The following is a 47,498-nucleotide window of genomic DNA, read 5'->3' on the forward strand; positions in this document are numbered from 1 at the left end:
GCCGTATCGAATCCGGGTTATTGAACCAGTTAAAAGAACAACAGAACAAGAGCGAGAGCTGGCGTTAATGAAAGCGGGGTACAATCCTTTTTTGTTAGATAGCGATAAAGTGTTTATCGATTTACTGACCGATAGTGGCACCGGGGCAGTAACGCAGGCCATGCAATCCGCAATGTTGAGAGGTGATGAAGCGTACAGCGGCAGTCGAAGCTATCGGACGCTTAGCCAAACGGTAAAAGATATATTTGGCTATCAGTTTACTATCCCTACACACCAAGGACGTGGCGCTGAACAGTTGTATGTACCTGCCTTGATCAATAAGCGTGAACGAGATAAGGGGCTAGAACGAGAAAAGATGGCCGCATTTTCAAATTACTTTTTTGATACCACTCAAGGGCACACTCAAAAAAATAACTGTCGTGTGATGAATGTGCCTTCTCGTGATGCCTTTAATACTGAAGTTAAGAGAGATTTTAAAGGCAATTTTGACTTGAAAGCGCTCGCGTCTGGCATTGAAGAGATCGGGGCTAAAAATGTGCCCTATATTGTGAGTACGATTACTTGCAATTCTGCAGGTGGTCAGCCAGTTTCTCTTGCCAATTTGAAGGCTGTTTATGAGTTAGCGCAGTTTTATGATATTCCCGTAGTTATGGACTGTGCACGGTTTGCAGAGAACGCCTATTTTGTAAAGCAACGCGAAGAGGGATATGCTGAATGGAGCATTCAAGAGATAACTAGCGAAGCTTTTAAATATGCCGATATCTTTGCTATGTCAGCGAAAAAAGATGCGATGGTTCCTATTGGGGGATTGCTTGCTTTCAAAGATGAAAGCTTGTTAGATGTTCAATTAGAATGCAAAACATTATGCGTGCTATTGGAAGGCTTTCCAACCTATGGCGGGCTTGAAGGCGGTGCTATGGAGCGCCTAGCTGTCGGACTCTATGATGGGATGGAAGAAGATTGGTTAGCTTCCCGTCTTCAGCAAGTTGAATATTTAGTAAATGGTCTTGAAGCGTTAGGGGTTCGTTGCCAGCAAGCTGGCGGTCATGCTGCATTTATTGACGCAGGTGTGCTCTTACCTCATATTCCGCCGGAACAATTCCCTGGGCATGCTTTATCTTGTGAGCTTTATAAAGTGGCGGGTATTCGTGGGGCTGAAATAGGGTCCTTATTGCAAGGGTGTGACCTTGAAACTGGTGAACAACTGCCTTGTCCAGCGGAACTGTTGCGTTTAGCCATTCCCAGAGCAACCTATACGCAAGCTCACCTTGATTACATTATTGCTGCTTTTAAAGAAGTGAAAAAACGCGCCTCATCTATTTCAGGTTTGAAGTTTACTTATGAACCTAAAGTATTGAGACATTTTAACGCTACGTTAGAACCTGCACTCTAAGTTGTACCCCCCTTTGCTGTGAATAAGGGGGGATTTAGTTATTAATAACTAAATTGACGAGGTGTTAGGGGTTTATTGAAGGTTTTTTGCTTGCCTGAACTTGGGAAGAGGCGAGGATTAATTTCAGTTCATCCTTTTTTGTTAAACAGATTTGGCTTGATTGATTATTAAGGTTCACGTTAACAACTTCAAGTTCGTATCGAAAATAGAAATAACTGATTAGTAGGACCGCGAGGGTTGTTGAAGATAAGCCGATGAAAGTCCATTGGTATAATTTTAGATGATTGGTTGCTTTTTTGAGAGGACACGAAAACTTAGAGTGACGTGGTAACTTTATATCTCTCGGCGGGTCTAGTGAGGTTTCAAATTCAGGAATATGAATCTTGTAACCTTTTCTTGGGATGTTGACGATTTTGATGCTATCAAGGTCTAGAACTTTTCTTAGGTTAGTTATCGCGACTGGTAAAGAGTTAGGCCCGATGATATCTGGGCTCCCCCAAGCGGCAATAATTAACTCTTCTTTGGTTGAAATGAGTTGTTCTTTCTTAATCAGAGTTTCAAGGATACAGCTTTCAGGTAGGGTAATTGAAAATGACTTTTGATTGCTAAGCATCAATTGAGCCCCTGATTCATCCCTGTGTAATATACAATTACCTATAGGTAATTGTAGGTTTTCGAGATGCGCTTTTAACATAGTGTTTCTCCATATTTCTAGAGAGCGATGGTTAAGACAGTTAGTTTTTCTAGTGCTTTATATAATGGCTCATTTTTTGAATACTATTTGCAAAATTTTGAATAAATTTGAAGTTAAACGAAATATTAGTTAAGGCGTTTTGTTTCATATGAAGCTAAAGGTCAGCTCTTTTCCTCCTTTGTCGTTTAGGTAAAACTGCATCCAACGCCAGTCCTTCTCCTTACAGGCCTTAAAAGTGCAGTGGATATTTTTTCCTTTAACAATATCGTTATCGCAGAAATCTATAAATGATTGAAAAGAGCGGCAGATCAGTGTTTCCATATTAGTAGTCCTTTTGAAAATTTATTCATATACACATCTCTAATTTATCTGTGTAGATGAATGAATTTTAATAAAAAATGATTATTAATAATTTTAGATTACCCATTTGGCAATGGCTAAAATTTAGGCCATTCCTCATAGGATTTTTTTGATAATTTATAAATAAATTATCAAAAAAATCATCTATTTATAGTGATATTTTAGTTTTTTAAAACTGGGGTTTTGGAGGGTTAAACAACAATAAATTTTTGACTAATACTCTCATTCTTCCTGTTTTATATAGTTGCTTCTTCTCTGTCTACGAGATCCCTTGAGCCTGTTATTTTGCTTTTATTCCTCAATTCGTTACGAAAGAATCGGAACTCTTAATCGAGCTGCAGCTATTCATTTTTTGGTGTACTTACTAATCTAATGTTTAGTAGTACAGATTTCATTGCGTTTTGGGGGCGTCTAGCTTGAACTTGGGTCACTAAAAAATAAAATAGGTTAGCTTATGGTCTTTGATGGTCGGCGGAATATTGATTGTTCTAGGGGGTGTAGTGGTCAAAAGTACAGGACACTGGCTGAAGGGCCATTAACTGGTGACAACCCATCATTTTCTTGAGGGCGTTGCCGATTGTAAGGACTCATCAGGTAATAGCCGTTGTCTTTCTTGTCCTGAGCTTGTTCCAGGTAGCTTGTTTCTGGTACCCACTCGGCTTTCAAGCTTCTAAATAACCTTCTATGGGAGTGTTTTCCCAACAATTACCACGAAGGCTCATGCTTTGAGTTGTCCTGGCATCCTTGATATTAATAGAACATCATGTTCTTCGCCGCCCCCGTTTCTTCTAAGCCAGCCCTAAAGTTTTAGATGCTAATTCAGCATTGGACTTATCTGCTAAAGGCCAGCCCACAACGCGTCGACTAAATAGGTCAAGCACTACTGCTAAGTAGGCCCACTTCGAACCAGACCTAAGATAAGTAATATCGCCGCACCAAACACTATTTGGAGTACGGATTTTTCTCGTTCTAATCGGTTAATATGGGCTTCTAACTCTTGGATTTTCTTTTACTCAGACGTGAGGGCTTTGGTCGTTGGAGTAACCCCACCTTGCTCAATTTTGAGTTATTCGACCCAGTGTCGTAAAGCTGTTTCACGTATTCCATAGAGCTAGCTGCTTCAGGGATGGAGTCCCCTTGGTCAAGAACCAAGCTTGCAGCATATATTTTTGAATTCAGTAGAAAATGTACGTCTTTGTCGTTTTGCCATTGAACCCCTCATTTATGAGGTCCGGGATCAGGATGCCACTACAGGAGAGAGCCTTTTGGACGTGAGAAGAATTAAGCCTTATCATTATTTATTAATAATAAATTAATGGTCTTTATATTTGGCTAAGATAATAATTCGATTGTTAGGTTCACCTAGAATCAAACACTCTGCACTTAGCCAATTTTTGGGTTATAAGGATGAAGTTACCCTAGGTCAAATAGAATAAGGAAGGAAGTTTCCCAAGCCAACTTGTTCTTGATGGTTTAGTCGCTTGTAGTCATCCTATTTTTTCGATTTGGCGATAGAGGGAGGTGACAAACAAGTGGTTAATTAAAATGATGGAGGTACTTCATCGGCGGGGGGGGGGGTAGAGTTTGACGAGGCCAAACTCATTGTAGGGCTTAGTTTTTACTGATTTGGAGACCATTTTCTTTGCATCATCAGTGAGTATTCTATCTTTAGTCTTCCATTATCCTTTCCGCAAGTGCGTTCTGATAAGAGTCATAATTGTATTTGTAACTCTCTAATTTCATGTTGGATATGTGTCAACCTTATTTAGGACGGGTTAGGTGAAAGATAAAGGCTCTAATTTGAGAGAAATACAAATATAATAATAATTCAGAAAAGGCAGAACACATGATGTCCAACATTAGTTTACAAGGCTTAGACAAACTAGATCGTAAAATTCTATCGAATCTACTCTCCAATGGGCGAGAATCGATTGCTAACCTTTCTCGCAACATCGGCTTGTCGCGAACAGCAGTCGCTGAACGTATCAACAGACTTGAAAAAACCGGTATTATCAAAGGGTATACGGCACAAATAAGAGTAGAAAATGACGGGAGAAAAGCGGCAAGTTATTTGCTGATTTCTTGTGAAAAAGGTAAGAAAAATGATGTAAGTAATGCGTTAAAAGAACTACCTGAAGTCAGACTTACAAGCATTGTTGGTGGTACCTACGACATTATTTCTTTGATTGAAGCACCTGACCTGCAATCAATACACCATTTATGTAATGAGATAGAGTCGTTCAATGGCATTCGCTCTCTCAATACAACAGTAGTGCTACACCAACCAATCAGTCGTTAAAAAGAAAGCCGCTCTTATGAGTAATGCCGATCAGTTAAAGCCAAAGTGATCGGTTGAACGATCCTCCAGAGCTGTCAAAATCCAAGTGTATTTAATGCACTTGGATTTTTTTATGGATGTTTCTCAAGCTCTAAACATAATTAATGATTGGAAACCTAGCAACATTGAAACTTTGTCTGACTTGCTTCCAATTGAACTCATCGACGAGTCTTATTCTCTTACTGATACCGTCACGATGAGAAAGAGAAAGTTAACTCTAGAATCCATGGTGTGGCTGCTTGTTGGAATGGCCATCTATAACAATAAGTCCATGAAAGATTTAGTTAACCAACTTGATATTGTACGACCGTACAGGTAAAGCTTTTGTCGCACCAAGTGCGTTGACTCAACGTCGAAAGACGTTGGGTGAAGACGCAATAAAAGCGGTCTTTGAGCGAATGACTACGTCATGGTTGAAAAGCGCACAGTTACCCTAGTGGAATGGGTTAACGCTTCTTGGTGTCGATGGCGTTGTTTGGCGAACGCCCGATAACCCGCAAAATGAAAATGCATTTTCTCGACAAAAAGGGACGCAATATCCGCAAGTGAGAATGGTCTGCCAAATGGAACTAAGCAGTCACATTATTACGGCCAGTGCATTTGATAATTACAATACAAACGAAATGATATTAGCTGAAAAACTAATAGAAACAACACCAAACCATAGCGTAACAATTTTCGATAAGGGGTTCTATTCTTTAGGTTTATTACATAAATGGCAAGACTCTGGCTCAGAGCGCCATTGGCTTATCCCCCTCAAGAAAAATACACAATATGACATTGTTCAATCTTTAGGGCGAAATGACAAACTTGTTCAATTACACAGTAATCCAAGAGCTAGAAAGCTATGGCCTGATTTACCAAAGTCGATAACCGCTCGACTTGTCACTCGTAAAATTAAAGGAAAAGACTACCAAGTATTAACCTCCATGACGGACTCCCTGCGTTACCCATCAAAAGATATTGCAGGCCTTTATGAGCATCGTTGGGAAATAGAGCTGGGCTACCGAGAGCAAAAACAATACATGCTTGGAAACCGTCTTACGCTGCGAAGTCGTTTACCAGAGCTGGTCAAGCAGGAGTTATGGGGCATCTTGCTTACTTACAATTTAATCCGATATCAGATGGTCGAGCTCTGCTTCAATTTAAAGGGAAATTACCTTCCTTATCAACTGAGTTTTAACGGCACATTAGCTCATGTATCGGCGTTACTTGTAGGCTTACCTTACTCAAGACCAGGAGCAATACCTCGTCAGTTAAAGGGGTTTCACAACATGGCTGAAAGCTTAATACTTGAAGGGCGAAGGGAAAGAACATTCCCTAGAACAGTTAAGCCTAGACCACAGCCGGTATGCTAAGAACAAAAATGCCGTTCACTCACAAGTGAACGGCATTACCTAATTTGAGAGCCTTTATCTTTTTATAAAGTTGATTGGTGGTGTTTACCTAACACTGATTGGATAGCTTTATCGAGTTCAGCTTGGACATCCTTTGATAAGCGACCAAATTCATACGAAAAGTTTCGACCTTTAACACGCTTACGAGCAAACATACCTTTACTGTCGAACTCTGCTAGAGGAGTAATGACAGCTTTGTCTAATTCTTGCTTGGCTTCAACAATCTTTAACTCAACTTTAATGTAAGCAATCAGAGCGTCTTTAGCGTCTTCTTGGCTCTGCTCAGCCTGAGCGTTGACAGCATTATCGGCTATTTTTTTAATGAAGCTGCTCAAGGCTTTCTTGTCATCGGCGAACGCTTTCATCACCTTAGCCAAGAGGGAGTAATCAGCATGAGACAAGTCGTTAACGACAGGGAATAGGGCAATCAGCTTACTGTCAATACTGGCTGCTTTCAGCGCTCGACCTACCGCTTGACGGCTAATATTTAAGATTTTTGCCGCATCTTCTTGAGTTAGCTCACCGTTCTTCATCAGAGTTTGACATTGCAAACCAATTTCACGCTGGTTGTGCTCTTTGGCGGTTTGCAGCTGCTTAGCCAGCGCTTTGGCATCGGTGGTAGAAAGCTCGTTTTGAGTGACTAGAATTCGGAATGTTTTTACACGACCTTCTTGAAATAAAAACCAAGCACGACGGCGAGAGCCATCAAGAATATCAATGCGACCATTAATTTCTCGGCCAACGGCTGGATAGAACTGCTGAAACTCTAACGAGTTCAAATCTTCCAATGATTCTTTGGTTAACAGAGACTGGTCACGACCATTAACATCAAAGGTCACAAATGAGTTCTGCTTAACTTGTTCGTGTGACAGTGTAACTTCATTGAAAGTGGCAGTTGAACCAGAAGCTAATTGCCAAACCATTTTCTGGCCAACAGACTCTAATCCAAACTTAGTTCTAAGGTAGTCTTCAGCGTTTTGCCCGCTTTTCTCTAGCTCGGTGCTGAGTTGACTTGTTAGAGTGTCTAAATTTGCTTTGGCCGCTGATTGCTGCGCTTGAGCTGAACCAGGAGCATTGCCTAAAGGGCTCCCGCCACGTTTCTTCGCCATTATTTGTTCTCCTGTTCACGCCAAACGTTCAGAATATCGCGCAAGATCTGACTTGTAACTTCATAGCTGTTTTGTTGCGCGCTTTGGAAAGTTGCTTTGCTTTTCGGGTATTCACTTTTCGACATATCAAACACCGTCGAGAGTAGGGAAGATGACTGACGAACGGCCTCACTATGCTTAAACTCTTTTGAGTACAAGTAAGGAGAGAAGTTGTCGTACAGGTTGTTCATTAATTCGGTAGTGGTTGAGCTATCACGATGGTTAGTCAGTAAGATCTTCATGAAGTCGTAGCCTTCATGGTTGGCGTTCTCTAACAGGGCCCACACCTGAGGAATGTAGCTGAAGTAAGAGCAGGTAGCATCAATGTCGTTTTCGGTAATCGACAATGGGAAGACCACATTCGTTGCGGCAAAATACGCATTGAAGGTTGCATAACCTAGTGAAGGAGGGGTGTCGATAATAATGATATCAAACTCATCTTTTACACTATCGATGATGTCTTTAAGTAGTGAATAAGGTGAATTTAAGGTTTGACTGAATACTTGCTCATGAAACCAGCCTTCCATCGCTCGGTCACTTTGCGCGGCAGGCAAAATGCGCAGGTTTGGAATGGTAGTTTCAAGAAAGGCTTCAGAGATGACTTGATCAACGGTTTCGCCTTCATCGAGGTCGAACGTTTTCATCATCAAGTCACCAACAGACAAGTTACCTTCTTGCTCGGCTTCGGGCGCGTAGTACATCGATAGCGTGGCTTGGCCATCCATATCGATTAGACCAACACGATACTCTTGATGAAACTCGGTCGCTAAACCTGATGCGATAGTCGCGGCAGAAACGGTTTTACCAACACCGCCTTTTTGGTTCTGGATAACCATCACTTGCGCCTTTTGCTGCTCACTGCGTATGAACTTAGCGTCTTTACGTAGATTATCTGGTAGTAAGTTACGTACCTTGTACATTTCCGCGATATCGATCGACCATTGTGAGTCTTCATGACGACGGGGATCTATCGCAGCGGCGGTAACATACCGATCAAGCGTTTTTGCATCAATGCCAAGGTAGGCCGAGGCTTCTGCTCGGGTAAAGTTACGCAGCTCTTTGCGATGATTGGCCAGTAAACGTTGATTACGACGCTGAATGTAAGCGTCTGCACCGATTTTAAGCGCTTGAAATGTGTTTGTAGTGTTTTGATTATCCATTTCTGCCTCCGGGTAGGGATAAGAAATAGTATATACCTCAATTTTTGATGTTGGTATAAAAAATTGAGGTGTTTTCGATTTTAAATAAATGATTGTGACAGGTTGATAAAGGAGAGCGCTTAAATTACCTATTAATTACGAGTATTCATTTTTCAAATCCCTCTTAATAACTCCTGACTAACAATGAAAGTTGAGCTGAGTCGTACAACTTCGATGAAAAAAAAAGGAAGTTATTGATATGATTGAGAATGTAGCATTTACGAAAAAGACTAAGCGTTTTTGGCTAACGCTTGTGGGATCGGTTGTGTTTGTTACGCCAACGTTGATTCATGCGGCTGAAGACCAGGATTTAAAGGGAGCTGTGGATTATTATGTTTTTGGTTTAACGTCCAGTGAGAGCTTGCCGAACAAAGACAGCAGTGCGGCAGCTGGTATTGCACGGATTACATTGAATTGGCGAGCTTACCAAAAAGAGAGTGATACCGGAGCTTTGCAGCTGAGGGTTGATCATAAGCACGGTTATACAGAGAGTACGCCCTCTGAATTTGTCATGGAGAATGTCGGAGGGTTTGGTGTAATCCAACCAGCTTTTAGTGATATAGGTTTAAGGTTAACGAATCTTTATTGGACACAAACCTTTAATAAACAATCTACTGATATGATGGTTGGTTTTTTAGATGCAACTGATTATGTTGATACTTATCAGTTGGGTAACCCTTACTATGGTTTTTCTAACTTACAGTTTAGTACCGGTTCCGGTTCTATCCCAATCCCAGATGAATCAACATTCGGCGGCGTTCTACGCCATATGATGTCGGAAAACTATTATTTTTATGCAAGTTTCTCTGATGCAAAAGCTGATTCGACTAAGCCTTTCGATGGTGTTGAACAGTTCATCAATGATAATCAATATTTTAAGTCCCTAGAAATAGGTTGGGTGGAGTCGAAAGACGATTTTTATTTGAAGAATTCACACCTAACAGTTTGGCACAGTGATGGAAAAGAGAAAGCTAGCGAAAACTATGGCGCAAATTGGTCGTCCATATATAAAACCGGCTCATGGATACCATTTTTCAGAGCCGGTGTCGCGCAAGGACCTGAGGCTCTATACAAATCTTCGGTCGTGTTTGGTACTGGGTATGAGGCAGGACCTGGCATGCTAGGCATCGCCTTGGGTTGGGCTAAGCCCAACTCTGCTAATGTAGCTGATGACTCTTACAACTCTGAAATCTATTACCGAATGAACTGGGGTGCGCTCTCGTTAACTCCTAATGTTCAATATCTTTATTCTTTACCGAAGAACTCAGAAGCTGATGACAGTTGGATTATTGGTTTAAGAGGTAATCTTCACTTTAGTTTCTAGTCTCTCAAAGCTCTCCCGAGCTTGAAATTCGGAAGAGCTTTTCTTCAATATTGCCCTTATAAATAAATTAATTATTAATAATTAATTTATAAAAAATGCAAAAGTTATTTATTTTTATTTGAGTAGTTAATGACATTGTGGAAATCATGATTGCCAGTAAAAAAAGAAGAGAAGGCGATTTCTCTCGAGATAAAATTCAGCAAAAATACAATGTGCTTGAAGGCGCTCGACAAAGAATTTGCTATCTTTTCGACAACTTTAACCATTTCTATGTTTCCTTCTCTGGAGGGAAAGACTCTGGCGTCCTTTTAAATCTGACTATTCAAGAAGCGAAAAAGCGTGGTCGATTACCTGTCGATGTACTCATCGTGGACTTTGAAGCTCAGTATCATGAAACTCATGCCTTCATTGAGCGCATGGTACTGGACGGAGAAATTAACCCCTATTGGGTTTGTTTACCGCTCAGCTTAAGGAATTCAATCTCACAGTTTCAGCCTAAATGGCTTTGTTGGGATCCTGCTAAAGAAGCGCAATGGGTCAGGGACCGACCACCGCATAAAGGCGTGATTTCAAACCCGGATGTATTCCCTTTTTTCCAAAACGGGATGGAGTTTGAAGACTTTGTTTTTAAGTTTGCTCATTGGTACCAAAAGGAAAGGGGTGAGCCAATCGCTGTGTTAATCGGTATACGTGCTGATGAATCTTTACATCGCTTCAATACCATTAAAAATAGGTCCAAAAAAAAATTTTCAGATAAATATTGGACGACTAAAATGCAGCCAAATGTGTATATGGCTTATCCCTTATACGATTGGAAAACTAAAGATATTTGGGTTGCGAATTACCGCTTTAGTTGGGATTACAACCGTATTTACGACTTAATGCATAAGGCCGGCGTCCCTCTTTCACAGCAGCGGCTTTGCCAACCTTTTGGCGATGAGCAAAGAAAAGGGCTGTGGCTATATCAAATATTAGAACCTGATACCTGGCAAAAATTAGTTGCCAGAGTAGAAGGATGTAACTTTGGTGCTCGATACTCAAAAAGTCAGGGGCGTATCCTTGGTTATTATCGCTTTGAATTACCACCGGGGCTTAGCTACCGGCAATACAGTAAATACCTTCTGAAAACCATGCCGCCACATGTAGAAAAACATTACCGAGACCGAATTTTTAAGTTCTTACAGTGGTGGCGTAAAAACGGTCCTCAAAAAGGAGTGACCTGCATCCCTGATTACGCAGAGAGTAAATTGGAATCTAGGAAGCAAGTTCCTAGTTGGAGAAGAATTTGTAAAGTACTGATTAAAAATGACTATTGGTGCCGAGGACTCTCTTTTGGGTACAACAAGTCCTTAGCAAAACAATACCATGCCCTCTATGGAGAAGAAGAGTGATACGAATGGAAAGTGAACCTACTCTAGCTTATCAGCATCGCACCAAGAAGCCGTTGAAATCTATCAATAACACGGACAAACAAGTCATTGATAAGGTCGCAATTTACAATAAAGCAGCCAAAGTACTCATCGAGCTTATTCCTGATTTACCGCCAGCTTGTCATGTTGAAATGATCCCACTTGATGAAATAGAAGCTAATCAATACAACCCAAATAAAATGGCGCCTCCAGAAAGCAAACTCCTAAAAACGTCGATGGAGAAAAATGGTTTAACTATGCCTATTTTGGTTAATCGTTTGAATACTTCGGTCAAAAAATACGTTGTCATCGATGGGTTTCATCGTTATCAATTATTATTGAACCACCCAGAGCTGCAAACCCTAACGGGGTACATCCCCGCGGTGGTCCTTAATTTGCCTGAAGAAAATTGCATATCGACTTCTGTTCGCCATAACCTGGCGCGTGGCTCACACCAAGTTGAACTGATTGCAGATCTGATTATTCAACTCAAAGAGATGGGATGGGCAAATCATAAAATTTGTTACGAATTGGGAATGGATAAAGATGAAGTTCTACGATTACAGCAAGTCACAGGCCTCGCTGCTGCCTTTAAAGATCAAGAATTTTCACAGTCCTGGGAGTAATTGATTTTTTAGCAATCACGCCGTAAACCCTCGCCAGCTCTGAGGGCGGGGAGATAAGGCGAAAGTGCGATAGCACTTTAAGATAGACAGCCCGAAGCAGTTGATATACGACTGTTCATGAATACAGTTAAGGATTTTGAGTGTTAAGAGCAACTAAGGCACGCATTTACCCAACGTAAGAGCAATCTGAGTTTTTAATAGCTCAGTTTGGCGTTGTGCGTTTTGCGAACCACAAAGCTCTACATTTAAAGTCGCATATGTACCGCAAGCTTCCGAAAATGAAACCTGTAGAGGCGAACATTCACCGTGAAATTGTAGGTAAAGTTAAAAGTATTACTGTCAGGTTGAGTAAAACAGGTAAGTTCTACGCATCTATCCTTGTTGATGATGGAGTGGAAGCGCCTAGTTTGCTTCATACAGTGAGTAAGGTGACAGGTATTGATCTTGGTCTGTCTCACTTTACTATTGAATCGAACGGCAGAAAGACAGCTAACCCCAGATTTATAAAGCGTGCTGAGAAGAACCTCAGACGTAAGCAGAAGTAGTTATCTCGTAAAGCTAGATTGCTATTAGCTAAATGCGATGAAAAAGTCGCTAACGCTCGCGCTGATTTTCAACACAAACTCTCTCGAACTCTCGTAGACAAAAACCACGCTGACCCCCCAAAAGATAGACGTTATTCTGTTAAGTGTAAGTGGTCAACATTTCGGACACTGATTTAAGCCTATTTTCGGCATTTACTGGCGACAGCCCATGAGTTGCGTGCTGAGGCCGAGGCCGATTGTAGTAACTCATCAAGTAATAGCTCATATCTTTCCTTGCCTGAAATTGTGGCATCAGGCTTATCTGATAAAGACCATTCCACAACGCGTCGGCTTAAGTAGGTCTACTTCGAACCAGACCCAATCTAAGTAAGATCATCGCGTCTAGCCTCTCCAATTTTGCATGTTTATATCGATGCGAACCTGGCTGATTACTCATTAACCAGCTTCACGCATTCTCTGACGAACCTTAAATCCCCCCCGATTTTGACACCTTCTGCACTCAACATCGAAACAATATTTTTTAGTTAGGTTAACTAGGTAGAAATATTAGGCTAATTTAGAATTTAATTAATATGTCATTCCTAAAATTAAGTTCTAGATTCTAGGTTCTAGCGCTTTTTTGTGCCTCCTAGCTTGTAAGGGGAGCAGTCTAAAAGAGCAATTGAACTAACGAAAGAAAGGTATTTATTTATGTCTAGTATGAAACAGGTAAGGAGCACAACCCCGCCTTCAATGATTGGAGGAGCCTGTATTGTCGCTTGTATTTGCGTCGGCGCTGGTATGCTTGGACTTCCCGCTGCAGGGGCTGGGGTCTGGACCATCGGTGCTTTAATGGCTTTGCTCTTCACTATGCTCATTATGACAACCAGTGGTTGTATGTTACTCGAAGTTTTAAAAGATTATCCATACAGGTCGTCTTTTTCTTCCATCACAAAAGATTTGTTAGGAAAAGAGGTTAATTTTTTTAATAACTTAATGATCTACTTTGTGGGAGGGATTTTACTGTACGCTTACATCACTTCATCTGGACTGATCATTAAGGAGTACTTTGGCCTTTCCCCTAAACTAGCTTCTATCCTTTTTGTGCTTATCTTTTCTGGACTAGTTTGGCATTCAACAAAAACAGTTGACCGCATTTCCATGGTGTTGATGCTATTTATGATTATCAGCTTTATTTTTGGGACTGCTGGCCTTTGGTTTAATGTTAATCTTGTTACTTTGTTGGATACTGCTCACTTAAAGTTTGAGTATGCGCAATACGTATGGGGGTTTTTCCCTATTGCTTTAACTTCATTTGGATACCAGCACAGCGTCTCCACTCTGCGAGACTACTACCTTGATGAAAGGCTCGCACAAAGGGCGATTGTAGGCGGAACGCTCATGGCGTTCTTTATCTACACCATTTGGCTATTAAGTATCTATGGTAATTTACCAAGAATTAGCTTCGGCCCTATAATTGCAGAAGGTGGAAATATAGACATCTTACTCATCAGCTTAAAAGCAGTGTTGGCTGAAGAAACCCTATCAAATGTCATTAGTGCTTTTTCAGCGGCGGCCATTTTGTCGAGTTTTATTGGGGTAGGGTTGGGTGTGTTTGATTTTTTGGCCGATCTTTTTCAATTTGATGCTACCTCCAAAGGAAGAACCAAGACCTGGGCGGTTACATTTATTCCGCCTCTTATTTTTTCTCTTCTTTTTCCTTTTGGTTTTCTTAGCGCAATTGGTTATGCAGCGTCTGCCGCTGCGATTTGGGCATGTATCGTACCGGCATTGTTAGTAAGGAAATCGAGACTACAAAGACCAGCGTTTAACAACCTTGAAGAGAGTGAAGAAGATCAGAAAAAATCGAAGGCTTACCAAGTGCCTGGAGGAGAGTTGGTGTTGGTTGGTGTGTTTATCTACGGTGTGAGCATCATCGTTATCAACGTACTAGTCCTGTTCGAAGCGCTGCCCGTTTTTGACGGCGTCTAGCCTTATTAATTTTAAAATTACCCATCCAAAAGATTCAAATCACGGTCAAGGACGAGCAACCCGAGCGCTGAGGGGCGTGGTTATTTGCCGATCGAGCCCTATTAGGACGGTTTTAAAATAAACTCTAGCGGCAAAATCTTGGGTTCCGAGTAAATTTAAATAAAGTAAGCATGAACAAGAAGGATTAGTGATGAAAGTGAGTGTCTATATCGATCAAGTGTTGTTCAAACAAGCACTCAGAGCCGCCAAAAGCTCTGGACTGACCCCGTCCCAAACCATTGCCCATTGGGCGGCAATGGGTCAATTCATGGAAACCAAATCCCTCGGATCGCTGAGGCTCATACAGAGTGGCCCTAGAAAGAAGTAAATTTCCAGCGTTTTCATCGCTCTGGCGAAACCTTGGAGCCCCAGTAAACATCGTTAATAAAGACATTGAAAAGCCGAGCCAGCCCTCGGCCTTTCGATAGCGTTGCCGACGGAACTTGAATGTTCCGTACACAGATGGCCAGAGAAGAATGGCTCTTATGGATGTTTGAAATTCTTGAGAACCAAGTGATAGACAGAAACTCTGAAGCGCCGGCGGATTGCGTGGTGATTTCTGGCGCAATTTTACTCGACGTCCAAAAGAAATGAAGCGTTGGGAAGTATGAATAGAACTCCCCATGCTCCTTGGTGAGCGCAGTTAATTCGGGGACGGTTAGCTTTGCTAAATCCTTGCAATAACGGTCATATTGTCTACCAACACTGTCATTTTTCTCGCACCATCTTGTTGTCGAAAATTTGCATAATGTCCGTCCATCGGGGCATTCTACTCTAGCGCTTGAATGCTTTTTGCGTAAGACCGCACCACATTATATTTCATCTCATTAACGGTATAATTGAGTTTTTTAAAATCCAAACTTGGGGAAGAACTAAAATACTTACCGTTTGTGTCGCCAAGTTAAGCCTTCTATCACTTTAAGCAATCGCTTTTCGTATTGTTCCGCTCCGTCTCATTAAGTGAGCAACACATTTTCAGCGGTGGTGTTCGTGATAGTTAATAACGGGCTGATGAGCCTCTGGGCCTCAACAGAAAACGTCACTTTGCCTTGTTTTATAACGATAATTTTTCCCGTCTCAGCCGTATAGCCGTGGGGTCGTTCATTAAGGTAAACTGATCACGGTCGAGTACTTCAAGAGCGTCTTGAGACGTTTTTAGTTCAACGGTTAGTTCAGCTGAACTAAAGATGCACACCTTTAGCTTGGTAAAAAACACGGCAAGGATTAACCACGAATTCACGAGAATTGAGGTGTTTAAGATCAGGAGGAAGACGCCCAGACTCGGGAAATTAGCTGAGGCGTTCGACTCTTTCGAAGATGTTTTGAACGAGTTGTTTGGCAGCGAGCAGGTTTTCAAGGGCAATGTATTCCGCGAATTATTGAGAGTCGATAACGCGGGCTCACTCCAAATCCCTTCAGCCATTTTGACATTTTTCCTTGCTTCATCAGGACCCAGTGCTTTGCCTTTGAGATTGCGAGTTCACCGCCAGCAAGCCCTTCGAGAATAGCCAAACGGTTTTGCATAAACTGGTGTCCACATCAACCAGATACGTAGAGGGGGTCCCATGTTCGGTGAACAGCACTGGCTAGGTCTGTGAGGGTTTTGGTCGCTTGACGCTTAAGGGAAGTAACAAGCTCGACTTTCATGAGAAGGACTCCAACAGAAGACTCAAGTGATACTATTGAATCACTTGAGTCTAGTAAGTTTAGTGGAGAGAAATGCAAAGCGTTGGGAGTTACACTAAACAGTTTGTTATGCCTTTAATTGATAGGTCGCCTTTGAGGTGTATTCTGCCACACCTAAAATGCTAAAAACCCCGCCTATTGTTGTAAAATTGCACGCCCCTTCTTTTGCACAAGCAGAGAGGTTTTTATTAAACCAAGCTCTCGTAAAATAACCCGATTCTTTTAAATGTACGTAAGCGAACTGGAATTCAGAGAGAGTCACTCCTTTTTCATAGAAAGACGCTTTTTTAGAATGAGAGGGAATACGATAGATTAACGCCTCTTCACCTCTTCGTATGCCGAGACCTTTGATTACAAAGTCAGTTTTCATTTCTGGTTTTTGAATAACTCGACCTACTTCTTTAGCCAGTTCTCGGATGACCTTTTCCATTTTTCCTCCTGAGGTATAGATGGCCTTGTTAGGTGTCTTATTTTCGATGTTTTAGTAGTTCTACAACATGCTCTTTAATTTTGCTATCGCAAGGAAGTTGAGCACAGTACCTTCTTGAAACCAATAGAAGGTACTATCTAAGTTTGATTTTAAGGAATCAATTTGCTCAGTAGTTAAGCGTACCAAATATGCTCTCATTCGGATTTTTCGCGCTGTTGATGACAATTACGACATAGGCACCCTGGAGCTAAAAAATTACGAAACGTTAACGGCTAAGGTGCGACAGCAACGGCCTCTATCTCAATCATGGCATTGAGAGGGAGTTTTGACACTTCGATACAGGTTCTTGCGGGAAAATAATTGGCACCATGTTTAATGAAAAAATCATTATAAATTTCATTCACAATTGAAAAGCTCACCATATCGGTAAGATAAACGGTTGTTTTCACTACGTCTGACACATCAGTATTCGCATGTAGCAAAATGGCTCTCATGTTCTCTAGGCATTGAGTCGTTTGTTTTTCAAGGCAGGATTTAACCATCAAGCCTGATTGTGAGTGAAGCGGTAGCTGTCCGGAAGTGAAAATTAGCCCTCCAGAAATCACCCCTTGAGAGTATGGGCCAATAGCTTTAGGGGCTGACTGAGTTTCAATTATTTTTCGCATATTATTTAACCATAGGTTTTTGATGAATCAACAAAGCTATAGGATTGGGTAAAAAAACACTTATTATTTAACTATAATTAAAAATGAGATTTGAAGGGAACGGAGAAGCTAGGCAAGACAATTGCTTGCTTAGACCACTCACTAACTTTTAAATATCCTTTCCTTACTCCCTCTTGGCAGCACTGTTTTCATTGTGAAAATCGCGTAGCGTTCATTTCACTTTTATGATGGAGGAGAAAAGTGGCTGACAACCAAAGCACGCTAAAACTCAACCAAGTGAATTTAAAATAAAGGCGTAAAGTAGACCGCCCCGTATAAACCTTACCTCTCCTTAAACCCTCTACGCTGATAATCAATAAATAGTGAAAAAATCACTAGATACCCCACTTGCAACGCAATAATACTAATATCAACCGCCTCCCAAGGGTTAAAGTGAAGCTGAGTGCTTAAATAATAGACAAGATCATAAAGTAAAATAAACAGGTTATGGCAAGCATGAATGACAATGACTACTCCTAGGCGGCGATATCGCTCAAAGACCCAACATAGAAACGCCCCAGACATAAATGCGTCCAGCGCCCACTGGTGTATTGAAGCAAATATTAAGCTTGAGAGTAATGCGGCGTTAGTAACCCCAAAAATGGACCTGAAAATAACAAACAACAAATAACGAAACAGGAGCTCCTCTATCACGGGAGAAATGAGCACACCGTCTAGAGCGCTTCGCAACACACTCGACCAATCAATTACGCCATCAGAGGCCGAAAATAAAGGGGTAAAATTGTAGGATTGGGCCTGCCAAGATCCCGGGGAAAACCAATCAAAAATAATATATTGAAGATAATTTGATACGGAATTTAATGAAATCACCCCAATCAATATCAACGCGCCTTCACCCCATGTACATACGTTTCTGGGCCAAGAGGTTAAGTACTGCTTCCAATGCTTATCTCGCCGAGCACTAACAAATAGCACGAAAAAAGCGATAACAGGTAGAAAATAGTAGGCGAAAGCAGAGTAGAGTGCTCGATCCAAAGTCGGATTTAATGCCCACTCTCGGGTAATGCTCAGGTAGTAATCAAGCAGGACATAACTTGGAAAGAAATAGCCTATGTAAACCACCACCACAGCTGAAATCATTAACCGCATCGTAAACTCCAAAAAATTAATAACCATAAGGCAGTTCTTGCCGCTTTTATCATGTTGGTCGTTTAAGCTCACTTCGCGAACGTGCTGCGCTGGTAAGGCTCACTATAACGAGCCCTTTGCAAGAGAGGTGCACTCTATCAAGCGAATCTGGGATCTAGCTTTTAATCCCACGGCCTAGGGTTTCCCCCCAAATTTTCCAACCTTATGAAGAGTAATTAATAATTTCATAGTTAAATTCCCCCTCTATTTAACTGGAGAGCGAAACCAATGTTTTAGGTTTTAAAGGAGTTATCTTCCCAAATAAATTGAATGGAATGTTAAAGTTTTTTCTATGGTTTAATTATTTAATTATAGGTAATTAAATAAAAATTTAATTTTTTGAATCGGTCATTGAAGCAGCCCAATTCATGGATGTGGGTAAGTCTACGTGGGTTCGCCAACTAAAAGCAAAACGCCAGGAAAAACTCCGAAAGTCTCACTTAGGACGCCTGAACATTTAGGTTGGCTCATTTGTCCGGATTATACTTGTATCAGCCTCAGAGCAAAGCAAGTCGAGGTCTCATGCAAGACAAAAACGTGCGTAGAGATAAGTGCTCCCGATCTTACTCAAACAAATACGGGGAGCTGGAGGCGGTGCTTATGACGCGAGATTGCGCCGCTTTCTTGGAACGTGGTCACCCTAGAGCTATTGATTCTAGTTGCTATGAAGACTGGGATGAAAAAAGGGGCGAGGTTGGGAAGACATCAAAACTATACAAAGAACCCCCTACTTTAGTCGGTGGTTTAGGGCTAGAATCACAAGCGCGAGGGTTCAACCGTGAAGGGTCTGAGACGCAGGGGGCGCTGGCATACTGGTTCCTTCGCTGCCATTTTTGAGTCTTACACTCAAACCAGGACCTCGATTCGTCCCTGACCAGTAATTTATCCTGAGCGCCTAGACTCGCACGATAAACATATTACCGTATGTATTAAATAACCCTTTTAACTCCTTTTTTTTGTAAAACCAATATTTTCTCCGCCGAGGCTATTTAGGAATATTTTTGATGGTGAGTTGATAAACATCTTCCTACTCCCAGTATCGAAGCTCTCAAGACATGAAGATCCAGTAACTCTACATGTGAACACATTCACGTCGATTGTGTGAGTGGTGATGCCTCCATCTTCAGCTGTCGTGACTGTCGTGCTGCCAACCGCAACCCCTGACAACCAGCCAGTAGGTGTCATCGTTGCCGTGCTCAGCTCATTCGACGTCCACGTCAAGGAATCGCTTACATCGTATGAAGTGTTATCGCTGTATGTTGCCGTCGCCATTAATGACCTTCCACAACGGAATTTATGAGGGGGTGACCGCAAGCGAGGTGAGGACCGCAGCGGTAAGCAATGGCTCTTCGGGAGCGAGAACTATTGCTGATCTGGTGATAAATCAAGGCGTAGCTCTGAGCCGTTATCTAGCAACAAAGCTAATGAAAACGCTTGGTTCGATTAGCTGTCAATTACCGAGACATCAGTAGAGGAAAGCCTAAAGGGGCTACATTCCACAGCGAGCAAGACAGTCACTAGATGAGTAGAAAATATCGTCAGTTACTGTGGCGTTTTCAGATAAAACAAAGTTTATCTCGACGAGGAAATTGCTGGGAGATTGCTCCAATGGAACGTTTCTTTAGAAGCTTAAAGACGGAGTGGATCCCAACAGTAGGTTATCGTAGCTTTTCTGAGGCTCAACAATAAATTATCCAATACATCATTGGCTATTACAGCCAATTGAGGCCACATCACTATAATGGTGGCCTCACACCTAATGAATCAGAGAGATTGTCTTGGGTACCCTCTAAAACCGTGGCCAATTTCAGTTGACCACTACACATAGCAAAAAATTATAAGCAACCTACTTTTGTAGGTTTGATACTAGGATGAATAACTGTCCCATTAGTATGGGCTAGAGACACTGGTTCAGTTTCTAGAACTGTGCACTTAGGTCCTAAGCGCTTATATATTTTAGGATGCATCTGAGAGAGAATCGAGGTAAAACTTTTATAGTCAGGACTTTCTAAATGCACCGCGCGACAAGTTCCAATAGGAAAGTACGTATGTATTGCCTCAGGGGCTAAAGCCGAATCCTCATAGATGTCACTTAGCTTTACTTTTACCGGGTTCAACTCACATCCCTCAAACGTCCCATTTTTCTTGTACCTATAGTCACTAGGCTTCTCTGTTAAAGGATTAAAAGTATGGCCATAGTAAGAGTCTGTACAATTTCCTCCAATATACTTGTTGTCCTTGTCATAAAGACATAAGCGCGTACGCATGATTAAGCTGTTGTAGCAAGACGGGACTCTAAGATTTCTTACGGTGGTTTTCTTGCCTATTGGTATGAAACCACCTCTGGACCCCTGACAAGTTGCGCTCGTTCCACCGGAATCAAAATATTGATAACCCAACTTCCCACCTCTCAGAGAATCTAAAATGAGGTCATCAAGATAGGTGAGCTCCCGAGTATCTTTCTCTCTAAGTATAGGGTAGAGAAATGCTTGATCACTCAATTGTGGTCCCTCATAAAATGTCACGTAACTATTTGATAAATCGATCGCTCTAGCATTAAAGGAGAGAAAAAAACAACTCAAATAGAACAGTATTCTTGTCCTTGTGTACATATATTACTACCTTTGATTAAAATCAGTTAAACGAGGCTCCACCTAACTCTTAATGCAGACCGAATACTAATAAATTAACTATCAATTATGTTTTCCTTACAAGTGAGTCCAATCGAGTATTGAGAATGACATTTCTTTGATTTTACTAGTCTTTTAAATCAAAAATTTTGCGATTAGGTGGTGGGTTGGCATTAATTGAAGCGATAGCAAGATAAGAAAGTTTAGATTATTGTTATTTTTAGCCTGTATTTTGGGGGTGACAGGACCCCTGTAAAAGAGAAATTTGATATTAATGTAAATACAGTGTGGTTAAATCTACACCCCAACCCCTGCAATCGTGGGTCGGCTGACATTTTGGATTGATGAAAAAGTGATCCAACAATGGCAACGGACCAAGCAAGGTGATCGTGGAAGACCTCGTTTGTTTAGCTAATCACTTTACCGGAGCAAAAGGTAGCCTCATCACCCCTCTAGAATTGTCTGAGGCTGGCTTTGAGATGAAGAACGTCCTATTTCGAAGGCGTGGCCAGAACGCTTGCGCTTCCTCACTCCTTTCACTGACTTTAATTAAGTTCGAGTAAAGGCTTATTGTCTTATGTGCCTATTTCCCTTTCGACTCACATCATTTGATGGGCTCACAGGCTGTTAACCGTGATCGTTCTGAACCCCAATGACAAGGGTATATGAACGCTTCGCGCCCTTGTCCTTGAGAACCAAGAACGTTTGCCGGACAGCCAAGCGGCTCCATAAAAGTGATACTCAAACAGAAAGGAAACTCCTCATGGTACAACGACACTCAAGCCTAACTCTCTCTAAATCAAAGTTCAGCGACCAGCGTTTCGCCGCTGGGCACGAAAGCTCACCAAAAAATGATGTCTCTAGATCTTTGGCGGTCTTGAAGTTGCGCTATCAAGTCAAAAAGTGTCGTGATGAGGCGAAAAGAAAGTCTGATTGGGTTTCCAAAATCCAGCGTTTAAAAATGTTCAGTCGTCGTCAGTCGCCAGAGCAACAGGCTGATATCGCGTCGTTAAAAGGCCAAGGGTTCGTTGAAGCTATCAAGCAGCAGTTTCCGCAATTGGTGTCGCGTCGTTTTGCTTTCCATGAAATCCGTGACTTTTTCATTGAATTAAATGGCGCTGGCTTTGGTGAATGGTTTCTTCACGAGCGAGCGGATCACATTATTCTGTACACCACTTACGGGTCTGTGTTTCCAGCGTTGCGATTCGTGCAAACGGAGGAGGGGACGTTTAAGTGCTCAGGGTTTTGTTTTGATGTGCGTTTTGGCGTTTAGAGGGTCACATGAAAATACGTTCTACGGTTTCCTCTGACATATCCAGGCACGTGATTTGGGTGAATTCAATCGACTTCTTAATACTAAAGGCACCGGGGGGAGGGGTGAGTATCAGAGTGTGTGACTGTGCTACCACCATTAAACAAATGCGAGAAGACGACGCCTATGCGAAGAAAACGGAAAAGACGACAGAAACAACCTCCGAGCATCGCGCGTCGGCCAAAGGTTTACTCTCTTGTCTGTATAACGATTAAGGTCGGCTGATGCGCGACGGCATCAAACCCTCATAAGGTAAGGCCATCAATAGGTCTGAATTTTGTTTCGATATTCCAGTCGTTTTCGGCATTCAATCGGTTCGGGTTTGTTATACGAGCAACGCTTTTGCTCTTTGTGAGCACCAGGCGATTATGCGTATTGTAACTACCAAGCAACTTTGTCTTGGAGTGGTGATTTTTTCAAAACTTACTGAATCCTAAAAAGGACATCAAGCCACTACTTGCAGTTGCCAAGAAATCGCGTAAATACCACTGGTTGAAGCAAGATGATTCAACCGTCTTGCAGCAATCTGTACTCAATCGTCACCAAGCCTTTGATAACTTCTTTAATCCGAAGTTGAAAGCCAAGTACCCACATTCAAACGTAGACACGGTAAGCAATCGAGCTATCACTGTGTTGGTGTAAAAGTCTTTGATGGTGCATCAAACTCCCGAAAATAAAGCCTGTAGAGGCGAATAATCACCGTGAGATTGTAGGCAAGGTTAAGAGCATTACGTTAAGCAAGGTAACTGGTATTGATCTAGGTCTATTTCATTTTGCTATTGAATCGAACGGTAGAAAGACAGCTAACCCAAGATTTGTAAAACGTGCTGAGAAGAATCTCAGACGAAAGCAGCGTCAGCTATCTAGAAAAGCAAAAGGCAGTGCCAATCGAGCAAAAACTAGATTGCTCGTTGCCAAATGCCACGAAAAAGTGGCTAACGCTCGTGCTGATTTTCAACATAAGCTTTCTCGAACTCTCGTTGACGAAAACCAAGCGGTGATAATTGAGACATTGAAATCAACAAACATGATGAAAAGCCGCAAACTGGCGAAACACATAGCGGACGCCTCATGGCATAGTTTTGTCTTTAAGTTGGAGTACAAACTAAAAGAGCAAGGCAAATATCTAGTTAAACTAAATCAGTGGGACGCAAGCTCTAAACGTGCTGTTGTTGCGGTCATAAAGTGGAAGAAATGCCCTTATCGGTTTGCAAGTGGGATTGTCCATCAGGCGGCACTACAGACATAAATCGTGACTTAAACGCCGCCCTTAATATCCGTGATAAAGGCCTTCTAGAATTAAAGGCGGTTGGATAATCGTCTCTGCTTATGGAAGCTGCGTAAGTCTTGATACTATCGAGCAATGGCTAACGAAATAAGAAGCATCGCCCAATAGGCGGTGAGTAGTCACTTAGATAGATATGCTGAAAACCCAAGCAAACGAGGGAAGAGCTCCTAGTTTTTTAAGGACTTAATAGCATTTTTCTAGCTAGGCATAGACCTTCGGATCTTGTCACTTTGGGCAAAAAGTAAAAATAGAGTAAAGCAGATGATGGCAAGTCCTAAAGATATTCCTAGTATTAATAAGCTTTCTTCACATATTAGAGGTAAGGCTATTGATAAAAAAGCGAGCAGGACAACAAATAGTTCACATCCTCCCCCGAAAATAGGATGCTGATGACGAAATACTGCCCATTGATAAACCATTGTTGATAATCTCCTTGCAGCTGAGCTCAGCTTAGTTCTTTCTCTTTAGTTAAAATACGTTAACACTATCAATACTGTATGGGGGGGGGGGATTTTTATTATTTATTTTTAATTAATTATCTGCCAATTTTAAACGCTAAAGTTAGTACTATTTGAAAGCGAAATACAGGGTTTATTCATGATTATATTTATAAATAAAGATAATTAATTAAAAATATAAAATCATTGCTTTATGTTAAATAATTGATTAATTATCTTAAATGATTGTCATTTCCTCTGCTATTAATCGAATTTATAAGAATCATTTTTAATTTATAACCATACTAGCTATAGCCATGAATAAAATTATCTCCCTTTATATATTAATTATACTCTTCTTGGCAGGTTGTAATTTAGAATTGTCAGAAGAGGTTGATGTAAAACCAGCAATAACATTAGAACGGATCGATATTAGCGTCTCCTCATCAGGAATTCGGGGAACAAGTAAATTAACGATGAGGAAGGGGAACAAAAAAGCTTTCGTCGCAGTAGGTTATTATTCTGATCACTCTTCAAAGGTGCTAACTGATTTAAGCATTTGGCGCTCTAATAACAAGAACATTGGATATTTTGTAGAACCGGGACAATTAATTGGCAAAGCGTTAGGATTTATAAAGATCACAGCCACTAAAGATGGAGTCACCAGTAACACAGTGGACGTGGAGGTGACCAATGCCATCGTCACCTCGCTCACCGTCACGCCTTCACAGGTCTTAGTCGCGAAAGGTCAAACACAACAGTTACTTGCAACAGCGACCTACAGTGATGGGACCTCATCAGATGTCAGCCGTTCGGTCACGTGGACACCGGATGAACCACAGACAGCAACGGTCACGCCTACTGGTTTATTGTCTGGGGACACAGTCGCCACCACGACGGTTGAGGCTTTCCTAGACGGAGTCACCAGTAACACAGTGGACGTGGAGGTGACCAATGCCATCGTCACCTCGCTCACCGTCACGCCTTCACAGGTCTTAGTCGCGAAAGGTCAAACACAACAGTTACTTGCAACAGCGACCTACAGTGATGGGACCTCATCAGATGTCAGCCGTTCGGTCACGTGGACACCGGATGAACCACAGACAGCAACGGTCACGCCTACTGGTTTATTGTCTGGGGACACAGTCGCCACCACGACGGTTGAGGCTTTCCTAGACGGAGTCACCAGTAACACAGTGGACGTGGAGGTGACCAATGCCATCGTCACCTCGCTCACCGTCACGCCTTCACAGGTCTTAGTCGCGAAAGGTCAAACACAACAGTTACTTGCAACAGCGACCTACAGTGATGGGACCTCATCAGATGTCAGCCGTTCGGTCACGTGGACACCGGATGAACCACAGACAGCAACGGTCACGCCTACTGGTTTATTGTCTGGGGACACAGTCGCCACCACGACGGTTGAGGCTTTCCTAGACGGAGTCACCAGTAACACAGTGGACGTGGAGGTGACCAATGCCATCGTCACCTCGCTCACCGTCACGCCTTCACAGGTCTTAGTCGCGAAAGGTCAAACACAACAGTTACTTGCAACAGCGACCTACAGTGATGGGACCTCATCAGATGTCAGCCGTTCGGTCACGTGGACACCGGATGAACCACAGACAGCAACGGTCACGCCTACTGGTTTATTGTCTGGGGACACAGTCGCCACCACGACGGTTGAGGCTTTCCTAGACGGAGTCACCAGTAACACAGTGGACGTGGAGGTGACCAATGCCATCGTCACCTCGCTCACCGTCACGCCTTCACAGGTCTTAGTCGCGAAAGGTCAAACACAACAGTTACTTGCAACAGCGACCTACAGTGATGGGACCTCATCAGATGTCAGCCGTTCGGTCACGTGGACACCGGATGAACCACAGACAGCAACGGTCACGCCTACTGGTTTATTGTCTGGGGACACAGTCGCCACCACGACGGTTGAGGCTTTCCTAGACGGAGTCACCAGTAACACAGTGGACGTGGAGGTGACCAATGCCATCGTCACCTCGCTCACCGTCACGCCTTCACAGGTCTTAGTCGCGAAAGGTCAAACACAACAGTTACTTGCAACAGCGACCTACAGTGATGGGACCTCATCAGATGTCAGCCGTTCGGTCACGTGGACACCGGATGAACCACAGACAGCAACGGTCACGCCTACTGGTTTATTGTCTGGGGACACAGTCGCCACCACGACGGTTGAGGCTTTCCTAGACGGAGTCACCAGTAACACAGTGGACGTGGAGGTGACCAATGCCATCGTCACCTCGCTCACCGTCACGCCTTCACAGGTCTTAGTCGCGAAAGGTCAAACACAACAGTTACTTGCAACAGCGACCTACAGTGATGGGACCTCATCAGATGTCAGCCGTTCGGTCACGTGGACACCGGATGAACCACAGACAGCAACGGTCACGCCTACTGGTTTATTGTCTGGGGACACAGTCGCCACCACGACGGTTGAGGCTTTCCTAGACGGAGTCACCAGTAACACAGTGGACGTGGAGGTGACCAATGCCATCGTCACCTCGCTCACCGTCACGCCTTCACAGGTCTTAGTCGCGAAAGGTCAAACACAACAGTTACTTGCAACAGCGACCTACAGTGATGGGACCTCATCAGATGTCAGCCGTTCGGTCACGTGGACACCGGATGAACCACAGACAGCAACGGTCACGCCTACTGGTTTATTGTCTGGGGACACAGTCGCCACCACGACGGTTGAGGCTTTCCTAGACGGAGTCACCAGTAACACAGTGGACGTGGAGGTGACCAATGCCATCGTCACCTCGCTCACCGTCACGCCTTCACAGGTCTTAGTCGCGAAAGGTCAAACACAACAGTTACTTGCAACAGCGACCTACAGTGATGGGACCTCATCAGATGTCAGCCGTTCGGTCACGTGGACACCGGATGAACCACAGACAGCAACGGTCACGCCTACTGGTTTATTGTCTGGGGACACAGTCGCCACCACGACGGTTGAGGCTTTCCTAGACGGAGTCACCAGTAACACAGTGGACGTGGAGGTGACCAATGCCATCGTCACCTCGCTCACCGTCACGCCTTCACAGGTCTTAGTCGCGAAAGGTCAAACACAACAGTTACTTGCAACAGCGACCTACAGTGATGGGACCTCATCAGATGTCAGCCGTTCGGTCACGTGGACACCGGATGAACCACAGACAGCAACGGTCACGCCTACTGGTTTATTGTCTGGGGACACAGTCGCCACCACGACGGTTGAGGCTTTCCTAGACGGAGTCACCAGTAACACAGTGGACGTGGAGGTGACCAATGCCATCGTCACCTCGCTCACCGTCACGCCTTCACAGGTCTTAGTCGCGAAAGGTCAAACACAACAGTTACTTGCAACAGCGACCTACAGTGATGGGACCTCATCAGATGTCAGCCGTTCGGTCACGTGGACACCGGATGAACCACAGACAGCAACGGTCACGCCTACTGGTTTATTGTCTGGGGACACAGTCGCCACCACGACGGTTGAGGCTTTCCTAGACGGAGTCACCAGTAACACAGTGGACGTGGAGGTCTATGCATGTAGGAGTACGGGAGCTTCATGTCTTGACATCTTCGATACTGGTAGTGGGAAATTGTTTACAAATTCACCATCCAAAACGTTCCTAGATAGTAGAGGAGGCAGTACAAATAAAGGTTTTACACAAGAAATAGGAACTTCAGGTCCTACTGGGGATTTCTATATTTTCGATTGGAATAACGCAGATTCATTGTGTGACACATATAATTCCAAGAGTATTGCAGGACGAACCAACTGGCGTTTAGCTACTGTGAATGAGTTAAGGGGACTATTCAACACAAATGGAAATATGTTTACTGCTCGTGGCTGGGCAGTCAGGATAAATTACTGGACATCAACGTCTCGTGGTCCGGGCTATGCCAATATATCTCTCAGAAATGGTCACTCTGGGCTCACTATGCCGAGCGACGACTATCTTTACGCATCGTGTGTCTCTGTTCCTTAGCGGCAAACGTCTGAGTCTTAGATTTCTCTCTCAAAACCACCTACCTCGGTAGGTGGTTATATTAGTGATTTTAATAAAGTGCTTGGCAGGTACTTTAATACATTAGTTAGTTATCAAGATAAAACCTAGGCAGATAGATATTGAGATGAACTGGTAGTCTTCTTCGATGAAATAACCTACCAGAAGTGCCGAAGTATATTGATGATGTCAGCTAACTTAAATATCTTGGTTATACCTATTATTGGTATTGTTTCTGGATATTACCTTCTAAAAGAGGATGTTTTAGGTTTTGACTTATTAGGTATAAGTTTTTTGTTGTCGGCAATTGCCATCTGTAGTGGATAAGGGCATTTGGCCAACAACATGCAGGGTGGTCGTATGGTTGTAATACTAGAAGTAATCCGCAAAGTCAGGATGTTCTATGGTTCGTAACTCAGAAGTGTCCAGCTTCGTGCTGACAGGGTAGATCACATTTTACCCGTGGCAGCTAGATTAGTAAAAACACTGACACGGTTTTGCTCCAAAGCTTGCCATCTTGATTTTGGGTCGAAAAATCCCGTAAGAAATTTCACTCTACATATAGTGTTAAGCGAGATCTAACTCTGAGATAATTTCTTGCAGAATGAGCTTGGATTCACTATCTAATCCTGTCAAAGGGGTTGGTAAACATGGGGATTCAGCATAGCCTAATATTTCTGCCGCACTGACCATCACCCTCATGGCACCGAGATTATCTGAGAACAATTGCCACAGTCTGTCATATCTTAGAGAGAGTTCTTTCGCTTGCGCAGGGGAAGAAATTTTGGCTTGCTTAAATAAGTATAGAGCGGTGAGTGGGAACAAACCTGCTAGGACGGAATACCAAACGTCACATCCTGCTTGAATGCCATTTGAAGCGAATACGTCACCACTAACTCCAATCGTTACATTGCCTGGCAGTAGTTTTCTGAGAGCTTGAACTCGGCATCCACCCTGATCTTCAAATTGCGCACCAGGGAACTTTATTGACTGCACCATTTTTAGCTTTGCAATCTCAGCATGGAGTTCGTGACTAAAGGTAAAATGGGTAGCAGCTGGGTTGTCGTATACACAGATAGGTACCGAAACGCTCTCCGATACACGTCGATAGAGTTCATAGACTTCTTCATCGAATAACCGATGATAAGAAATAGGCGCGAGTAAAAGACCTTTTACGCCGAGCTGCTCTGCTTGCTCAGCATTAGCAAGCACATCCCTTAATCGTAGCGACCCGATGCCAGCCAAGACAGGAATTTCTCCTGCCATTTCAACTGCTGTAGCAATCGCGTTATGTTTCTCTGATGCGTTTAAATACGGATATAAACCTGTTGACCCTAAGGCACATATAGAATCAACCCTTGCGTTAATTAAACGGCCAAGAATCTGACTATAAGCGGTCACGTCGATTCGTTCATCCGACATCGGGGTGATCGGGAAAGCACTGATTCCTTTAAATATCATAGATAAATTCCTTTCATTATGTGTGTTTACCGAGTGTTATGCGACCATAATGAGCCTATCGCAAATACATTAAACAGGATGGTAAAGATAGACAATGATCTGCACAGCCAAGACTGGACACCAAATTAAGTGACTTTCCATACCTGTAGTTATTCATGACTTTCTAATTTAGCAAAGGTACTGATTTATTTTTGTCCAGAAACTTCATAGGCTAAATTTTTATCCGTCACTTTTTATCTCGAAAGCCGTCAACAAAAGTAAGCTATTCCCAACGGATGAAGTGGCAGGGAAGACGATCTTCTTAGCGATCCAGGATGTCTCCGTACAATGGACGATGCCCATATAAGCAAATGGCGACAAGTTCTGAACCGCTTTATAATTATGTTCGAAGACCGATTAACTGCTTATAGGTAACCAGGGCAGTTACAAAGAATCCTTTATATATACAGGCTTTGGGGCTTTATCAATAATCGACTGCACAAATATATCAACGCATTCAGGCGTAAGTGGTAGGCTTAGTGATGGTTCGGTTATCTCAAGTTCCAGCAGCAGCGGCCGACCATTTTTACCTTCAATGAAGTCTAATCTCGCGTACAGAAGTGGTTGAGAAAGACCAAGATTGCTTTGTACTAACCTCAATATACGCTTCGCCAACGCCTTCTCTTCACTATTCGCTTCTTTTAGCTTGCGAAATTCCATGTCCGGCGTTTTAGTCTCACCACGTTGTGCGAGCAAAGGTTCCTTCTTAATCGCATGTGAGTACGTATGATCAAAGTAAATCATGTTCGTTTCACCATGCTCTTCAATCGTATGTAGGTATGGTTGAATAATGACGCCCTTACCTAGTCCTAATAGGTAACGCACATGCTGAGTTATTTTGTCTAAATCTTCGATGGACAGACGAATGACACCGAATGAATAGGCACCAACTGTTGGTTTAATCACGACTTCGTGAACTTTCCAGTAGTTATCTTGAAGATTAGCAACGGCTGCTTGAATCTCAGTTTCTGAGTAGATGATTTCTGTCGGGACAATTGGGACACCCTGCTTCTCGAGTTGTTTCAAATAACTCTTGTCTGAGTTCCATCTGATCACCGATAGAGGATTGAGCAGTACTGAACAATTTTCAACTTGTTGGCAAAATTCAATGAATGGCTCAATTTTCTCCATATAGGTCCACGGTGATCGCAGGACAACCACATCATACATAGCCCAATCGTGGTTGGGGCTATCCCAAAATATCACATCAACTTCCACGTCAGTACGCTTAAAAGCGTCCAGAATATAAGGCATATCATAGTCGACAGCTAGGCTATCACTATCTGAGACTAAAGCGACTTTCTTTGTTGCGAGCATTTAACTATTCCTTTTACTACCAGGGAAGAAGGGATTCCATGTGAATAAACTGACCACTCACTAAGCTGTCAGCATCAAGTGCCACTTTTATCGCTGTGAGGGCTCCTTCTTTTGGGGTTAACATCCCATCGCCATCGTTTAAGTCGGTCTTTGTATAGCCGGGATGGATGCTATTTACCGTTATCGAGGTATCTCGAAGCTCATAGGCGAGGTGAGCAGTCCAAGAATTGAGGGCACTTTTTGAGGCACTGTACGCTGGTAGAGATTTGAATTCATCCGTGTATGCGTATGATTTGGTGTCACTATGTAACGTCACCGATCCCAATAAGCTCGATACATTGAGGATTTTTCCTTTCATTGAGCGCTTGAGTAAAGGTAAAAAGCTGCGGGTTACGTTTACCGTACCAAACAAATTTGTATTGAACGTTTCAAACCATTTTATGAGTGGTTGTTCAGACGGCGGTGTGCCATATTCTTCAACCCTTATTGCTGCGTTGTTTATAAGTATATCGACCTTACCAAACAAGGTTTCAACGATATGGACGGCTTCTTTGATAGATTTGTCGTCGGTAATGTCCATACATAAGCAATAGACTTCGATACCTTGGAGGTTCAGGTTAGCAGCAGCCTCTTTAATTGCTGCTGCTTTTCTACCAGCAAGCAGTACCTTATGACCTTGCTTGCCAAGTTCTGCTGCAATTTCAAAACCGATCCCTCTGTTTGCTCCTGTAATGAGCGAAATCTGTGAGTCTGACATTCAGCCTTCCTAGCTCTTAACTTTCATAAAGTGAGTTTGTTTCTTCCCTTCTATCAACTTTCCGACGACAATAATGAAACAAAGAGCCAGTAGAAGTGTTAGAAAACTGAGTATCGCCATCCAGTTACCGAAGCGCTGCGCTATGAATCCGGACGTAATTACAGGTATCGAAAATCCGACATAAGAATAGATGTACATGCCAGCCGTAGAGCTTGCCTTGTCGATGTTATGGTTACTCGTAAACTTAAGTAGCCCCGCCATATATGTGAAACCATAACTTGAAAGGCTAGTGCAACTGGCTCCGAAAAGAATGATCGTGATAGATTCATGATAGTAGCCAAGTGCTATGAGGCTAAACCCAAATACCGTAAAGAAACATCCCAATATTAGGCTTGAGTTTGGGTGCAAGCGTTTAGCAATGTGTTGAGTCAAAAAACCAGTGCAAATAGATAGGAAAACCATTAAGCCAGTCCAATCGCTTAAACCCATCTCATTGAGAAGTATTGGTACGATTGCGATGACCATACCCGTTGTAGCCCAAGCTAACATCATGCCTAAACCATACGACCACGTGTTGGTGGGGAAGCAAGGCAATGTAATGAGTTTGAGATTTGGTTTTATGGTTTGGTTGCTCGGCAATCGAACCAGCAACAACAACAACAAAGAAACGAGTAGAAATAGACTGAGGTAACTGTATGGCAGCACTGTCATGCCAGCTACGTTTAGGCTCACACTTGTCGCAAGTGCACCACTACCAAACCCCAACGACGTAGACGCGGCCACTAGCAACGTACCAAATTTTTGTTCTCGTTCATCAATAAGGTCGTATATATACGCTGAGACTGAGGTTGTGGTTAAGGCGGTAGCAACACCCAATAGCAGTCTTGCGACAAATAACGAGGTCCAATTTGGCTGAATGACGAGCAATGCCGTTGCCCCCGCACTTAACAATAGTGCAAGGAATATGGGTTGCTTCCTACCTACTTTATTTGAAATACCCCCTAGCATTAATAGAGTAGGCAATAGACCCAATACATAGGCAGCAAAGGCGATGGCGACCGCCGCGGGGCCCATGTTACTGTTTTCGGCATAAACACTGTAAAGAGGTGCTTGAAGGTTTACAGAGTAGGTCACACAGAACATGACCAACGCCAACACACTTAATGAAATTCGTTTTTCCATACGAGTATTCCTTTCGTTGATAATTATCGTTGATAGCGTTTACATGTCACGTGTACTATTAACATAAATCCAGTATTTAGAGGGTGAACTATGCATTACATTCAGCTGTTATAGACTCTTCGCTCCAAGTTGTAATAAAAGGGTCCGTTTCTTCATTACCAAGTTGATCAAACAACTCAGTAGACAAATATCTTTCTCCTGTATCTGGTGCCATTGCCAATATCACGCTTCCTTTAGATGCAGATTTAGCCACTTCTAAAGCTGTAGCTACCGTTGCCCCGGCAGAGATACCAACAAGAATGCCTTCGTGACGAGCTAAGTCACGTGCCGTCGTGATCCCCAAATTTCCATCAACAGTGACAAGGTTATCCACCACACTCTTATCCAGCACACTTGGTATGAAATCTGGGGTCCAACCTTGGATGGGGTGAACTTTCCATTGGTCCTTTGCGAGGATCTGAGCACCTTTAGGTTCTGGGACGACAATTTCAACCTCCGGTCGTGCCACCTTCAGCATCTGTCCAATACCCGTAAGAGTTCCGCTTGTACCAAAGCCTGTGACAAAGTAATCCAAACGCTTACCAGAAAAATCACTGAGTATCTCACTTGCTGTCGTTTCACGATGATAAGCAGGGTTAGCTGGATTATCGAACTGGCGGGGTCTGAACCATCCATTCTGAGCTGCAAGCTGGTCGGCAATTCGATTACCGCCGCTACTACCTTGTTCACTTGGGAACAAGATGACTTCACCACCGTAAGCGCGAATTAGCTTCCTGCGTTCTAGCGAATATCCATCCCCCATTACGGCGATAAATTTGTATCCTCTGGCTGCGGCAACCATGGCCAAGGCAATTCCAACATTACCTGAAGTGCATTCAATAATTGTGTCGTCTTTCTTGAGCAAACCTTTTGTTTCAGCGTCTAACACGATTGAGAGTGCAAGCCTATCTTTGACTGAACCAGCTGGGTTGAAAGACTCCACTTTGACATAAACCTCGACTCCCTTTGGAGCAAGATTGTTTAGTTTGACAATTGGAGTGCATCCAACAGTTTCTGTTATTGAGTTATATAAAGGCATCTACGTTCTCTCGTTAGTTTTTATTTGAAGGGACACAGTCTTGGTCGTTTCACACTAGCTTCTTGCAACTGATACTGACGCCATTCGAGGTTTTCTTCTTCTCCATAAAACCCCAACTCAGTTGGCATCACTCCGTTGTTGTATTTTTTGACACGATTTCGAATACGCTCTCGAGCCTGCCTGCCACCTTTCGTTTCACCATTAGCGACCATGTCAAAGACCTCCCTTGCGTTAATCACAAAATTAAGGCGTGAGCCGAGATTCCGATTTCTAAGCACTTGATGCTTGTCTGAGCTCATGTTGATAAACAGTTCGACACCATTAAAGCAGTATGTCCATTTAGATGCCTCGGGGTCGATAGGTATATGCCTAGGCCATTGAGCGACATCGTGCTCATGCGTCCAATTTAAGACTTCCCAACCAAGCTTGTGCGGTGCCATTGAAAGTGAAAGGTCCGGAGAAAAAAACACCACTAATGGCGAGAACATACGCTTATTAACTGGAGTGGAATTCAACATGTCCGTATAAGCAATCAGTCCATGCAAAAACGGGTAGTAAGTGTTGTGTTCATCCGACTCACAAAACAGCACTTGGATAGTCTTAGAGTTCCACGCTCTGCGGCTAAACAGGCAAGGGAACTCAGGGGCGCTGACTCTCTTACTGAATTCTTCCCACGCTTCCTTCTTCCAGTTTGAAAACTGATTCAGTTCTTGCAACAGTTCTGCATGTGTATACAAGGTTTTATGTTGCTCATTAGGCGCAAGAGCCGCAGGGTTAGTTTTGATGATTTCCATGACTATAAACTCTTATTTTTTTTGAATAGCGCATCCACGGCTTGAATGATGAGATCTAGTCCTTCTGTATTGGCTACTGACGAGTGGCTATCTGCACAGAACTCAGCAAGTTCTAAGCCCATAATTTGGTTGTTAGGAAGTGACTCGAATAGATCCAATAATTGGGCGACTTTCAAGCCTCCCTCGACTTTGAAGTCAGCGGAAATCTGCCCCGGGTCCATAACGTCCCAATCCACATGAACCCAGACTTTGGAATCACCAATGAATTTGATGACTGACTCTGGCGTCAGAGTTGAAGGGGGAAAGTGCATGAGACCTGCATTATTAACGTTGTTAAGTTCTTTTTCATCGATGTCATGTACGCCAATTAAAGCAACATTATTAGGTTTAACTCCCGCGCCAAAACCGCTATCCCACAGGCCGCATGTAGCAGCCAATACCATCCCGCCGAGATAACCGGTTTCTGTCGTTTCAGGGGTATTAAAGTCACTGTGTGCATCGATCCATAGGACCTTTATGTCAGGAAAAGTCGATGCAACAACGGGCAGTGTCGCTAAGCTCGCTGAGCAGGTATTTGATGCAAATAGGACAGGGCTATCGCCAGTGGCTAGTAAATGGGAGATTTTTGTCTGCAACAGAGCGAGGGTCTTTCGAGATTCCTGGAGTGCAACACTCCAATCATCCGATTTCGTAGGCGATCGTTGCCCTACGTAGTTAGGTGTAATGTCATAATATAGAGCAAGTTTATTTGCTGTGAGCTTTGCGCCCTCGAGCATACGATCTGCTCTGTCCGCGACACGTCCTTGAGAGCAGAGTATTTGAAAAGGCATTTAGAAAGACGTCCATATATTAAAAATGAAGTCTTTTTATAGCTCAGCTAGATAAATATAAAAAAATAATAATGATTATTTATTATCAAAATAACTTTCAATATTAATTGAATTAATAAAATCCCATATGTTATAAGGGTTTTTATTGACTTTCCGTATTCTCGTTTTAACGTGTTGTAGGTGAGTAAATTTGGCCACTAGGCTAGAGGTTTTACAAGACCTTAAATAATTCATGAAATATTAATTTAATAAAACGTGTAACTCAGAAATGTCCGGGCGACCTGAAGTCGTATGAAACGTTGTTCACCACGAAGGGTGAACCATCTGTACTACCAGATGCCCCTAGGAGCCTGAATAAAGAAGCGGCTCTGACAATGTAACGAAGCTTGGTTGTTGACTGAGCTGGAAGAATCGTTAGAGGACGTTCCTCCTGACAACCACAAGTCGGGTGAGTGCTAGGGGGGCAATATGATGAATATAATGAATCCATTTAAGGCGCGTTATATGATGAAGCAGCGGAAGTGGTTAATACGCTGTAGCCAAAAGGCAACGAGAGTCGGGAAGAGATTGGACATTACTCTTTCGTGGTCATTGCACTCTCCGCACCATTGTGGGCATCTAAGTTGACATTTTATGCGGCATACGGAACAGGGCAAGCCTGTATATCTCCCTATGGGAAAGCAGCCTGTAAAGGTTGCCGATAGGTATGCAGGTAAAGGAGGTTAGAAAAAGCGAATGCTACTTTGTAATGAAGTAGATACAGGTTATATCTGGCGCGAAAGCGAGCTGACTTCTAACTGGTCTCCCGTTGCGAGATAGCTTGAAGAACTTTATTAAAGAAGAAAAACAAATGATGATTTCGAATAAAATCAGTGCGTCTTCTGACAGCGAACCGTGGTTTCTTATTCATTAAATGGCCATTGGGGCAGTTTTAAAGCTTTAAGTGTGTATCGCAAAGGTAATTTTGTTACTGGGTGCTTAACGATGCCTTTGTGGAGGCTTGAGCCGTATGCAGTGAAAGTTGCACGTACGGTTCTGAGGAGGGAGGCATCTGGGAACAGGTGCCGCCTATCCGACAGAGGCGTTTTAGCGATAATCGCCGTTAACTGTAATTTCGTCATTTTTAGCCTGTATTCTGGAGTTAAAGTGCTCCTGGATAAGAGTAACTTGGCGTTCATGTAAAAACAGTGTGTTCAAATCTACACCCCTTTCAAGAGGGGCGTTTTTCATCGATAATTTAGGCTCTTAGCGAAAACAAATAGTAATCGGGAAGTATTCCAAAAAATGCCCCTGTATTTTCAATTTTTCACCACACAGCCAAGTTAAAAGATTTTCGCTTCTTAAGCTCAATAAGCCATGAACCAAAATATTTTTCGACCGACTTATCTTTCCATAAAATTGACCTTGCGGCATGGATAAATAGCGTTCTCAGTTCTTTATTTCCTCTTTTTGATATTCCAAGTAGCGTTAACTGGCTTTGTTGCGTAATTCAATGGAACTAAATCAAGAACCTACGATCTGATCAGCTACGTTCACTACCTCTCGTAGCTCTATGCCTAAACCTCTTTACAAAACAACCAACTGGAAGCAATACAACCAATCACTCATTAACCGTGGCTCTCTGACCTTTTGGATTGATGAAGAGGCGATAGCGGGTGGGCGCAAAGCAAACAGAATAAGCGCGGTAGGCCACGTCGATTCAGTGATTTAGCTATCACGACAGCACTCATGGTGAAACGCGTGTTTTCTATGCCACTGAGAGCGTTGCAAGGATTTATCAACTCGATATTTAGACTGGCCCATGTTCCATTAAGCTGTCCGCATTACACCTGCATCAGTCGTAGAGCAAAGCAAGTTGAGGTCTCATTTAAGACAAAAACGAAAGGAGCGATACAGCACCTAGCCATTGATGCGACTGGCCTAAAGGTTTATGGCGAAGGTGAATAGAAAGTCAAAAAACACGGGACAGATGGCAAGCGTAGAGTCTGGCGAAAGCTTCATATTGCCGTCGATACAAGCACTCATGTAATTATTGCAGCCGAGCTAAGTTTATCGACGGTTAGAGATGGGGAAGTACTCTCGAACTTACTGAAACAAACACGCCGAAGTATCCTTGAGGTGTCTGGTGATGGTACTTACGACACGAGAGCATGTCACGCTGCTATTAAGATTAAGCGAGCCGTTGCGCTTATTCCCCCAAGAGAAGGGGCTGCCTTCTTGGAGCGTGGTCATCCTCGAAATCTCGCAGTGGGTTGCCAGAAGTTATACGGCTCAAATAAGTATTGGAAAGAGCGGTATGGATACCACAAACGTTCACTCTCAGAAACAGCGATGTATCGAGTTAAACAGTTGCTAGGAGGGCAACTGAGCTTAAGAAATTACAATTCACAGGTAGGTGAAACTTACGCGATGATAAAAGCGTTGAACAAGCTTACTGGGTTAGGTATGCCTGAAACTTGTCGTATTGACTAAAAAGTATGCGAAACGGGGTGCATCTATCTCTAAATTTAATTACGCAACAAAGCCTTCCCTACTCTCTTTGATTAGTTTGTTTTCTAGGTGGTACTCAGAATCATTGAATAATATTTTTTTTCTTTAGCGAGAGGGAAATAGATGTTGTTATTATTATAAGAACGCCACATGTGCTCATCCAACTAGGGATTTCATACCAAAAAATAACCCCCCAAAGTATATTGAAGACCAAGCCGATATAGCGGGTGACTGCAACTACAGCGGCGTTTTCATGACTGAATGCCTTTGTTAGGAAAATTTGCCCAATGAGCGAAACAAGACCAATGGCAATTAGATAAATCCACGCAATTCCCTGTGGAACCACAAACTCATCCCTCATCAAGTAACCGGATACCAACATCGAAGTGAAAAGAAAATAAAACACAATCTCGTAAATATGGTGCCTCTTACTCAGGTGGCGAATAGTGATAGAGGCAGCCGCCGCAAAAAAAGCACTCGCCACCCCTGAGAGGGCATACAAATTAAATGTGTCGAAGCTAAATGGATTTACAATTAAGGTAACTCCAACCAAAGTGAGCGGAAAAAGGAATGCTACTTTTTTAGGGGCTTTTTCTCCCAAAATTAGGTTGGAAAGTAATATAACGAAGAACGGGGACAGGTAAGCCAAAATCACGGCGTCCGCTAGCGGCATGTGGGTAATCGCGTACACAAAAGCGAGCAGATAAAACGCCCCAAACAGGCCACGAAGCAAAAGCATTGGTATGCCCGTGGTAGAAAACCTGATACTCGCTTTCCACATTAAACCTAAAATCAGAACGGTTCCTATTGCGCTTCGGAAGAAGACAATTTCAGAGCTTGGAATCGTCAAACTGGCCGCTTTAATAAGTGCGTTCATGACACTAAAAATGAACGCAGAAAATATAGTTAACGCTACACCGTTGTTCATGATGGGTTTCTTTAAAGGTCGTATGATAGACGCACCCAACCAAGGTATTGGTGCGCTTGAGTGCGGGACTCTTCAATCAAATGGTGAGGGAGTTGAGAGCTACTTAACCAAGATTCGAATATACCTAGCACACGGTTAACGCTCGGTAATGCAATCCCATGCGCTCTGCCTAAGACTTGAAGCCAGTAAAGATTCTGTATATCTTCTTTAGGTATTCGAGGTAAAGACAACTTGCCTTTTTCCACCTTACCTTTGGCATAGGGCACGGCAGAGAAGTTGAAGTAGCACCCATTTTCATCCGGCTTAGAAAAAGGATCGATCAGAATCGCGCTGTATCGTACGTAAACCAAATATTCCTGCGCTATTGGAGTGAGCGACATAAACTGCTCAATTTGACGACGACGAATGGTTTCTGGATGCACAGGGTAGTTGTCATCATTGAGAAATTGTAACAAGTTAAATGGTGTTCCGTTAAAGTGAAGTATCAATCTTGATATATCGCGCCATAGCTCAACCAAAATGTGGATGGTTTCGGTTGTGATCGGTCCCTCAGGGAAAAGTTTGTACATGTACTTAACTTCTCTCGTCTCACTTAAGATATGATTGAGCGAGAAAGGGGTCATAAAAAATGCGGGATGAACGAAAGAGGTAATGTTTCGTCCTTCTACGCTAAACCCATTTTCCAACTCGACAACTTCAACACCGATATCCGCTAAAGTTTGAGTCAGTAGCTCTAGGACAGGGCATTTTTCTTTACTTGAGTAAGCATAAATACGTTTTTTAACCGCTTTGGTAAGGACACGAACGCCAGCTTGTTCCGTTATAAATTTAGTGGCCGCAAAGTAATTGGAAAATATCAGTACGTTGGGGGTTAAATTCAGTTCTGAAAACAAGCCTTTTACAATCCGGTGCCCACCAAATAAGGATGAAATGAGGACTACTATTTTTGTGGAACTCAAACACGATTTAGGTAAAGCCAATAGAACCGCTGAATAAGCATGAGATGGGGTGCCCAGAACCAACGTATCCCATTGTCCGCTTACATCGCGTAAATCTTCAAAAACCGCATCAAATATCACCTGCCCAGCCATTCGCTTCAAAGAGGATTTGGCAGCGAAAATATGCGCAATACGTTCGTTGTGTAAGCTTTCGAACATCGGCTGCCAGCGCTCTGATGAGCGGTTTACTAACCCAAGTTGCTCGCACTGGTTTCTGATGATTTTTGCTGTCTGAAATGCGGCTGGCCCTGTGCCAACGATTAACACTTTTCCTAATGAAAGAGTCATTTTGCGCGCTCCATCAAGACGGTGTCATATATCGCTGCATCGTTATGGATCTGTTGTGTTTCCCACCCATCCATTAGGTTTGGGTTGAAAGGGTAATTGAAGGCGGACTTTAAACCATTACCGAATCGAACTAATACTCGGTGAGAGTGGTTAAGATGAGGTCTAAGCTGTCTGAGTTGTTCCCATTTATGTTCCACTAAAGAGGCTACTACAACATGAGTTGGCCGGAAAGAGGCAAACTCAGTGATTAGATCTTTGCAGCTAAAAGTGGTTGACAAGTTGAGTTGGTTGGCCATTTTCACTGCCTGCTCATCAAGATCTATACCGTGCACGAGAGCGCCTGTGCTCTGAGATATAGTGAAAGCAGAAACCGGATAGGACCCTGAGCCAATAAACAGGACTCGAGAGTTGCTTTCAATTCCTGCTTTTTTTAGTTCAATTTTTGTGTTTTCAGAAAGTTGGTATAAATATTCGCTGATGTCGATTTGATGCTCTCTGGCACACTGAGACTGATGTTTTTCCAATAAACACAGAGCTTTTACAGCAGTTTCACGAAGCTGCTTGATTAAACGATCGTACTCAGGGGTCATATCAAAATCATCGCTAATGGTTTTAAAATTTTCTTGCAAAATCCAAGCGCAAAACTCATCAATTTTTTCTTGCAAAAGGACAAAACATTCACAATTTTCAAGGCTGTAATGAGTCAGGGTTTGAATTTGAGATTCAAACGTGGATAGAGAAACTAATAAGTGATATTGCCTTTTATTCATTGCCATAAGAATGCCTAATCTGTTTTAAGGGCTCGAACTGGGGTGACGTGGGTATGTCCATGAACGCAACAACCTACGTCCACATGAATCTGATAGATTTTCCCCAGCCTTTCAGAATCGAGCACGTCTTCTGGTTTACCGCAATATTGAACTTCACCATCATTCATTAAGAGAAGATGGTCGCAGTATCGAGCAGCGAGAGAGAGGTCGTGTAGGACCGCAATTGTGATGATATTTTTGGCTCGGGTATATTGACGAACAAGGTCTAAAATTTGGACTTGATGCTTGAGATCTAAGGCGCTTGTTGGTTCATCTAAGAGCAATACCTTGGGCTCAGCAACAAGAGATTGCGCCAGTGAAACCAGCTGTTGCTGACCACCGCTTAGTTGAGAAAACTGTCTAAGGGCGAGATTTCTCAAACCTAGATAATCAAGGATGGCGTCTGCTTTTTGTTCTTGTTCAAATGTGATGTTCCAGCTCAGTTGATGAACCAAGCCCAGTAAGACAAACTCAATAACCGTTAATTGACAGGGAGATTTGTTGAGTTGACATAGGTACGAGAAGGATTGTAGCGGTAATCTCAGCCCGTCCTCCCCACTTGAATTAATCTTCCCATCAGAAGGAATGATGCCCATGATAGCTTTGAGCAATGTCGTTTTTCCTGCGCCATTGGGCCCTAAAATGGCGGTAAATTTGCCACCCAAAAAGTGGGCATCTACCTTCTTTAAAACGAGTTTTCTTCCAATTGGAACGGCAAGATTTTCTATTGAAAGCGACGTCATTAGATAAACCTCCTGCTTATCAGAAAATAAAGAAGGATCGGCACACCGACTAAGGAGGTGACGATACCAATTGGTATGATAGTGCCTGGGACAATCAACTTAGCAACAAGAGACGAGGTACATAAAAGCAACGCTCCCATTAATGCCGCCAAAGGTAAGTAGAAACGCTGATCTTCGCCTATTAGCATTCTTGCTAGGTGAGGAGCAACCAAACCAATGAAACCAATGGTTCCGACAAACGACACTGCTCCTGCAGTTAATAAGGAACACAGTAAAAACATCTGTAGTCTTAACTTGCTGGTCTTTATTCCCAAGGCGAGTGCACGCTCTTCGCCTAAAGTGAGGGCGGTGAGTGCCCATACCTTAGATAACGCAAAGACCAAACCGAACAGGAAAACGGCTCCTGAAACAAAGAAGGACAACCAACTCGCCTTCAGTAGACTGCCAAATAACCAAAAAACAATTTGCTGCAGCACTTCTGGTGATGCCAAATATTGAATTAATGACTGTAAAGCCTGGAAAAAGAAGAGAACGACAATACCTGCCAAAATCAGGATTTTTGCGTCCATATGTCGGCTGCGACCAATTATATAGATCGCCATACTCGCTAATCCAGATGTCAAGAAAGCGGCAAACGGCACGCCTAACCAATGCAAACCAAATACTGAAAAACCGGTTAAAAAAGCTATGGCTGCACCAAATCCAGCAGCAGCAGAGATACCAAGGGTATACGGACTGGCAAGTGGGTTGGCTAAGAGGGTTTGCATTAGACCGCCAGCGAGGCCGAGTGAGGCGCCAACCATAAGACAGGTGAGAGTGATGGGTAACCGAAGTTGCCAGACAATAAGTGTTGATAAGCTGTCACCAGAGGGACCACCTAGGAGGGCTTCAACAACTTGTTCAATGCCTAGCCACGATGAGCCAGTACCAAGATCGAATAAAGCGGAAAAACTCGTTGCCAGAAAAGCGCCTAGCAAAATCTTAATTCTTTGCTTCTGCATTCTTTGATAAATAGCGCCGCTGGAATGATTCAGGTCAGACGATGCTTTCATGCTTTCATTCATGAGTTACGCCCACCTGAATCATGAAAGTGCCTTTGAGCGCTTGCGGCATGTAGTTCCTAAAAAATTCTTGGTGCAATTTCTTAGGTTCAATATCTTTAAATGCTTCTGGGTAAATAGACTTTGCTAGATACAACAAGAAAACGTGGTCGTAAATAGTACGTGTTCCTGAGTGGTATATACCGTAGACGTCACCATTTTTAACTGCCGTCAGTTGATTCCAGCCAGCACGATTTAGGTAGGGGCGGTATCTAGTTTGCGCTTCTTCCATTGTGCTGTTGAAACCAAGCAGGGCGCTGTCGTTATGTTTAACCCAGTGAGCACCGGATATAAAGATCACTTCTGGATCTTGACTCAAGATATATTCAGGCGTTAGGTGGGCAGAACCTTCAAACATCCCATGGGCAAGGTTATCGGCCCCCGCCATTGTCAAAAGGTTGCCCCACATTGTCGTCGAGTAAGATTTACCGTATTCATTTGGTCCACCTGTACCTGCTTCCACATACACACGGCGTGCCGTGTGGTTTTCCAGATGCCTCGTAACACGTTGTTTAACCATGTTTACTGTGTTTTCGTATTCCGTTGCAATCGATGAAGCGCGTCCTTCTGTCCCCATTACTCTGCCTATAACACGTGTGCTAATGACGTGTTTTTCAAGCGTTTGAGCATTGAAGTCTACAACGACAACTCTGATACCATTCTTTTCAAGTATTTCAACTTTTTCACCAAGGGATTGATATTGCCACGCCGCAAGAAGTGCAACATCAGGTTTAGTTAACAAGAGTTTTTCGAAATCAAAAGTACCTGTATAAAGAGAACCTGAATCAATAATCGTTTCTAACTCAGGAATGATTTTTTTATAGGTGGTCCATTGAGATTGACGGTAATCTTTCCAAGAGTGTCTTGGGAAAATAGCCACTTTTTTGTAAGCATCTGGTCCAGCGATCGCTAGGTAATCCTCAAAATAAAAACCTAGGAAAATTTTTTCTGCCGGCTTTTCTAAAGAGATGTTTCTACCGAGCACGTCTTTGAACTGAAGAGCTGTAGAAGCAGAGGCCATGTCACCCAAAGCCAAAGTTGCCAAAAAAAGTGCTTTTACTTTTAAAAGGTGTCCTTTCATTCCCTCGACCTCAAATAGAACACTAATTGTTATAATGTAACAATGGTTCTAGGGTTGAAAAGATATATATTTATTATTTATATCTATTAAATATAAATAATAAAGCTAGGTGGATTTGTTGTTGCGTAATTCAATGGAACTAAATCAAGAACCTACGATATGATCAGCTACGTCCACTCTCTCTCGTAGCTCTATGTCTAAACCTCGTTACAAAACAACCAACAGGAAGCAATACAACCAATCGCTCATTAACCGTGGCTCTCTGACTTTTTGGATTGATGAAGAGGCAATAAGCGGTTGGGCGCAAAGCAAACAGAATAAGCGCGGTAGGCCACGTCGATTCAGTGATTTAGCTATCACGACAGCACTCATGAAAAGTCAAAAAACACGAGACGGATGGCAAGCGTAGAGTCTGGCGATGGCGCGTACGACACGAGAGTGTGCCACGCTGCTATTAAGATTAAGCGAGCCGTTGCGCTTATTCCCCCAAGAGAAGGAGCAGCCTTCTGGGAGCGTGGTCACCCTCGAAATCTCGCCGTGGGTTGCCAGAAGTTATACGGCTCAAATAAGTATTGGAAAGAGCGGTATGGATACCACAGACGTTCACTATCAGAAACAGTGATGTATCGAGTAAAACAGTTGTTAGGAGGGCGATTGAGCTTAAGAAATTACAATTCACAGGTGGGTGAAACTTACGCGATGATAAAACCGTTGAACAAGCTTACTGGGTTAGGTATGCCTGAAACTTGTCGTATTGACTAAAAAGCATGAGAAACGGGGAGACTCTGTTTCTAAACTGAATTACGCAACAAAGCCAATAATTATTGCGAAGGTGTAAATAATTTCTTGGCTTAATTAAAATTGATTTACGCTAGAAAGGCATTGTGTCATTAACGCACTATAACTAAATATCTTGATATAACTACTCTAAGTGGCAAAGGGTAGAGCACACATATGAATAATTTAATAAAGCACCGCACGGTTTTCATCACCGTTTGATTTGGATTTACATGGCTCGCACCACGTATGAAGGATTTTGATATTTCTTTGTTGCGTAAATCAGTTGAACTAAGTTATCGGGACCGATTAAGAGAAACGGATGTGCTATTTGGAGAAATAGTACATCACAGCGCTGAAGTGATGACTAAGGTGAGGTCTCAAAAAAGTGAGGTAAGGACGATATCTGTTTTTATTCCTACTGGAAAATACGACAAGTGTTTGCCTTACTTATAGACGTATATACATTAACTTAGAAACTGGCTTGACTGATTTGGGGCTAACTCTAACAAGTTAGAGCTTAATCGAGCGCTTGAGACCATTAATGCTCGTTTTGAAAAAGGGACGCTGACCTTTGGCTCTCAAAAGGGAGTTACAGTGAGCAAGGTGGCAGTATCGATATACCCATTCTAGTGACTTACTGACGGGTAAATGTATTTAAATAATCCTCATTCTTGGCTTCTTATCTCTTAGCTTATTGCTTCTTAGTTTTTTACGTGGGGTGAGAAATAATGAGGTGCTCTTTCCTTAGGCGTGATCCTTCGGGCAAGGCTTTCTCTTGGAGCTTTCATCTATGGCCTAGATTGGCATCACCCTAGTGAGCCACTGCGTGCCGCACCAGAAGGTGCTTCTCTACAAGCTCCTATCGTACAACCCTAAACGCCTGCGCCTCGTCAGTCTTCCTCGTTGCTGTTCGTCGTACCTCCTCACTCATTTCACTGACCTCCATTAAGTTCGAGTAAGGGCTTGTTGCCTTATGTGCCGATTTCCCTTTCGACTTGCATCATTTGATGGGGCTCGCAGGCTGTTTACCGTGCTCGCTCAGAGCCCCAATAACAAGGGTATATGAACGCTTCGCGCCCTTGTTATTGAGAACCATGAGCGCTTGCCGGACAGCCAAGCGGCTCCATAAAAGTGATACTCAAACAAAAAGGAAACTCCTCATGGCACAACGAAACTCAAGCCCAACTCTCTCTAAATCGATGTTCAGCGACCAGCGTTTCGCCGCTGGGCACGAAAGCTCACCAAAAAATGATATCTCCTGCCAGGTCGTTGAACGTGCAGTGCGTTCGACCGTTTCCGCGACTGTTTCAAAGGGACTTATTTGGGTGAATTCAACGGACTTTAATTCGAGCGTTCGAGCGGTTAAAGTGCATGAGATTTTACTTAATGAGTTTGGTTATACCGACTCTTTGATCTTGGAGGAAGGAAATAAAGGAAAAGGGGTGAGTATTGGCGTATGTGATAGAGCTACGACTGTGAAACAGATGCGAGAAGATTACGCCTATGCGAAAAAAGAAGAGAGAAACGTTGAAACGACCGCTAAGCATCAAGCGAGAGCGAAAGATCTTCTGACTATCTTGTATGGCCAATAACACGGACTGAGCGCCGCCCATCACGACTTTAAATATTAAAAGGGATCTATTATGTCTGTACTTGCTAACTACTCTAATCACAGCCTTTTCTCTGTAGAAGAAAAAGATATCTTGCACCATGCCGCGAGCATTTTAAAATCTAAGTTGTTTGTGTCAGAGCAGACGCCACTCAATTCCCCTGAATTGGTGAAGTCATTTTGTCAGGCTTCACTTGCTTCCAATGAAAGCGAAGTGTTTGGGGTGATCTTTCTTGATAGTCAGCATCGAGTTTTACGCACAAAAGAGATGTTTAACGGCACCATTGACACCGCATCCGTTTACCCGCGTGAAGTGGTCAAAGAGTCACTGGCCACAAATGCAAGCGCGGTCATTTTTTATCATAACCATCCCAGCGGTGATGCCACACCCAGTCAAGCCGATCGACGTATTACTCGACGACTGACCGACGCGTTAGCCTTGGTTGATATTCGAGTTCTCGATCATTTCGTGGTGTCTTTTGAAGATGTGGTGTCGTTTGTGGAGCGTGGTTGGATATAGCCATTAGTGAAACATGTCTCTCATTTACGCCTATTCTGGCGTGAATGACTTCCTCATCATAATGCTATAAACTGTAAGCAATTAAATAAGGTTTCTACTATGTCTGAATCAAGCAAAGTCACATTAAGCGTTGAAGAGCTGATCAACCTAACCGCTCATGCTGCCACTCAAGAGCAGTTAAATGATACGCGTAAAGAACTCGATCAGAAGATCGAAGCGGTTCGTCATGAGCTTTCAGATAAAATCGACACAGTTCGTAATGAGCTTTCAGATAAAATCGACACAGTTCGTAATGAAGTGAGTTCCCTTAAAAATCTCATTATTGCAACAGCCTTCGCTATGATTGCGACGGTAGCCGGTGCCGCGTTTTGGGTTGGCAGTCATATCAACGTTTAATATTCAAATATGTTTTCTTAAATGCCTCTTATCCTAGAGGCATTTTTTTTGTCCGAACGCTTCAACGCTCGCGCTAAAAGAATTTGAGCCAAAGGCTCGACCGCAAGCGGTCGCCAATACCGCTCTCAGTACCACAGTACGCCTATTTGCTCGATGTTTGATTCTATTGCTTTTTCATGGTGTCACTTTGT

General features: G+C 43.0%; 33 protein-coding genes and 11 pseudogenes (1 of these 44 cut by a window edge). 19 read left to right on the forward strand and 25 right to left on the reverse strand.

The genetic code is table 11. The annotated features are described in order from the left end of the window. Positions 1-1,393, forward strand: the 3' portion of a protein-coding gene (gene tnaA / locus LMH68_RS23360) for a tryptophanase (protein ID WP_029203693.1). Its footprint begins 23 nt before the window's first position; only the last 1,393 of its 1,416 coding nucleotides appear in the window; its start codon lies off the left edge, out of view; it ends in the stop codon at positions 1,391-1,393. Positions 1,394-1,457: 64 nt separating this feature from the next. On the opposite strand, the gene LMH68_RS23365 is transcribed toward tnaA, so the two are convergent. The 3 genes and pseudogenes from LMH68_RS23365 to LMH68_RS23375 all read right to left on the reverse strand — a co-directional run bounded on the left by LMH68_RS23365 (position 1,458) and on the right by LMH68_RS23375 (position 3,657). Continuing rightward, positions 1,458-2,087, reverse strand: a complete 630-nt coding sequence (locus LMH68_RS23365; RefSeq protein WP_016800058.1) for a winged helix-turn-helix domain-containing protein — start codon at positions 2,085-2,087, stop codon at positions 1,458-1,460. Positions 2,088-2,231: 144 nt separating this feature from the next. Continuing rightward, positions 2,232-2,408, reverse strand: a complete 177-nt coding sequence (locus LMH68_RS23370) for a hypothetical protein (protein ID WP_016800056.1) — start codon at positions 2,406-2,408, stop codon at positions 2,232-2,234. 543 nt (positions 2,409-2,951) lie between these two features. After that, positions 2,952-3,657: pseudogene (locus LMH68_RS23375) on the reverse strand (DDE-type integrase/transposase/recombinase). 636 nt (positions 3,658-4,293) lie between these two features. On the opposite strand from LMH68_RS23375, the gene LMH68_RS23380 reads away from it, so the two are divergent. Continuing rightward, positions 4,294-4,746, forward strand: a complete 453-nt coding sequence (locus tag LMH68_RS23380) for an Lrp/AsnC family transcriptional regulator (protein ID WP_017062578.1) — start codon at positions 4,294-4,296, stop codon at positions 4,744-4,746. Positions 4,747-4,858: 112 nt separating this feature from the next. Beyond that, positions 4,859-6,186 (forward strand): annotated as a pseudogene (locus LMH68_RS23385) (IS4 family transposase). Positions 6,187-6,205: 19 nt separating this feature from the next. Here LMH68_RS23385 and LMH68_RS23390 read toward each other — a convergent pair. Both LMH68_RS23390 and LMH68_RS23395 read right to left on the reverse strand, forming a co-directional pair. Next, a complete protein-coding gene (locus LMH68_RS23390) occupies positions 6,206-7,291 on the reverse strand; it encodes a ParB family protein (RefSeq protein WP_017102337.1) in 1,086 nt (361 codons plus the stop codon). Further along, positions 7,291-8,490 carry a ParA family protein gene (locus tag LMH68_RS23395; RefSeq protein WP_016800054.1) on the reverse strand — a complete coding sequence of 400 codons (1,200 nt, stop codon included), beginning with the start codon at positions 8,488-8,490 and terminating at the stop codon, positions 7,291-7,293. Before LMH68_RS23395 ends, LMH68_RS23390 begins: the two co-directional genes overlap by 1 nt. A 238-nt stretch (positions 8,491-8,728) precedes the next feature. On the opposite strand from LMH68_RS23395, the gene LMH68_RS23400 reads away from it, so the two are divergent. The 5 genes and pseudogenes from LMH68_RS23400 to LMH68_RS23420 all read left to right on the forward strand — a co-directional run bounded on the left by LMH68_RS23400 (position 8,729) and on the right by LMH68_RS23420 (position 14,404). Then, positions 8,729-9,853 (forward strand): carbohydrate porin, encoded by a 1,125-nt coding sequence (locus LMH68_RS23400; RefSeq protein WP_017102338.1) that lies wholly within the window; start codon positions 8,729-8,731, stop codon positions 9,851-9,853. Between the two features lie 146 nt (positions 9,854-9,999). Continuing rightward, on the forward strand, positions 10,000-11,244 hold the full coding sequence (locus LMH68_RS23405; RefSeq protein ID WP_102428347.1) for a DUF3440 domain-containing protein: 1,245 nt from the start codon (positions 10,000-10,002) through the stop codon (positions 11,242-11,244). A gap of 5 nt (positions 11,245-11,249) precedes the next feature. Beyond that, positions 11,250-11,888 carry an IbrB-like domain-containing protein gene (locus LMH68_RS23410; RefSeq protein ID WP_017102340.1) on the forward strand — a complete coding sequence of 213 codons (639 nt, stop codon included), beginning with the start codon at positions 11,250-11,252 and terminating at the stop codon, positions 11,886-11,888. A gap of 257 nt (positions 11,889-12,145) precedes the next feature. After that, positions 12,146-12,544 (forward strand): annotated as a pseudogene (locus LMH68_RS23415) (RNA-guided endonuclease InsQ/TnpB family protein); the annotation flags it as partial. Positions 12,545-13,123: 579 nt separating this feature from the next. Further along, entirely contained in the window at positions 13,124-14,404 is a 1,281-nt protein-coding gene (locus LMH68_RS23420) for an aromatic amino acid transporter (protein ID WP_229648117.1), read from the forward strand. A gap of 1,232 nt (positions 14,405-15,636) precedes the next feature. On the opposite strand, the pseudogene LMH68_RS23425 reads toward LMH68_RS23420, so the two are convergent. The 5 genes and pseudogenes from LMH68_RS23425 to LMH68_RS23445 all read right to left on the reverse strand — a co-directional run. Continuing rightward, positions 15,637-15,866, reverse strand: a pseudogene (locus LMH68_RS23425) (type II toxin-antitoxin system RelE/ParE family toxin); the annotation flags it as partial. After that, positions 15,857-16,090, reverse strand: a pseudogene (locus LMH68_RS23430) (prevent-host-death family protein); the annotation flags it as partial. The pseudogenes LMH68_RS23430 and LMH68_RS23425, both read right to left, overlap by 10 nt. A 106-nt stretch (positions 16,091-16,196) precedes the next feature. Further along, complete coding sequence (locus LMH68_RS23435; protein ID WP_016800046.1) at positions 16,197-16,559, reverse strand: hypothetical protein; 363 nt, start codon at positions 16,557-16,559, stop codon at positions 16,197-16,199. A gap of 272 nt (positions 16,560-16,831) precedes the next feature. Then, positions 16,832-17,224: a Rid family detoxifying hydrolase gene (locus tag LMH68_RS23440; protein WP_016800045.1), complete on the reverse strand. Its 393-nt coding sequence runs from the start codon at positions 17,222-17,224 to the stop codon at positions 16,832-16,834. Positions 17,225-17,545: 321 nt separating this feature from the next. Next, complete coding sequence (locus LMH68_RS23445; protein ID WP_016800044.1) at positions 17,546-18,373, reverse strand: CPBP family intramembrane glutamic endopeptidase; 828 nt, start codon at positions 18,371-18,373, stop codon at positions 17,546-17,548. Between the two features lie 383 nt (positions 18,374-18,756). Here LMH68_RS23445 and LMH68_RS23450 point away from each other — a divergent pair. The 5 genes and pseudogenes from LMH68_RS23450 to LMH68_RS23470 form a co-directional block, all read left to right on the forward strand. Continuing rightward, a pseudogene (locus tag LMH68_RS23450) lies at positions 18,757-18,872 on the forward strand (IS3 family transposase); the annotation flags it as partial. 871 nt (positions 18,873-19,743) lie between these two features. After that, positions 19,744-20,227: pseudogene (locus LMH68_RS23455) on the forward strand (integrase core domain-containing protein); the annotation flags it as partial. Between the two features lie 1,578 nt (positions 20,228-21,805). Continuing rightward, a complete protein-coding gene (locus tag LMH68_RS23460) occupies positions 21,806-22,315 on the forward strand; it encodes a hypothetical protein (RefSeq protein WP_102258285.1) in 510 nt (169 codons plus the stop codon). A gap of 465 nt (positions 22,316-22,780) precedes the next feature. Beyond that, positions 22,781-23,671 (forward strand): annotated as a pseudogene (locus tag LMH68_RS23465) (RNA-guided endonuclease TnpB family protein). Positions 23,672-24,765: 1,094 nt separating this feature from the next. Next, the gene (locus tag LMH68_RS23470; protein ID WP_413756240.1) at positions 24,766-28,089 is read left to right on the forward strand and encodes an Ig-like domain-containing protein; all 3,324 of its coding nucleotides are present in this window, start codon (positions 24,766-24,768) and stop codon (positions 28,087-28,089) included. A 585-nt stretch (positions 28,090-28,674) separates the two neighbouring features. Here the strand turns inward: LMH68_RS23470 and LMH68_RS23475 are convergent. Next, entirely contained in the window at positions 28,675-29,568 is an 894-nt protein-coding gene (locus LMH68_RS23475; RefSeq protein ID WP_017100374.1) for a dihydrodipicolinate synthase family protein, read from the reverse strand. Positions 29,569-29,803: 235 nt separating this feature from the next. Here LMH68_RS23475 and LMH68_RS23480 point away from each other — a divergent pair. Beyond that, a pseudogene (locus tag LMH68_RS23480) lies at positions 29,804-29,982 on the forward strand (IS256 family transposase); the annotation flags it as partial. Positions 29,983-29,991: 9 nt separating this feature from the next. Here the strand turns inward: LMH68_RS23480 and LMH68_RS23485 are convergent. From LMH68_RS23485 to LMH68_RS23520, 8 genes are all read right to left on the reverse strand, one after another. Next, the gene (locus LMH68_RS23485; RefSeq protein ID WP_017100375.1) at positions 29,992-30,924 is read right to left on the reverse strand and encodes an ATP-grasp domain-containing protein; all 933 of its coding nucleotides are present in this window, start codon (positions 30,922-30,924) and stop codon (positions 29,992-29,994) included. 16 nt (positions 30,925-30,940) lie between these two features. Then, complete coding sequence (locus LMH68_RS23490; protein WP_017100376.1) at positions 30,941-31,681, reverse strand: SDR family NAD(P)-dependent oxidoreductase; 741 nt, start codon at positions 31,679-31,681, stop codon at positions 30,941-30,943. A 9-nt stretch (positions 31,682-31,690) separates the two neighbouring features. Next, positions 31,691-32,863: an MFS transporter gene (locus LMH68_RS23495; RefSeq protein ID WP_017100377.1), complete on the reverse strand. Its 1,173-nt coding sequence runs from the start codon at positions 32,861-32,863 to the stop codon at positions 31,691-31,693. An 88-nt stretch (positions 32,864-32,951) separates the two neighbouring features. Further along, the gene (cysK, locus tag LMH68_RS23500) at positions 32,952-33,941 is read right to left on the reverse strand and encodes a cysteine synthase A (RefSeq protein WP_017100378.1); all 990 of its coding nucleotides are present in this window, start codon (positions 33,939-33,941) and stop codon (positions 32,952-32,954) included. 20 nt (positions 33,942-33,961) lie between these two features. Beyond that, the gene (locus LMH68_RS23505) at positions 33,962-34,735 is read right to left on the reverse strand and encodes a YqcI/YcgG family protein (protein WP_017102335.1); all 774 of its coding nucleotides are present in this window, start codon (positions 34,733-34,735) and stop codon (positions 33,962-33,964) included. Positions 34,736-34,737: 2 nt separating this feature from the next. After that, entirely contained in the window at positions 34,738-35,565 is an 828-nt protein-coding gene (locus LMH68_RS23510) for an arginase family protein (protein ID WP_229648119.1), read from the reverse strand. Between the two features lie 902 nt (positions 35,566-36,467). Continuing rightward, positions 36,468-36,686, reverse strand: coding sequence for a hypothetical protein (locus LMH68_RS23515; RefSeq protein ID WP_139137543.1), 219 nt, complete (start codon positions 36,684-36,686; stop codon positions 36,468-36,470). A gap of 185 nt (positions 36,687-36,871) precedes the next feature. Beyond that, positions 36,872-37,054, reverse strand: coding sequence for a transposase (locus tag LMH68_RS23520; protein ID WP_371731383.1), 183 nt, complete (start codon positions 37,052-37,054; stop codon positions 36,872-36,874). Positions 37,055-37,117: 63 nt separating this feature from the next. Here LMH68_RS23520 and LMH68_RS23525 point away from each other — a divergent pair. Continuing rightward, positions 37,118-38,037: pseudogene (locus LMH68_RS23525) on the forward strand (IS5 family transposase). A 100-nt stretch (positions 38,038-38,137) separates the two neighbouring features. Here LMH68_RS23525 and LMH68_RS23530 read toward each other — a convergent pair. The 6 genes from LMH68_RS23530 to LMH68_RS23555 are packed head-to-tail and all read right to left on the reverse strand — an operon-like array spanning position 38,138 to position 44,002. After that, complete coding sequence (locus tag LMH68_RS23530) at positions 38,138-38,983, reverse strand: DMT family transporter (protein WP_016800130.1); 846 nt, start codon at positions 38,981-38,983, stop codon at positions 38,138-38,140. A gap of 11 nt (positions 38,984-38,994) precedes the next feature. Next, positions 38,995-40,269 (reverse strand): opine metallophore biosynthesis dehydrogenase, encoded by a 1,275-nt coding sequence (locus tag LMH68_RS23535; RefSeq protein ID WP_017100974.1) that lies wholly within the window; start codon positions 40,267-40,269, stop codon positions 38,995-38,997. Then, positions 40,266-41,045 (reverse strand): hypothetical protein, encoded by a 780-nt coding sequence (locus tag LMH68_RS23540; RefSeq protein WP_016800128.1) that lies wholly within the window; start codon positions 41,043-41,045, stop codon positions 40,266-40,268. Before LMH68_RS23540 ends, LMH68_RS23535 begins: the two co-directional genes overlap by 4 nt. 8 nt (positions 41,046-41,053) lie before the next feature. Continuing rightward, complete coding sequence (locus LMH68_RS23545; RefSeq protein ID WP_017103898.1) at positions 41,054-41,821, reverse strand: ABC transporter ATP-binding protein; 768 nt, start codon at positions 41,819-41,821, stop codon at positions 41,054-41,056. Further along, positions 41,821-42,885 (reverse strand): FecCD family ABC transporter permease, encoded by a 1,065-nt coding sequence (locus LMH68_RS23550; RefSeq protein WP_016800126.1) that lies wholly within the window; start codon positions 42,883-42,885, stop codon positions 41,821-41,823. Before LMH68_RS23550 ends, LMH68_RS23545 begins: the two co-directional genes overlap by 1 nt. Beyond that, positions 42,878-44,002, reverse strand: a complete 1,125-nt coding sequence (locus tag LMH68_RS23555; protein WP_016800125.1) for an ABC transporter substrate-binding protein — start codon at positions 44,000-44,002, stop codon at positions 42,878-42,880. The genes LMH68_RS23550 and LMH68_RS23555 overlap by 8 nt, the downstream gene beginning before the upstream one ends. A 193-nt stretch (positions 44,003-44,195) precedes the next feature. On the opposite strand from LMH68_RS23555, the pseudogene LMH68_RS23560 reads away from it, so the two are divergent. From LMH68_RS23560 to LMH68_RS23575, 4 genes and pseudogenes are all read left to right on the forward strand, one after another. Beyond that, a pseudogene (locus LMH68_RS23560) lies at positions 44,196-44,764 on the forward strand (transposase). A 1,178-nt stretch (positions 44,765-45,942) separates the two neighbouring features. After that, on the forward strand, positions 45,943-46,374 hold the full coding sequence (locus tag LMH68_RS23565) for a hypothetical protein (RefSeq protein WP_102258042.1): 432 nt from the start codon (positions 45,943-45,945) through the stop codon (positions 46,372-46,374). Between the two features lie 51 nt (positions 46,375-46,425). Then, positions 46,426-46,911: a RadC family protein gene (radC, locus tag LMH68_RS23570; RefSeq protein ID WP_016800123.1), complete on the forward strand. Its 486-nt coding sequence runs from the start codon at positions 46,426-46,428 to the stop codon at positions 46,909-46,911. Positions 46,912-47,010: 99 nt separating this feature from the next. Continuing rightward, positions 47,011-47,307 (forward strand): hypothetical protein, encoded by a 297-nt coding sequence (locus LMH68_RS23575; RefSeq protein WP_016800122.1) that lies wholly within the window; start codon positions 47,011-47,013, stop codon positions 47,305-47,307. The last annotated feature ends 191 nt before the right edge of the window (positions 47,308-47,498 follow it).

The sequence above is a fragment of the Vibrio sp. F13 genome (assembly GCF_020806305.2).
GTDB classification, from domain to species: Bacteria; Pseudomonadota; Gammaproteobacteria; order Enterobacterales; family Vibrionaceae; genus Vibrio; species Vibrio crassostreae_C.

What these genes read in the sequence shown, in the direction of transcription:
- radC (WP_016800123.1), top strand. Translation starts at nt 46,426, where the DNA reads ATGTCTGTACTTGCTAACTACTCTAATCACAGCCTTTTCTCTGTAGAA.
- LMH68_RS23490 (WP_017100376.1), bottom strand. Translation starts at nt 31,681, where the DNA reads ATGTCAGACTCACAGATTTCGCTCATTACAGGAGCAAACAGAGGGATC.
- LMH68_RS23545 (WP_017103898.1), bottom strand. Translation starts at nt 41,821, where the DNA reads ATGACGTCGCTTTCAATAGAAAATCTTGCCGTTCCAATTGGAAGAAAA.
- LMH68_RS23550 (WP_016800126.1), bottom strand. Translation starts at nt 42,885, where the DNA reads ATGAATGAAAGCATGAAAGCATCGTCTGACCTGAATCATTCCAGCGGC.
- LMH68_RS23485 (WP_017100375.1), bottom strand. Translation starts at nt 30,924, where the DNA reads ATGCTCGCAACAAAGAAAGTCGCTTTAGTCTCAGATAGTGATAGCCTA.
- LMH68_RS23575 (WP_016800122.1), top strand. Translation starts at nt 47,011, where the DNA reads ATGTCTGAATCAAGCAAAGTCACATTAAGCGTTGAAGAGCTGATCAAC.
- LMH68_RS23510 (WP_229648119.1), bottom strand. Translation starts at nt 35,565, where the DNA reads ATGCCTTTTCAAATACTCTGCTCTCAAGGACGTGTCGCGGACAGAGCA.
- LMH68_RS23515 (WP_139137543.1), bottom strand. Translation starts at nt 36,686, where the DNA reads ATGACGAAATTACAGTTAACGGCGATTATCGCTAAAACGCCTCTGTCG.
- LMH68_RS23410 (WP_017102340.1), top strand. Translation starts at nt 11,250, where the DNA reads ATGGAAAGTGAACCTACTCTAGCTTATCAGCATCGCACCAAGAAGCCG.
- LMH68_RS23505 (WP_017102335.1), bottom strand. Translation starts at nt 34,735, where the DNA reads ATGGAAATCATCAAAACTAACCCTGCGGCTCTTGCGCCTAATGAGCAA.
- LMH68_RS23540 (WP_016800128.1), bottom strand. Translation starts at nt 41,045, where the DNA reads ATGGCAATGAATAAAAGGCAATATCACTTATTAGTTTCTCTATCCACG.
- LMH68_RS23370 (WP_016800056.1), bottom strand. Translation starts at nt 2,408, where the DNA reads ATGGAAACACTGATCTGCCGCTCTTTTCAATCATTTATAGATTTCTGC.
- cysK (WP_017100378.1), bottom strand. Translation starts at nt 33,941, where the DNA reads ATGCCTTTATATAACTCAATAACAGAAACTGTTGGATGCACTCCAATT.
- LMH68_RS23405 (WP_102428347.1), top strand. Translation starts at nt 10,000, where the DNA reads ATGATTGCCAGTAAAAAAAGAAGAGAAGGCGATTTCTCTCGAGATAAA.
- LMH68_RS23535 (WP_017100974.1), bottom strand. Translation starts at nt 40,269, where the DNA reads ATGACTCTTTCATTAGGAAAAGTGTTAATCGTTGGCACAGGGCCAGCC.
- LMH68_RS23400 (WP_017102338.1), top strand. Translation starts at nt 8,729, where the DNA reads ATGATTGAGAATGTAGCATTTACGAAAAAGACTAAGCGTTTTTGGCTA.
- LMH68_RS23445 (WP_016800044.1), bottom strand. Translation starts at nt 18,373, where the DNA reads ATGCGGTTAATGATTTCAGCTGTGGTGGTGGTTTACATAGGCTATTTC.
- LMH68_RS23565 (WP_102258042.1), top strand. Translation starts at nt 45,943, where the DNA reads ATGGCACAACGAAACTCAAGCCCAACTCTCTCTAAATCGATGTTCAGC.
- LMH68_RS23435 (WP_016800046.1), bottom strand. Translation starts at nt 16,559, where the DNA reads ATGGAAAAGGTCATCCGAGAACTGGCTAAAGAAGTAGGTCGAGTTATT.
- LMH68_RS23395 (WP_016800054.1), bottom strand. Translation starts at nt 8,490, where the DNA reads ATGGATAATCAAAACACTACAAACACATTTCAAGCGCTTAAAATCGGT.
- LMH68_RS23440 (WP_016800045.1), bottom strand. Translation starts at nt 17,224, where the DNA reads ATGCGAAAAATAATTGAAACTCAGTCAGCCCCTAAAGCTATTGGCCCA.
- LMH68_RS23380 (WP_017062578.1), top strand. Translation starts at nt 4,294, where the DNA reads ATGATGTCCAACATTAGTTTACAAGGCTTAGACAAACTAGATCGTAAA.
- LMH68_RS23420 (WP_229648117.1), top strand. Translation starts at nt 13,124, where the DNA reads ATGTCTAGTATGAAACAGGTAAGGAGCACAACCCCGCCTTCAATGATT.
- LMH68_RS23365 (WP_016800058.1), bottom strand. Translation starts at nt 2,087, where the DNA reads ATGTTAAAAGCGCATCTCGAAAACCTACAATTACCTATAGGTAATTGT.
- LMH68_RS23390 (WP_017102337.1), bottom strand. Translation starts at nt 7,291, where the DNA reads ATGGCGAAGAAACGTGGCGGGAGCCCTTTAGGCAATGCTCCTGGTTCA.
- LMH68_RS23475 (WP_017100374.1), bottom strand. Translation starts at nt 29,568, where the DNA reads ATGATATTTAAAGGAATCAGTGCTTTCCCGATCACCCCGATGTCGGAT.
- LMH68_RS23495 (WP_017100377.1), bottom strand. Translation starts at nt 32,863, where the DNA reads ATGGAAAAACGAATTTCATTAAGTGTGTTGGCGTTGGTCATGTTCTGT.
- LMH68_RS23555 (WP_016800125.1), bottom strand. Translation starts at nt 44,002, where the DNA reads ATGAAAGGACACCTTTTAAAAGTAAAAGCACTTTTTTTGGCAACTTTG.
- LMH68_RS23530 (WP_016800130.1), bottom strand. Translation starts at nt 38,983, where the DNA reads ATGAACAACGGTGTAGCGTTAACTATATTTTCTGCGTTCATTTTTAGT.
- LMH68_RS23460 (WP_102258285.1), top strand. Translation starts at nt 21,806, where the DNA reads ATGGTACAACGACACTCAAGCCTAACTCTCTCTAAATCAAAGTTCAGC.